This is a genomic window from Devosia sp. BK (assembly GCF_032907385.1).
GTDB lineage: Bacteria > Pseudomonadota > Alphaproteobacteria > Rhizobiales > Devosiaceae > Devosia.
Genome location: NZ_JAIMBX010000003.1, coordinates 57672 through 114713 on the forward strand (window position 1 = coordinate 57672; position 57042 = coordinate 114713).

Genomic DNA, 57042 nt, shown 5'->3' on the forward strand with positions numbered 1-57042 from the left:
CGCCTGCCGAGACGCCGAACCCCTGGAGGATGCGGCCGATGAGCAGCATTTCAAGGTTTTGCGCCGAGGTGCAGACCAGTGCGCCCAGCACGTAGATAGCAAAGAAGGCAATGCCGACCATGCGCCGGCCATAACGGTCGGACAGCGGGCCGCAGATCAATTGGGCCAGGGCAAAGGCGGCGAAATAAACAGTGAGCGTCAGCTTGCCGCCAGCGTCGGTCGTACCGAGATCGATGACCATTCCGGGCAAAGCAGGCGCATAGAGCGTCAGGCTCAGGGGGCCGGTCGCGACCATGAGGCCGCCGATGATGGCGGTGCGGCGGCCGGACATGGCGCCCGATGCGGATGAGACGGTCAGCGGACGGCTCCGGCGCGGGTGAAGAAAGCCTTTGCCTTGGCCCAGATGCCGGCATCCCACAGATCGGAATGATCGGCGCCCGGGACGATCCAAAGTTCGTCCTTATTGGGGACGAGATCATAGAGCCGTTCGCCATTCGATACGTCGATGGTGCGATCGGCGGTGCCGTGGCCGATGAAAACCGGCTCCGTGACATTGGCGATCCACTGATCGGAATGGAACTGATCGAGCATGACGAGGCTGACCGGCAGGAAGGGGTAGCGCTCGGCGGCGACGCCGACAGCGGAGAGGAAGGGCGTTTCAAGAAGCAGAGCGAGCGCATCCCTCTGGCTCGCGACATAGGTCGAGGGGCCCGTGCCAAGCGAGCGGCCCCAGATGACAAGCGGGAAGCCTTGCTTCTGCGCCCAATCGAAGGCAGCGATGGAATCATCGAGGATGCCGGCTTCGCTGATCGAACCGGGCGAGGCAGGGAAACCGCGGTAGTCAAAAGCGAGGAAGCCGTAGCCCTCGGCGGCAAAGGTCTGGTAGCGCTCGTGCTCAGCCGAGAAGCTTTCAGAATTGCCTTTGTAGTAGATGATCAGCGGCTTGCCGGGCGATGGCGCCTTGTACCAGCCATTGACGACGGAGCCAGCCACCGGAATGGCGACGTTTTGGGCGCCGGGAATGCCGGCTTCGGCGAGGGTGGTTACCTCGCCGAACGGATTGTACTGCAGGGCGCGCTGGTTGACATACATGTAACCGACAATGCCGAGATAGGCGATGACGACGAGCCCCACCAGGGCCAGAAGAGCAAGACGTAGGCGCTTCACCGATGCGATCCTCAAATCATTCGGGTCAGCTATAGCGTCTCGCCGATCTCAAATCTCGGAAATTGTCTTCTCAAGGGCCTGGGCGAAGACCTCGTCAGGCTGCGCACCCGAAAGGGCGTATTTTTCGCCAAAGACGAAGAACGGCACGCCGCGAATACCCTGCTGGGAGGCGGAGGTGGCGAGCTGTTCGGTGGTTGCCAGCTCATTGGCGTCGTTCATCGCGTCGAGCGCATCGCCGCGATCCCAGCCGAATTCGGCGGCGATATCGGCGAGGATATTGTCGTCGTTGATCTGGCGGTGATCGAGGAAATAGGCCTCGGCAATGGCATTGGCCAATTCGTGCTGGTTGCCATTGGGTTTGGAGAGCCGCGTGATGGTGTGCGCCTTGGCCGTGTTGAACATGCGCGGCTGCTTGGAGAGATCGAGCGTGATGCCGGCCTTGGCGGCTTCGCTTTCAACCCGCTCCCACATTTCCTTGGGGTCGCGACCGTATTTTTGCTTGAGCATCTCGCCGACATCGACGCCTTCGGGCGGAACTGTCGGATCGAGATAGAAGGGATGGTTTTCGACGACCACATCGACATCGTCGGGGACATTGGCGAGGGCGGCATCGAGACGGGCCGAGCCGACAAGGCACCAAGGGCAAACGACATCGGTGAAGAGGTCAATCTTGAGCGTGCGAGCCATGGTTCGCTCCAAAATGAAAGGTGCCCCCATGTGGGCTGCTTAACGCAGACCCGCAAGAAGGCACCTTTGGGTAACTTGTGTGGCCGGCCGTTAGATCGCAGCAGGCGCTGGGTTCTGTGCGGTCACCAGAGCAAAAGGCGGAGCCCAGGCGGCGGAGATGGCAAGGCCAAGCACTGCGCCAAAGCCAATCCAGCCGAGCATGGGGATCATCAGCCAGCCACCAAGGCGCGAGACGCGCGCCACGCGGATGGACGTTGCGAGGCCAAGCATCATGACGCCCGTCATGACGAGGGCAAGCTGCAGCGAATCAAGCGGAGCGGCAAAGAACGGAAAAGCGATCATGCCAATGATGAGGGCAGTGCCCCAAGGCAGGGCCTTGCGACCGCGCAGCCCCTGACCATAAGCGATGCCGATGCCGAGACCGGCCATCGCAAGCGCCACGAGATGAATACCGGCGCCAACCCAGCCTGGAAGGCCGGCAGGCGAGAAAAACAGCGGCATGACGCCGAGGCTTTCGGCCATAAAATTGGCCGCGCCAAAACCGGCTAGGGGGAGAAGGGCCGACAGAACGGGACGTGCGACATTGCCGATTTCCGCCTTGTGAGCGGTCGGAGCGAGCGTCGTATTTTGAGCCGTCAAGGTCGCCATTTTAGGCTCCCGAATTGTTCGATTTCGCGGAGTCAATGGCGAATTGCACGAAGAAGTTCCCTAAACGTCAACACGCTCCCGTGTAGACCCGGCTTGCCGCAGGGACAGGCCAGAGCTATGTGCGGGACGCATGAAGAGGGATTGGCGATGAGTGACGACGACGTAAACCAGCGCCTGGATCGGCTCGAAAGCCGCATCGCGTTTCAGGACCAGACGATCGAGGATCTCAACGCCGTCATCACCGAGCAGTGGACGGCGATGGAGCAGTTGCGGCGCCGGCTTGATGTGATGGAAGAGCAGGTGCGGAGCGGGAGTTATATTGCGGATCCGGCGAACGAGAAGCCGCCCCCACATTACTGACGTGTCGTTAGTCGCGGCGCCGGTAGGCTTTGCTCCACCCCCTCCCAGCCTCCCCCATCTAGGGGGAGGTGTGGATCGAGTCTGTACCGCGATTTGATCAAATCCACCGGCCCTGCACCTCCCCCTTGATGGGGGAGGCTGGGAGGGGGTGACCTCCACTACCGAGAGAGCGCTTCGGCGAGGTAGGGCAGGCTGATGTCCATGCGGTAATCGACGCTGGAGTGGTTGTCGGGGAATTCTTCGTAGCGGTGGGCAACGCCCTTTTGCTCGAGGGTTTTGTGGATGCGGCGGGAGCCGTAGAGGATGTTGTATTGATCCTCGGTGCCGCAATCGAGGTAGAAGGCCTTCAGTTTGCCGATGGCGTCGGCATGGGTTTCGACCATGCGGGCTGGATCCCATTTGAGCCAATTGTTCCAGCGCTCGTCGATCAATTCGCAGGTGTCCATGGTGACGGGCAGGCGGAGGCCAAGGAAGGTGTCGGCGTTGTCGTCGGGATCGAAGCTTGCGGCCTGGGCGAGGATCATCAGGACCAGCGTGTCCTTGCCATCGATCTTGGGCTTGGCCTCGAAGGCGCGGAGCCAGGTTTCGATATCGCTGCCGAATTTGGCAAGGGTGCGGAGGGTGCCCGGGAATTCGGGGATATAGAGATTTTCAAAGCCGGCATCACCCGAATGGCTGGCTGCCGCCGCCCAAAAATCGGAATGCAGCATGGCGTGGACGAGCGAGCCGAAGCCGCCTGAGGATTTGCCGAAAACGCCGCGCCTGCCGGCGCCGCCGCAGTTGAGTTTTTCTTCGACCGTCGGGACCATCTCACGGATGAGAAAATCTTCGTAATTTCCGAGGACGGGGCTGTTCACATATTGATTGCCGCCGAGGCGCGAGAAGCAATCGGGGAAGGCGACGACGACGGGCGGCATCTTGCCGTCGCCGATCAGGCGATCGAGGCGCTCGGGGACGTTTTCGCCAAAGTTTTTCCAGGCGGTGTGGGCCGGGCCGCCGGCGGTGAAGCCGACGAGATCGACGAGTAGTGGCAGGCCTTCGCCAGTGTGACCGGCGGGGACATAGACATCGACCAAGCGCGCAGTGGGGTCGCCAAGGCGATTGCCAGCGATGGCTTTGCTCTCCACGGTCAGTCGATGAATGGTGCCGGCGGGGTGGCTGGTGCGGCGCATGGTCTTGGCTCCCTTTGCTCGTTGGGCACGAGGTTTGGCCCACCAGCATGTCCTTGGCAAGACGATGTGAACCGGGGGGCGGCAAGAGTCGTTGGAGGAATTATGGGCTTTCTCATAGACCGCAATCTCTACGTTCCTGCCATTGACGCCTGGATCGATCCGGCGGAGCCGAAGCCGCGCGCCATCATTACGCATGGCCATGCCGACCATGCGCGGTCGGGCCATGGCAGCGTTTTGGCGACACCCGACACGATCGAAATCATGAAGGTGCGCTATGGCGAGGATTGCTCGGGGCGGTTCGAGGCGCTCGATTATCGCACGCCGCTCGAGATCGACGGCATGACCGTCAGCTTTCATCCCGCCGGGCATATTCTGGGGTCGGCGCAGGTGCTGATGGAGCAGGGCGGGCAGCGGGCGGTGGTGACGGGGGATTATAAACGCCTCCGGGACCGCACGGCGCAGCCCTATGAGGCGGTAGATTGCGATCTCCTGGTGACCGAGGCGACCTTTGGTCTGCCGGTGTTTCAGCACCCCGATCCGAAATTCGAGATTGGACGGTTGCTCAAATCGGTCGAGGCGCAGCCCGAACGGTGTCATCTTGTGGGCAGCTATGCGCTCGGCAAGGCGCAGCGGGTGATTGCGCTGTTGCGCGATGCGGGATGGGACAAGCCGATCTATCTTCATGGCGCCATGGTGCGGCTTTGCGAACTCTATCAGGCGCTCGGGGTCGAGTTGGGCGAGCTGTTGCCGGCGACGGGCATGCCCAAGGCGGAGATGATGGGGCAGATCGTGATTGCACCGCCTTCGGCCATTCGCGACCGTTGGAGCCGGCGGTTTCCCGATCCCGTCGTGTGCCAGGCCTCGGGCTGGATGAGCGTCAAGCAGCGCGCGCGACAGGCGCTGGTGGAATTGCCTCTGGTGATTTCGGACCATTGCGACTGGGGAGAGCTCAATACGTCGATCCTCGAATGCGGCGCGGAAACCGTCTGGGTGACGCATGGGCGGGAGGATGCCTTGGTCTATTGGTGCCGGCAGCAGGGGCTCGATGCCGAGCCATTGGCGCTTCCGGGGCTCGATGACGATGGCGGGGAGGGCGGGGAATGAAGCGGTTTGCGGACCTGCTCGAACTTCTGGCGCTGACGCCCTCGCGCTTGCGGAAGATCGAAGCGCTAAAGCGCTATTTTACCGAAGTGCCGGACCCGGATCGGGGCATTGCGCTGGCGGTGCTGACGGGGGAAATGGACATCCGCAACGTCAAGCCGGCGCTGTTGCGCGAGACGGTGTTGCGTGAGGTCGACGAGACGCTCTTTGCGCTGTCCTATGACTATGTCGGGGATCTCGGCGAGACCATCGCGCTGATCTGGCCGCATAAGGGCGAGGGGGAATTGCCCAGCTTGAGCGAGACGGTGGATCTCCTCAACCGCACGAGCAAGGCGGACTTGCCCAAGGTGATCGGCGGGCTGTTGAGTCAGGCGGCGATCCATGAGCGCTGGGCGCTGGTGAAGCTCGCGACCGGCGCATTGCGCATCGGGGTTTCGGCGCGGTTGGCGAAGACTGCGCTGGCGGAGATGAGCGGCGTACCGCTCCAGGATATCGAGGAAGTCTGGCATGGGTTGAAGCCGCCCTATCAGAACCTTTTTGCCTGGCTCGAGGGGAAGGCCGCGCGGCCCGACATCGACCATGCGGCGCGGTTTCATCCGCTGATGCTGTCCAATCCGATCGAGGACCGGGATTTCGAAAAACTCGAGCCCAAGGATTTTTCGGCCGAATGGAAATGGGACGGCATCCGCGTGCAGCTCGTCATGGGGCCAAACGGGGTCTCGATGTTTTCGCGCACAGGCGACGATATCGGCGGCTCGTTTCCCGATGTGGTCGAGAATGCCAAGGGCGAAGCGGTGCTCGATGGCGAACTCTTGGTCGGGCAGGATTTTGACGCGAAGAGTTTCAACGATCTGCAGCAGCGGCTCAATCGCAAGGTGGCTTCGGGCAAACAGATGCAGGAGCTGCCAGCTTTTGTGCGGGTCTATGACATTCTGTTCGACGGGCGCGAGGATGTGCGGGCGCTCGGCTGGGAAGAGCGGCGGGCGCGGCTCGAAAAATGGTTCGCGGCCAATCCGCAGACGCGGCTCGATATCTCGGAAATTCTGCCCTTTGCCGATTGGGAAGACCTGGGGCGATTGCGGCGGATGGGCGCCGATGAACATGGCCACGAGGGCGTCATGCTCAAGCTCAGGACCGCGCCCTATGTGCCGGGGCGGCCCAAGGGATTTTGGTTCAAATGGAAGCGCGATCCCAATGTCGTCGATGCGGTGCTGATGTATGCCCAGCGCGGACACGGCAAGCGCAGCTCTTACTACTCCGACTATACGTTCGGGGTCTGGAAGGGCAACGAGATCGTGCCGATCGGCAAGGCCTATTTCGGCTTCACCGATGAGGAGTTGAAGCAGCTCGACAAGTGGATCCGGGCGCACACGACCGCCAGTTTCGGACCCGTGCGCGAGGTAAAGAAGGAACTCGTGTTTGAAGTGGCCTTCGATAGCGCGCAAAAGAGCGGGCGGCACAAATCGGGCGTCGCGCTCAGGTTTCCGCGCATCAGCCGCATCCGCTGGGACAAGCCGGCGCAGGAGGCGGCGCGGCTTGAGGATATGGATGCCTTCGTCGGTTGAGTACGGTCGATAAAATGCGACCCAATATCTTGAGCGGGGTTTAGCGCCCGTCTGGCATGGCTTGGAGACGGAGTGTGCCATGGCCATCAGCGCCGCAAGCTATAACCAGCCGAGTGTCCCCGCGCGCTTTCAGCAGGCGCGTCAAAGTCTCGTCACGCTCAAAAGCACGATCGGCCAAAGCAAGACCACCGAAGAGGTCAGCTTCGAGGTCAAGCGCGAAACGCGCATCCGCTTTGCGACCCAGCCCGTCTATGCGAGCCGGCCGACTTATGGGATGCGCGATGTCTATACCGAGCGGGATGTAACCGAGGACCGGGCGGTCTACGAGACGCGGCCGACTTATGCGGATCGTCCCGTCTATGAGACCAAGCTCACGGGAAGCCGGGATCTGCGGGGCTTTGCGTCGGCGACTGCGGCTGGGCTCGATGAAAAGGCCGATTTTTCGGTGCAGGTCGGATCGGGAGCCGCCGCGCGTGTGCAGTTTACCGGGAGCACCGTGGCGGTGACCCAAAACGGCGCCACCCATAATTTTGCTTATACGGCGAGCGCGGGTTCATTCCAGTCCGCGATGGTCGCGGCGCTCAGTAGCGTGAGCGGGCTCACTGCAAGTCTTGATACTAGTGGCCATCTGTCCCTCAAGACCGATAACGCCGAAAGCCTGACGCTGGCAGAAGTCGCCAATGAGCTGCTCGATCTTTCCGGCACGGCGCTCGACAAGCTTGGTTTGTCGGCGGGGACTGTGAACCGGCAGCAGACGGGGACGGTCCGCGAGCAGAATGGCACCGAGCAGGTGCAGACGGGAACTGAAACCGTCATTGTCGGCCGTGAAAGCGTCAAGACGGGCAGCGAGCGGTACGAGGTCGGTTCGGAGACGTATATTTCCGGATCAGAGCAGGTCGAGGACGGCACGGAAAGCGTCGTGACCGGCTATGAACGTGTGGTCAAGACCACAGATGCCTCCGCGATCGAGCGGCGCACCAAGCAGATGTCGGCGCGACAGGCCATGGTGAGCCTGATCAAGGCGGCGCAAAACGATATCGGCAGTGCAGGCGCGGTCGGAACGCGGATCGCCGAGGGCTTGGCCGGGATCATTGGTGTTCTGGGCAGCAGCGACCCGCTCAGCGCGGACAAACTCGATACTGCCGTCAGCAATCTCGACAAGGCGCGGGCTGCCTATATGACCAGCGCCTATTCCGGTTCAGGCGGGCTTTTCGCCAAGAGCGTCTAGGCGACCGCTGCGCGAAGGCCCGTCGAGGGGAATTTGCGGCCGGCCTTGATCAACTTGCCATCGTGGCCGAGGGCGCGATCGAACAAGGCTACCAGCAGGGGATTGGGAGAAGCCTGGGGCACGGTGCGGAAAATCGCCTGGCCGGCTTTGTCGGCGGGGAGCGTGCGCGCCAAAATGCCGAGGGCAATGGCGGCGGCGCGGGTGCGGCCCTGAAGGCAGTGGATCATCAGGCGCGCGTCTTTGGGGAGCGTCGCGATGAAGCCTAGGATTTCTTCGATATGGGCCGGGGTCGGTGCGCCGGGGGCGCTGGGATCCACCACGTCTTCGAAGCGCGCATGGATTTGGCGCGTCTGGTCGAAATCGGGCAGGCCGAGATAGCGGTTTTCCGGGCCATAGACCGAAATGATGTGGGTCGGGGCCCATTCGGCACCATTGCGGCGCGCTTCGGTCTGGCTGCAGACCAGCATGGCAGAGGGCCAGCGACTGGGATGGCCGGTGCCATCGGTCAATGGCGTGAACAGCTCGGACATGGGTCTAACTCAAAACGACTCGATCGCGTGCAAGTTTGCGGATTTCGTGCAGCTCGGCAATCGTGGTTTGAAGGTCGGCGAGTTGTTGTTCAAGGAGTTCTAAACGCTCATCCACTTTTTCCGATAAAAGGCTGACTTGCTGGCCGCGGTCAGCGTCATAAAGCGCGAGATAATCGGAAATATCGCGGAGAGAAAAGCCAAGGCGCTTGCCACGGAGAATGAGGATCAGCCGGGCGCGATCGCGGCGGCGGAAGACGCGGGTGGCGCCGAGCCGCTCGGGCGAAATCAGGCCCTTGCTTTCATAAAAGCGAATGGCGCGGGTCGAAATGCCGAATTCCTTGGCGAGGTCGGCAATCGAATAAAGTTCGGTGCTTTCGGGATCGACAGGGCTCACGAGTGGGCGGCCTTCTCTTTCGCGTATTCGGCGCGCAATTCCTTTTTGCTGAGCTTGCCGATCAGCGTCTTGGGCAGCGCGTCCTTGAAGATGATTTCCTTGGGCATTTCGATCTTGTTGAGCTTTTCGGCAAGGAAGTGCTTGAGATCGGTTTCGCTCACGGCCTTGCCGGCGCGGAGCTTGACATAGGCGACGGGCGCCTCGCCGCGATAGGTATCGGGCACGCCAATGACATTGGTTTCCTCGACCGCGTCATGGGTCATCAGCGCTTCTTCGATGATGCGCGGATAGACGTTGAAGCCCGAGCAGATGATCAGGTCCTTGATGCGATCGACAAGGAAGACATAGCCGTCTTCGTCCATGTGACCGACATCGCCCGTGCGCAGCCAGCCGTCGTCAAAGGCTTCCTCTGTCGCTTGCGGATTTTCGAAATAACCCGGCATGACCTGCGCGCCCTTGACCTGCAGCTCGCCATTTTCGCCGATGCCGACTTCCTTTTTGGTATCGACATCGATGAAGCGGATATCGGTGCCGGGGAGGGGGAGGCCGATGGACATGGGCTTTGAGGCGACGCGAAGCGCAGCGCAGCAGACGACAGGCGAGGCTTCGGTCAGGCCATAGCCTTCGGCGAGAATGGCTTTGGATTTCTTGGCAAAGGCGTTGCGGACTTCGTCGGGCAGTGCGGCGCCGCCGGAAATCGCGACTTCTAGGCTTGCGAGATGCTCGGCCTTGGTCGTGTCCGCGCGGGCAACGGCATTGAGCAATGTCGGCACGGCGGGGAGTACATTGGCCTTGGTGCGCGCGAGAAGATCGAGCAATGCCTTCAACTCAAAGCGCGGCAGCATGACGACCTGGGTGCCATTGCAGAGCGGCACATTCATGCAGACGGTCATCGCAAAGATATGGAAGAAGGGCAGGACGGCGACGACCTTGGAGGGCGGATAAAAGAGTCCGCAGCCCCATTTGTCGATCTGGCTCATATTGGCCGCGATATTGGCGTGGGTCAGCAGCGCGCCCTTGGGAATGCCGGTGGTGCCGCCAGTATATTGCTGGACCGCGATATCGGTCTTGGCGTCGATGTGGATCGCGCTCGGGGTGCGCTTGAGGGCAATCAGATCGTCGAAGGCTGTGATCTGGTTCGCAAGCGGGGATTTCCTGGGGTGCGCCATGTCCTTGCGCTTGAAGAGCGAGAAGAGGACCTTCTTTGCAAGCGGCAGGGCATCGGGGAAATGGCAGACGACGAGCGATTTGACGTGGCCAGCCTTGAGCAGCGCCTCGCCCTTTTCGTAAATCTGCTGGAGATCGAGCGTGACCATGAGGTCAGCGCCAGCATTGGCGGTGATGTGGCTGAGCTCGGCGACGGTATAGAGCGGATTGCAATTGACGACGATGCCGCCGGCGCGCAGCACGCCATAATAGGCGATGGGGTAAAATGGCGTGTTGGGTAGCATGAGGGCGACGCGGGTGCCCTTCTTGACGCCGAATTCGGACTGCAGCGCGCCGGCAAAGGCGACGATCTTTTTGGAGAGTTCGCCGAAGGTGGTGGTGCCGCCCAGAAAATCGAGCGCAACGGCTGACGGGTTGCGGGCGCAGGCGGCCAAGACCTGTTCATGGACGGGTGTCGTATCGATCTCGGTCTGCCAATCGATTCCGTCGGGATAGTTGGCGATCCAGGGGCGCAGGCGGTCCGTGGCTGCCGTCATAAACTACTCCTCCTCAAGAGGCCGGCGGCGCCGCGGTCTTTTCGACCTGTGCCATTCCTCCCGCCGACACTGACAAGAATTATTTCACGCCTTTACGTTAGCGTCAAACAACTGCCCGTAAACTTTGGAGGAAATGGTGCCGCGCAAGGCGCCATTGCGGGAGGAGCGGGTACCCAAGATCGTGTGAACGTATTGGGTGCTTGGTTGACGTTTACGTAAACGTTGCTAGTTTCAAGGCAACGATGATCGCGACGCGGTTTTCTTCGCGCGTGATCATAAAGCTGCCCCATGGGCGGCTACGGTTTGGACTTGCGGGCGACGCCCCAACCAATGGCGTCGCGCCGTCCGAGGAGGACAGTGCAGTGGGCCTATTGCTTTTCGTGATCGCGATCGTGGCATTCGCAACCTTGGCCATGCGGGAAAGTCCGCTTTGGCATTGGGGCGTCGCAACGCTGGCGCTGGGGCTGTTGTCCGGCGTCAATTTTGGTCCGGTCCATCCCGAATTTGGGCTCGGCTTTGGCAGTTGGCTGCTGATCGTCCTCGGGCTCGTGCTTCTGGCACTTAGCGTTGCGCCGCTGCGCAAGGCGCTGGTGATCACGCCGGTCTTCGGGGCCGTCAAATCCATCCTGCCGCGCGTCAGCCGCACCGAGCAGGAAGCGCTCGATGCCGGCACCGTCGGCTGGGATGCGGAGCTGTTTTCGGGCCGGCCTAACTGGGACAAGCTGACCAAAATTCGGCCACTGACGCTGACAGCGGAAGAAGAGGCTTTTCTCGATGGGCCCACCAAGACGGCCTGCGAGATGATCGACGATTGGGACATTCGGCACAATCGTGCCGATCTCTCGCCCGAGCTTTGGCAGTTCCTGCGCGACAAGGGCTTTTTGGGCATGCTCATCGGCAAGGAGCATGGGGGGGTGGGCTTTTCGGCCCAGGCGCAGTCGATGATCGTGTCCAAGATCGCGAGCCGTTCGGTGGCGGCGGGGATTACCGTCATGGTGCCCAATTCGCTCGGACCCGGCGAATTGCTCGAAAAATATGGCACGCCAGCGCAGAAGGAAAAGTATCTCCATCGCCTGGCGACGGGCGTCGATATTCCATGCTTCGCGCTGACTGGAGTGCATTCCGGTTCGGACGCCGGTGGCATGCGCGATATTGGTATTGTCACCAAGGGCATGTGGAATGGCGAGGAGACGCTGGGCGTCAACCTGACCTTCGACAAGCGCTATATTACGCTCGCGCCGATTGCGACGCTGGTCGGGCTCGCCTTCATTCTCAAGGATCCCAATAATCTCCTTGGGCGCGGCGAGGATATCGGCATTACCCTCGCGCTCATCCCACATGACCATCCAGGCCTCGATATCGGTCGGCGGCATTTCCCGGCGCGGCAGGCCTTCATGAACGGGCCGGTGCGGGGCAAGGATATGTTCGTGCCGATCGAATTTCTGATCGGTGGCACGGATTATGCCGGGCAGGGCTGGCGTATGTTAATGGAGTGTCTCTCCACCGGCCGGGCGATTTCGCTGCCGGCGATCGGGTCGACCTCGATCAAGGCGACGCTGCGCGCAACTTCGGCCTATGCGCGGGTGCGGCGGCAGTTCGGCATTCCCGTCGGGACCATGGAAGGCGTGGCGGAGCCGCTCGGCGAGATGGTCAAGCGCGCCTATAGTTTTGAAGCGGCGCGGCGGCTGACGGCGTCGATGGTCGATGAGGGCCAGCGCCCGGCGGTGATCGCGGGGCTGCTCAAATACACGACGACGGAAGCCATGCGTGACAGCATGGATGATGCCTTCGATATTCAGGGTGGCCGCGCCATTCAGGACGGGCCGGGCAATTATCTGTTCGGCGCCTATCAGGCGCTGCCTGTGGCCATCACGGTCGAGGGCGCGAACATTTTGACGCGCACGCTGATGACTTTTGCTCAGGGCGTTTTGCGCGCGCATCCCTATCTCCTTAGGGAAGTGCAGGCGGCGCAGAGCAAGGACAGGCGCAAGGGGATCGATGCCTTTGACGCTGCCTTTGGCGGGCACACGGCCTTCATGCTGCGCAATATCGTTGCGAGCTTCCTCCATGGGTTGACCAATGGGTCATTTGCCTCATCGCCCAATGATGGGCCGATGGCGGGGTGGTATCGCAAGCTGCATCGCTATTCGCAGGCCTTTGCGCTGACGGCGGACTGGACGACGGTGGTGCTGGGCGGGGCGCTCAAGGCCAAGCAGAAGATTTCGGGCCGCATGGCTGATCTTCTGGGCGATCTCTACATCATGTCGGCAACGCTCAAGCGGTTCGAGGAAGAAGGGCGTCTGGCCGAAGATCGGGATCTGGTCGATGCGATCATGGAAGATCGCATTGCCTCGATGGAAAAGACCTTTGGCGAAGTGTTCGACAATTTCCCCAATCCGGTTTTTGGCACGGCCATGCGCATCCTCTGCTTCCCGCTCGGGCGGCATGCCAAGCCGGCGGCAGACGACGTCAATTACAAGTTCGTCCGCGCGGTGCTGCGTCCCGGTGCGTTCCGCGATCGGCTGACCACGGGCGTCTATGTGAGCATGGACCCAAATGACGTGACGGGCGTTCTCGAAGATGCGCTCATCAAGGTCACGGAGGCGGAGGAAATCGAAGCCCGGTTCATCAAGGCGTCGCGCCGCGGCGTGTTTGATCGCCGTCTCGACCGCGACGCCATTGCCGATGCGGTGGCGGCAGGGGTGATCAACGACAATGAAGCCGGCATCATGCGGGCGGCCGACGAGGCCACCGAGCGCGCCGTGCAGGTGGATGATTTCGACAAGGATGTGCTCAAGCACACAGAGCAGCGGACGGCGGCCGAATAGGCGTCAAGCGGTGGATTGAAGAGGAGCAAGCATGATCGCGCAGGCAACCGAGACCAAGCATTGGAGCTTCCATACCGATCTCGAAAAGATCGGCTGGCTGACCATCAGTTCGCCGACGGGCTCGGTGAATACGCTGAGCCGGGAAGCGATCATGGAGCTCGAAACACTGGTCGCGCGCTTCGAGGACTTGGCCAATAGCCAGGAAATCATCGGGATCGTGCTGCTCTCGGGCAAGGATTCAGGATTTATCGCCGGGGCGGATGTCAGCGAATTCGACGCGATGAGCGACTTTTCGGTGCTGCCAGAAGCGCTCAAGCGCACGCATGCGCTATTTTCGCGGATCGAGAATTTGAAGGTGCCTGTTGTCGCCGGTATCCATGGCTTCTGCCTTGGTGGCGGGCTCGAACTGGCGCTGGCGTGCCACTATCGTATTGCCGTCAATGACGACAAAACCCGCATTGGCTTCCCCGAGGTCAATCTCGGCATTTTCCCGGGCTTTGGCGGGACGGGCCGCTCGATCCGGCAGGCCGGGCCCGTGGACGCCATGCAGATCATGCTCACGGGCAAAATGCTGCGCGCGGGACAGGCGCGGGGGCTCAATCTCGTCGACAAGCTCGTTCGGCATCGCGACATGCTGCGCTGGGAAGGCCGCAAGGCGGTGCTGCAGCATCGGAAATCCCAGCCGGCCGGCTTTTTCAAGCGGGCGATGGCGGGGCCGCTCCTCCGCGACTATGTCGCCAACAAGATGCGCGAGGAGGTGGGCAAGAAGGCCAATCGCGTCAATTATCCTGCGCCCTATGCGTTGATCGAACTGTTTGAGCAGCATGGCGGGGATTGGCAATCGATGATCCGCCACGAGGTCGATGCCTTCGTGCCGCTGATGGGCTCGCCGACGGCGGCCAATCTTCGGCGGGTATTTTTCCTCTCCGAAGGGCTCAAGAAGCAGGGGCTCAAGGGCGCGAAATTTTCGCGCGTCCATGTCATCGGTGCCGGCGTCATGGGGGGCGATATTGCGGCCTGGTGCGCCTATCGCGGCATGAGCGTGACGCTGCAGGATCTCGATATGGCGCGGATACAGCCAGCGCTCGATCGGGCAAAGAAACTGTTCCAAAAGCGCTACAAGAAAAAGCGCGAGGTCGATGCGGCCATGCTGCGTCTAACCGCTGACCCCCAGGGCAATGGCGTGCCGCGGGCCGATGTGATCATCGAGGCAGTGGTCGAAAAGCTCGAGGTCAAGCAGTCGATTTTCAAGAGCGTCGAAGGCAAGCTCAAGCCTGGCGCGATTTTGGCGACCAATACGTCTTCCATCGAACTCGAACGCATTGCCGAGGCGCTGCAGGACCCGGCGCGGCTGATCGGGCTTCATTTCTTCAATCCGGTGGCGCAACTGCCGCTGGTCGAGGTGATCAAATCCAAATTCAATTCGGACGAGGCGATCGGCAAGGGCGCGAGCTTTGCGTTGGCCATCGGCAAGTCGCCGGTCGTGGTCAAGTCCGCGCCCGGCTTCCTCGTCAATCGCGTGCTGATGCCCTACATGCTGGGCGCGGTGGAACGGGTCGAGCGGGGCGAAAGCAAGGAATTGCTGGATGCTGCTGCAGTCGCCTTCGGCATGCCGATGGGGCCGATCGAACTGATGGACACGGTGGGGCTCGATGTCGGCAAATCGGTTGCGACCGAGCTTGGGCATTCGGTGCCGGATGGCAGCACGTTTGATCGGCTGATCGCCGAAGGAAAGCTTGGCCGCAAAACCGGCGAAGGTTTTTACAAATGGGAAAAGGGCAAGGCCATCAAGGGACCGGCGCCGCAGCGGGATGATCTCGTGGCGCTTGGCCGCGAACTCGTGAAGCCGCTGGTCGACATGACCGAAGTGGTGGTGAGCGAAGGCGTGGTGGCCAATGCCGATCTCGCCGATGTTGGCGTCATCATGGGAACGGGCTTTGCGCCATTCCTTGGTGGGCCGCTCAGGGCCCGTGCCGACGGTCGTGCGTAAAGGGGAGCAGGATAATGACTGAATTGAAGCGCGTTGCCATTGTCGGTTCGGCCCGCATTCCCTTTGCCCGTGGCGGCACGGCCTATGCTGACGAAACCAATCTTTCCATGCTCGCGACGACCATTGGCGGGATCGCGGACAAGTACGGCTTAAAAGGCGAAAAGATCGACGAGGTGATCGCCGGGGCGGTGATCAACCATTCGCGCGATTTCAACATTGCCCGCGAGGCATTGCTCGACGCTGGGCTTTCGCCGCGGACGCCGGGCACGACGATGCAGATCGCATGCGGCACAAGCCTCCAGGCGGCGCTGGTCCTCGCCGGCAAGATCGCCTCTGGGCAGATCGACAGTGGCATTGCCGCGGGCTCCGATACGGTTTCGGACAGCCCCATCGTCTTCGGCTCGAAATTCCAGCATCGCCTGCTCGATGCGAATGGCGCCAAGACGACGGGCGACAAGCTCAAGGCATTCACCAAGGGATTTTCCTTTGGCGAACTGACGCCTGTGGCGCCATCGGTCAATGAACCGCGCACCGGCATGTCCATGGGCCAGCACTGTGAATTGATGGCGCGCGAATGGGGCATTTCCCGCCGCAGCCAGGACGAGTTGGCGGTGGCGAGCCATCGCAATGCGGCCAAGGCTTATGATGAGGGTTTTCATGATGACCTGCTCGTCCAGTGTGCCGGGCTGGTGCGGGACAACAATGTCCGCGCCGACAGCAATCTCGACAAGATGTCGACGCTAAAGCCCGCATTCGACAAATCCTCAGGCCATGGCACGCTGACCGCCGGCAATTCGACGCCGCTGACGGATGGCGCCGCCGGCGTGTTGCTGGCGAGCGAAGAGTGGGCAAAGGCACGTGGCCTGCCGATCCTTGCCTATCTCACTATGGGTCGCGTTGCCGGCAATGATTTTGCGCACGGCGAAGGGCTGCTTATGGCGCCGACCATTGCGGTTTCCGAAATGCTGGAGCGGGCCGGGCTCGGCTTTGCCGACATCGATTACTTCGAACTGCATGAGGCTTTTGCGGCGCAGGTGCTCTGCACCCTCAAGGCTTGGAAAGACCCCGCCTATTGCAAGGATGTGCTCGGGCGTGACGAAGCGCTCGGGGAAATCGATCCAGCCAAGATCAATGTGAAGGGCTCGAGCCTTGCCTATGGGCATCCCTTCGCAGCGACTGGCGCGCGCATCCTGGGACTGACGGCAAAGCTGTTGTCCACAGAGACGCGCAAGCGCGCACTGATTTCCGTGTGTACGGCGGGTGGTATGGGCGTCGCTGCGCTGGTAGAAAGTGCTCTATGAGCGATAATGTCATCAAATTCCGGCGGCCCGAGAAAAAGCCCGAGCCGCCGCAGCCGAAAAAGCCGCGCGGCCCCATGCCCTCGTGGCTACCTTTTGCCGTGCTTTTGGCAATCGCGCTGGCGATTTATTTCGTCAGCAAGTCCGGCATGATAGGCCAATAAGTCTTTCTGCAAATGACCAGCGTGACACGCAGGATTTTCCGGCGTCGGAGGCGGCTATTCCGCAGAATGGCCTTTTCGGGAACCAGTTTCCCTCAACGCGTTGTGAACCGGAAAGCCTTGCCAAGGCTTACAGGATGTTAACAAAACGTCGCACGTTTACGCTTAGGTCAATCTTTTGCTTGTCAGTGGACGGTTTCGCGAGATACCGTCCAGCAATCTTGAGCAAAGGCGAGGGCCTTTGTGAAAGGGTGGGGCCGTGTGGGCAAACACACGGAATACAATTCAAGAATTCCACAAGGAGATGGGACGACAATGACGTTCACGACAGCCTTCAAGGCGATCGCAACCGCCGGCGCCATGGCGCTGATGATGTCGACGGCGGCTTCAGCCGTTACTCTGCAGCTGCACAATGGCGGTGATCCGGGCACACTGGATCCGCACAAGGCTTCGGGTGACTGGGAAAACCGCGTCATCGGCGATTACATTGAAGGCCTGCTTACGGAAAACGCCAAGGCCGAGGCCATTCCTGGCCAGGCCGAAAGCTGGGACATTTCGGAAGACGGCACTGTCTATACCTTCCACCTTCGTGACGGCATTCAGTGGTCGGACGGCGAGCCGGTAACCGCGGGCGATTTCGTCTTCGCGTTCCAGCGCCTCTTCAACCCGGCAACTGCCGCGGACTACGCTTACCTCCAGTTCCCGATCAAGAACTCGGAAAAGATCAACTCGGGCGAAATCACCGATTTCAACGAGCTTGGTGTCAAGGCGATCGACGACAAGACCCTCGAAATCACGCTCGAAGCCCCGACCCCCTTCTTCCTCGATGCGCTGACGCACTACACCGCCTATCCGGTTCCGCAGCATCTGGTTGAAAAGTTCGGCGACCAGTGGACCAATGTATCCAACATCGTCGGCAATGGCCCATACCTGATCAAGGAATGGCTGCCAGGCTCCTATGTCCGTTCGGAAAAGAACCCGGACTATTATGATGCCGCCAACGTCAAGATCGACGAAGTCTTCTACCACGTGCTCGAAGATCAGGCCGCAGCGCTCAACCGCTACCGCGCCGGTGAATTCGACATCCTGACCGACTTCCCCGCTGACCAGTATCAGTGGCTGCAGGACAATATGCCGGGCCAGGCGCATGTCGTGCCGTTCCTCGGTGTCTATTACTACGTGATGAACCAAGAAGAGGGCCAGGTCCTCTCCGACGTCCGCATCCGCGAAGCGCTGTCGACGACGGTCCTGCGTGAAGTGATCGGGCCCGATATCCTGGGCACGGGTGAACTGCCGGCCTATGGCTGGGTGCCCCCAGGGACCAACAACTATGTCGCCGAAGCTGATGCCTATATGCCAGAATGGGCTGCAACGCCTTATGAAGAGCGTGTCGAGCATGCCAAGGAACTGATGACCGAAGCTGGTTATGGTCCCGACAAGCCGCTGACCCTGCAGCTGCGCTACAACACCAATGACAACCACCAGCGTATCGCCGTGGCGATTGCCGCCATGTGGGAGCCGCTTGGTGTCAAGGTCGAGCTCTTCAACGCCGAAACCGCCGTGCACTATGATGCGCTGCGCGCCGGCGACTTCCAGGTCGGCCGTGCCGGCTGGCTGCTCGACTATTCCGATCCGTCCAATACCCTCGACCTCCTCAAGACCGGCACCAACCAGGCCGGCACGATGAACTGGGGCAACAACTATGGTCGCTTCTCGAACGAAGAGTTCGACGGCCTCCTGAGCCAGGCGTCGACCGAGCTCGATCTCGATGCCCGCGCCAAGCTCCTGGCCCAGGCCGAAAAGATCGCCATGGACGATTTCGCTGCGATCCCGATCTATTGGTACGTGTCCAAGGACGTCGTATCGCCCAAGATCTCGGGCTTCGAAGAAAACGCCAAGAACATCTTCCGCACCCGCTGGCTCTCGAAGTCGGAATAAGCGGAAAATACGAAACGTGGGGGCCCGGTGCCCCCACGGTTCTTTTGCCGTCTAGCGCCCTCCGGCCCCTCCGTTTCTGGCGCAACGGCTTAGGAGTTCACGATACATGTTGGCCTATGCCTTCCGGCGTGTGCTTTCGGCTATTCCGATCGCACTGATTGCCGTCACAGCCTGTTTCTTCATTCTGCGCCTTGCGCCCGGTGGTCCCTTCGACGGCGAGCGTGCCTTGCCCCCGACCGTGTTGGCGAACCTGCGCGCGCACTACAATCTCGACCAGCCGCTGGTCGTGCAGTATTTCCTTTATATCTGGCGCCTTTTGCATGGCGACCTCGGTCCTTCGATGGTGATCGACGGCTTCAATGTCAGCCAGCTCATCTCCATCGGCTTTCCGTTCACCCTGACCATGGCGCTCTGCGCCTTCGTGATCGCGACCGCCATCGGCATGCTCGCCGGCATGGTGGCCGCCGTTTATCAGAACAAGTGGCCGGACTATGTGCTGGTGCTCGCCGTGATGGTGGGCGTGCTGATCCCCAACTTCCTGATGGCCGCGCTGTTGCAGCTCTGGTTCGGCGTTTACCTCAAATGGGTTCCGGCCGGTGGCTGGGTCAGCGGGAGCGTCTGGCACCTCATCTTGCCGGTGACCGTTCTTGCCTGGCCGCATGCGGGGCGTATCTCGCGCCTGATGCGTGGCTCGATGATCGAAGTGCTTGGCACCAATTACGTGCGCACTGCGCGGTCAAAGGGGCTTGGTGAACGTCTGGTGCTGTCGCGCCACGCGATCAAGCCGGCGCTGCTGCCCGTCGTGTCCTATCTCGGACCGGGCCTCTCCTACCTCCTCACCGGCTCGCTGGCCGTCGAACAGATTTTCGGCCTGCCCGGTATCGGCAAATATTTCGTCACGGCCGCGCTCAACCGCGACTATGGCGTCGTTCTGGGGACGACCATCCTCTACATGTTCATTATTCTCGCGCTCAATCTGATCGTCGACCTCGTCTATGCCTGGCTCGATCCCAAGGTGAGGTACCGCTGATGGCTGGCCTGACCGGTAAAGACCAGGTTCTCACGACCTATGCCAATAAGCTTGCGACGCTCGATGCGCCCAAGGGGCGATCGCTGACGCAGGACGCCATGCGGCGCCTCGTGCGCAACAAGATGGCCGTCATCTCGATCTTCGTTCTGGTGACGATCGTCATCCTTGCGATCATCGGGCCCTATTTCGTGCCTTGGGGCTATTCCCAGGTGGATTGGAGCAATATCCGCAAGCCGCCCAATTTCGAGGTGGGGCACTATTTCGGGACCGACCAGAACGGTCGCGATATGCTCGCGCGCGTGCTGCAGGGCACGCAGATGAGCCTGATAGTCGCGTTTGTCGCGACCTTTGTGTCGGTGACGATCGGCGTCGTCTATGGCGCTGTGGCGGGCTATTTCGGTGGCCGGGTCGACGCAGTGATGATGCGCATCGTCGATATCATGTATGCGCTGCCCTACATTCTCTTCGTCATCATTCTCGTCGTGATGTTCGGTCGTAATCCGGTGCTGCTGTTTGTCGGTATCGGCGCCATCGAATGGCTGACCATGGCGCGTATCGTGCGTGGGCAAACGCTCTCGATCAAGGAGAAGGAATTCGTCGAAGCGGCGCGTGCCGGTGGGGCAAAGCCCTTCACCATCATCATGCGCCACATCGTTCCGAACCTGACCGGGCCGGTGGTGATCTACGCAACCCTGACTATTCCTGAAATCATCATTGCCGAGAGCTTCCTCTCTTATCTCGGCCTTGGTGTGCAGGAGCCGCAGACCTCGCTCGGCACGCTGATTTCGGCCGGTGCGCCGGTTGCCGAAGTCATGCCCTGGATGCTGCTTGCGCCAGCGGCTGTGCTCGTCACGCTGCTCTTTTGCCTCACCTATATCGGGGACGGTCTGCGCGACGCGCTCGACCCCAAGGATCGCTGATGACCAAAGTTCTTTCCGTAGAAGACCTCGGCGTCACCTTTGCTCTGCATGAGAGCGAAGTGCGCGCGGTCAACGACCTCAACTTCTCGCTCGAAGCGGGAGAAACGCTTGCCGTGGTGGGCGAAAGCGGCTCGGGCAAGAGCCAGGCTTTCCTCTCCATCATGGGCCTGCTTGCCAAGAACGGCCGCACCAGCGGCCGGGCGATGCTGGGCGACGTCAATCTCGTCGGCATGGAGAAATCGCGCCTTGATCGCATCCGCGGCAAGGATATCGCGATGATTTTCCAGGATCCGATGACCTCGCTCAATCCAAGCCTGCGGGTCAAAACCCAGCTTGCCGAAGTGCTGGTCAAGCATCGCGGTTTCGACAAGGGCAAGGCCGAAAAGACCGCGATCGAGATGCTGGAACGGGTCGGCATTCCCGAACCCGTCAAGCGCGCCAATGCCTATCCGCACGAGATGAGCGGCGGCATGCGCCAGCGCGTGATGATCGCCATGGCTCTCCTCTGCCAGCCGAAAATCCTGATCGCTGACGAGCCGACCACGGCGCTCGACGTGACGGTGCAGGCGCAGATGCTCGATCTCTTCAAGTCGCTGACCGAAGACTTTGGCACCTCGCTCGTGATCATCACCCATGATCTCGGCGTCGTTGCCGGCGTCGCCGATCGCATGATGGTCATGTATGGCGGCCGGGCGGTCGAAAAGGGCACGGTCGACGATCTGTTCTATGATCCGCGCCACCCCTACACCCTTGGGCTCTTGCACTCGACTCCACATATCGCCCAGCGCGCGGCGCGGCTCGACCCGATCCAGGGCCTGCCGCCGAGCCTTGAACACCTGCCCAAGGGCTGCTCGTTCAATCCGCGCTGCGCCTTCTGCTTCGACCGGTGCCTCGAGGAACGTCCGCCGCTGATGCCCACCGAAAGCGGGCGTGAGAAGGCGTGTTTCTATGAAGGCCCGCTCAAATATGGAAAGGTCGCGTAATGATCGAGACCCCAACCAATCTGATCGAGATCAGGGACCTCAAGAAGACCTTTTCAATCTCTACCGGGCTTTTCGGCCGTGCGCTGAGCCTGACGGCCCTTGAAAATATCAACTTCTCGGTCAAGAAGGGCGAAACGCTCGGGATCGTGGGCGAAAGCGGTTGCGGCAAGTCGACGCTCGGCCGCTGCATCCTGCAATTGCTCTCGCCGGACGAGGGCCAGGTGCTCTGGCTTGGCCAGGACCTGACGAAACTGCCGGCCGAAGAAATGCGCAAGCGTCGCGCTGATCTCCAGATCATTTTCCAGGATCCGCTGGCTTCGCTCAATCCGCGCATGACCGTGGGCGATATCATCGAAGATCCGCTCAAGACGCTGCGTCCGGAAATGAACAAGACCGATCGTCGCGCCAAGGTCGTCAAGACCATGGAAGCGGTCGGCCTCTTGCCCGAAATGATCAACCGCTATCCGCACGAATTTTCGGGCGGGCAGGCGCAACGTATCGGCATTGCCCGGGCGCTGATCACCGACCCGAAGCTGATCGTCTGCGACGAGCCGGTTTCGGCGCTCGACGTGTCGATCCAGGCGCAGATCCTCAATCTCTTGGCCGAGCTCAAGGACGAATTCGGGCTGACGCTGATCTTCATCTCGCACAACCTTTCGGTGGTGCGGCACGTGTCGGATCGCATCCTCGTGCTCTATCTCGGGCGGATTGTTGAGCTTGCGACCGGAGACGAGATCTATGAGGACCCAAAGCACCCCTATACACGGGCGCTGCTGACGGCGGTGCCCATCCCCGATCCGAAACTGGCGCGACAGCGCAATATCGATGCGCTCAAGGGCGAAATTCCATCGCCGATCAATCCGCCATCGGGGTGCACATTCCGCACGCGCTGCCGGTTCGCCAAGCCACAATGCGCGGAAACGCGGCCCCCGCTTGAATCGATCGAGGGCGGGCGGCTCGTCGCCTGCATTCGCTGGCGGGAGATCGAAGTCGAAGCGCCGGTTGTCGTTCCGGCATAAGAGTTTCTCAAAGTTGGAGAGTGGCGGGCACCTGGTGTCCGCCATTTTTGTTTGGATTTTTAACACTCTCTGGCTGTCATCCCGGCCTTAAGCCGGGATCCATCTTGAGATTTGGGGATGGGCCCCGGCTCAAGGCCGGGGTGACAAAGAGTGGGGCTGTGGGCCGTGCAAGAGCCAATCAGGTCCGGTAGTTCGGTGTGCCCGGATTGAGCTGGGAAAACACCGAGCCGGCGATCCCCTGCAGTTTTTCCGCCGAATAGGGGGCTGTGATGGTGCAGGTGAGGACGTCGTCCGCCCAGAAGAGCGCGGTGTCGAGGCCGAGGGTGGCGACTTCGGTGCGGGGGGCGTCCGCAGCGGGGCGCGGGGTGATGTAGAGCGTCAGGCGCTCGCCATTGGTGTCTTCATACATGAGCTGTGCGGCCTTGCCACCGGGGACATCTGCCGCGGGGAGCAGGCGTCCGCCGAGGAAAGTGAGGCCGGATGCCGTAAGATCAGGCATGGCGAGATTGGTCTGGAGACGGTTCGATAGCCAGGAGGAGAGATGCTCTTGTTCGTCGCCACCGACTTCGACGGCGTGGCGTTTTTCCAGCACATAGACGGTGTGGGCGCTGACGGCATCGGCGATGAGACGATCGGCGATGGCGGGCGTATCGGTATTGCCGCGAATGAGCCAGCCGCCGCCAAGCCCGAGGCCGAGAAGCACGACGGCAGCGGCAGCCTGGGTCCAAAACCGGCTGCGGCGCTGATCTTGGGCGCGGGCGAGACGGTTTACCGAGAGACGTGGGGGCACGGGCTCGGCGCCGGCTGGAGCGTAAAGGGTTCGGATAGCGTCGGCCTGACGCTGCAGGAGCGCGACTTCGGCAGCAGCATCCGGATTTGTGGCAAGGAACGCTTCGACTTCTGCGCGGCGCGCGGGATCGAGCTGTCCATCGACATAGGCCATGAGCGTATCGCGGGTGATGTCGCTCATTTGACGGTCCTCAGATGGGGTTCGGCGGGCGCGCCAGTCAGGGTTTTCAGCGTCGCGCGGGCGCGGCCCAGGCGGCTCATCAGGGTGCCGAGGGGAATAGCGAGAATGTCGGCGGCCTCCTTATAGGCAAGGCCTTCAAGGGTCACCAGAAGCAGAGCCTCCTTTTGCTCGGGCGGCAGGGTATCGATGGCGCGGGCGAGTTCGGCAAGCGCGAGATGGCCGGGCTGGGCGGCGGGGACCGCTGGCTCGGGAATGCTCGAGAGATCAAGCGTTTCGCCGCGGCGGCGCTGGCCGCGGAGGCTGTTGCGGTAAAGATTGACGAGGATGGTGAAAAGCCAGGGGCGCACCGGGCCGGTTGGGCGGAACAGGCGGCGGCGGGAAATGGCGCGTTCGAGACAATCCTGCACGAGATCGTCGGCGCGATCGAGGTCCCGCGTCAGCGCGCGCGCATAGCGGCGCAAAGCGGGGACGGCGTCTTCGATCTCGTGCAGGATGTCAGCCAAAATCGGCCTCTGGATTATTCGATGGCAAGATGCCAGACGCCGCCGACGCCGTCACCCTTGGTTTCGCCGGCTGCGGTATCTTCATACCAGTAGTAGAGGGGCATAGACTTGTAGGCCCACATTTTCGTGCCGTCGGTACGGTCGACGATGGTGAAATCGCCTTCTGCCTTGGCAGACGCGTCGGCGAACAGCGGCGGCCACTTTTCGGCGCAGGTGTCGTAGCAATTGGAGACGCCGGCCGTGTCCTTGTCGAAGATGTAGAGCGTCATGCCATTGGCATCGGTCAAGACGGATTTGCCAGCGATATCAGTGGATTTGACGGCGCCGCCGACATAGTCGGTGGCAAAGGCGGGAGCGGCGACGAGGGCCAGCGCAAAGGCGCCGGCGAGAACGGAACGCAGGATCATTGGTTTTCTCCTTGCAGCAGCCACGCAATGCGGCCTGCAGGAAGACGAACACCGGTGGCGTTCGTTTAATCCCGTTTTTTTGAAATTTTTGTCGCCGGGATGAAAATCCCTGAAGATCTCGCGATGACAGCCGACGGGCGGGTATGAGAGGATGATCACGCCTCGTCGGTGAAGCGGACGGCGCCGATATGGGGCAAGTTGCGATTGCGCTGGGCGTAGTCGATGCCATAGCCGACGACGAAGCGATCGGGGATTTCAAAGCCGAGCCACTTGGCGTTGATTTCGGTCTCGCGGCGGCTGGGTTTCGAGAGCAGCGCGCAGACTTCCATGCGGCGCGGATGGCGCGTTTCGAGGATTTCGAGAACGTGTTTAAGTGTATGGCCCGTATCGATAATATCCTCGACGACCAACACGTCGCGATTGGCGATTTCGCCGCGTAGATCCTTCAGGATGCGGACTTCGCGGCTCGATTCCATGGCATTGCCATAGGACGAGGCTTCGATGAAATCGACTTCGACCGGCAAGTCGAGTTCGCGGACGAGGTCGGCGATGAAGATGAAGGAGCCGCGCAAAAGACCGACGACGACGAGCTTGTCGGTATCGGCAAAATGCGTGGATATCTCTTTGGCGAGAGCCTCGACGCGGGCGGCGATCGACTTGGCCGAGATCAGTTCATCGACGACATAGGGCTTTTGGGTCATGGCAGATCCGAGTCACGCGAGAGGCGGAACTGTTAGCAGACCGTTAGCTTTGAGGGTAGCCAAAGCGGAAATTGGGTGCAGTTTGGTTAGCGGCGCGGGGGCACCATCCAATCGCTGCACTTTGTTGCAAATTCGCTGGCTGTCATCCCGGCCTCGAGCCGGAATCCATCCTGAGATCTCAAGATGGGCCCCCGGCTTTCGCAGGGGTGACAATCGAGTTTTAGATTGCATCGAGGTCAAATCCCCGCCCTGGACGGGCGGGGATAAGGTGCAAAAATTACCTCGGCAGATCCGTCTTGCCCATGAGATCAAAATCGATGGCACGGGCGGCTTGGCGGCCTTCGCGGATGGCCCAGACGACGAGGGATTGGCCGCGGCGCATGTCGCCGGCGGCGTAGACTTTTGGCTTGGAGGTGCGGTAGCTCATCGTGTCGGCAAAGAGATTGCCGCGCTTGTCGAGGTCGGCGCCGAGTTCGCTCAGCATGCCTTCGACGACCGGGCCGGCAAAGCCGATGGCCAGCAAAACCATGTCAGCCTTGATGATGAATTCACTGCCTGGGATCGGCTGGCGCTTGCGGTCGACGCGAGCGCATTCGACGCCCGAGACCTGACCCTTGGCATTGCCGATGATCTTCATCGTGCCGGCGGAGAATTCGCGGATGGCGCCTTCGGCCTGGGAGGACGAGGTGCGCATCTTGACCGCCCAATTGGGCCAGTTGGTCAGCTTGTTTTCTAGTTCCGGCGGCATGGGGCGGACGTCGAGCTGGGTGACGGCGATGGCGCCCTGGCGGAAGGAGGTGCCGACGCAATCGGACGCGGTATCGCCGCCCCCGACGACGACGACATGCTTGCCGGCGGCGGTCAGCTGCATTTCGCCCGAGACGTCTTCATAGCCGACGCGGCGGTTCTGCTGGACGAGGAAGGGCATTGCATAGTGAACGCCGGCAAATTGCTGGCCTTCGACATCGACTTCGCGCGGACGTTCCGAACCGCCGCAGAGCAAGACCGCATCGTGGTCGCGCTGGAGATCGGAGAGCGGCTTGTTGACGCCGATATTGGCGCCATAGTGGAAAGTGACGCCCTCGGCTTCCATCTGCGCGGTGCGGAAGTCGATGTGTTCCTTTTCCATCTTGAAGTCGGGAATGCCATAGCGGAGGAGACCGCCGGCCTTGGGCTCGCGCTCGAAGAGGTGGACTTCGTGACCGGCACGGGCAAGCTGCTGGGCGGCAGCGAGGCCGGCGGGACCGCCGCCGACGATGGCGACCTTCTTGCCGGTTTTCACCTTCGGGAGCTGCGGCTTGACCCAGCCGGCGCGGATTGCCTTGTCGGCAATGGCCTGCTCGACGGTCTTGATGGCGACCGGGCTATCTTCCAGATTCAGCGTGCACGCTTCCTCGCAGGGGGCGGGGCAGATGCGGCCGGTGAATTCGGGGAAATTGTTGGTCGAGTGGAGGTTGCGCGCGGCCTCTTCCCAATCGCCGTTGTAAACGAGATCGTTCCAATCGGGGATCTGGTTGTGGACGGGGCAGCCAGTATCGCCGTGACAGAACGGAATGCCGCAATCCATGCAGCGCGCCGCCTGGTCGACAATGCGGCCCTCGGTCATTGGGATGGTGAATTCGCCGAAGTGACGAATGCGGTCGGAGGCCGGCTCGTAGCGGGGCTCTTCGCGTTCGATCTCGAGAAAGCCGGTTACCTTACCCATGGCTTTTTCCCTATCTGATTTTCGGCGCTGAAAGCGCTCGTCTCAACATTTCTCGGGATCATCCCCGCTAGGGCGAGGATGATCCAGTGGGTTTGTTCGGTCGTTATTCGGCCGCCACGTGCGGGGTTGCGCCGCGCTTGCGTTCCATTTCGAGGATAGCGCGGCGATATTCGACCGGCATCACCTTGACGAATTTGGGACGCATCTCGGCCCAGTTGTCCAAAATCATCTTGGCCTTGGTCGAACCGGTATAGTGCAGGTGGTTCGAGATGAGCTGATGCAGGCGCTCGTCGTCGTGCTTGGTCATGTCGCCCGAAATGTCGACACGGCCATGCCATTCGAGATCACCACCGTGGTGGTGAAGTTTGCGCATCAGGTCTTCTTCTTCCTGCACCGGCTCGAGATCGACCATGGCGAGGTTGCAACGCGAGCGGAAGGTTTCGTCTTCGTCTAGGACGTAGGCGACACCACCAGACATGCCGGCCGCGAAGTTGCGACCCGTTGGGCCGATGACGACGACGAGACCGCCGGTCATATATTCGCAGCCATGGTCGCCCGTGCCTTCGACAACGGCGATGGCGCCGGAATTGCGGACGGCGAAGCGTTCGCCGGCAATGCCGCGGAAGTAGGCTTCACCAGCAATGGCGCCATAAAGCACCGTGTTGCCGACGATGATCGACTTTTCGGGCGAGAAGGTCACCTTGTCGGACGGGCGGACGACGATGCGGCCGCCGGACAGACCCTTGCCGACATAGTCATTGGCGTCGCCCACCATGTCGATGGAGATGCCCTTGGCAAGGAAAGCGCCAAAAGCCTGACCGGCCGTGCCCTTGAGGGTGATCGAGATCGTGTCTTCCGGCAGGCCTTCATGGCCATACTTCTTAGCGAGGGCGCCGGAAAGCATGGCGCCGGCCGAACGGTCACGCGAGCGGATCGGCAGCTCGAACTGCACGGCAGTGCCGTGTTCAAGGGCCGGGGCCGCGTGTTCGATCAGCTTGCGATCGAGAACCGCTTCCAGATGGTGGTTCTGGAACTCGGAGTGATAGAGCGTGTCGCCGCCAAGCGGTTCTGGCTTGTGGAAGATCTTTGCGAGGTCGATGCCTTCGCTCTTCCACTGGTCTTCGGCACGGCGCTGATCGAGCAGATCGGAGCGACCGATCAGTTCGTTGAGCGTGCGTGCGCCCATGGCGGCGAGGAGGCCGCGCAGCTCTTCGGCGATGAAGAAGAAGTAGTTGATGACGTGTTCGGGCGTGCCCTTGAAACGCTTGCGCAGCACCGGGTCCTGGGTGGCGACGCCAACCGGGCAGGTGTTGAGGTGACACTTGCGCATCATGATGCAGCCGGCCGCGATCAGTGGCGCAGTCGAGAAACCGAATTCGTCAGCGCCGAGGAGGGCGCCGACGAGGACGTCACGGCCAGTCTTCAAGCCGCCATCGACCTGCAGCTTTACGCGGGACCGAAGGCGGTTGAGGACCAAAGTTTGATGGGTTTCGGCGAGGCCGATTTCCCATGGGCCGCCGGCATGCTTGAGCGAGGTCAAAGGCGAAGCGCCGGTGCCACCATCGTAGCCTGAAATGGTGATGTGGTCGGCGCGGGCCTTGGCAACGCCGGCCGCAACCGTGCCGACGCCCATTTCGGACACGAGCTTGACGGAGATGTCGGCGGCTTCATTGACGTTCTTCAGGTCATAGATGAGCTGGGCGAGATCTTCGATCGAGTAGATGTCGTGATGCGGCGGGGGCGAAATGAGGCCCACGCCCGGCGTCGAATGACGTGTCTTGGCGACGATCCAATCGACCTTATGGCCGGGCAGCTGGCCGCCTTCGCCGGGCTTGGCGCCCTGCGCGACCTTGATCTGGATCTGGTCGGCATTGACCAGATATTCGGTGGTGACGCCGAAGCGGCCGGAGGCGACCTGCTTGATGGCGGAGCGCAGGGGATTGCGCGAGCCATCGGGCAAGGGCTTGTAACGATCAGGCTCTTCGCCGCCTTCGCCGGTGTTCGACTTGCCGCCGATCCGGTTCATGGCGATGGCGAGCGTCGTATGGGCTTCGCGGCTGATCGAGCCGAAGGACATGGCGCCGGTGACGAAGCGCTTGACGATCTCGACGGCCGGTTCGACCTCGTCGATGGAAACGGCGGTGCCGAGCGGCTTGATGTCGAAGAGGTGGCGGATGGCGAGATAGCCGTTTTCGCCCGAGTTCACACGGTGCGCAAAGCTGTCGTAGCGATCCTTTGCCGTTTCCGGGCTTTCATCGAACGTGCGGACGGCGTGCTGGAGATCAGCAACGACGTCCGGGCTCCAGGCGTGCTTTTCGCCGCGGATGCGATAGGCATATTCGCCGCCGACATCGAGGGCCTTCTTGAGCACCACATCGTCGCCAAAGGCTTCGGCGTGGCGGCGCACGGTTTCTTCCGAGACTTCGGCGAGGCCGACGCCTTCGATGGAGGTGGCGGTGCCAAAGAAGAACTTCTTCACAAAGTCGGAGTTGAGGCCGACCGCGTCAAAGATCTGGGCGCCGCAATAGGACTGGTAGGTCGAAATGCCCATCTTGGACATGACCTTGAGGAGGCCCTTACCCACCGACTTGATGTAGCGGTAGACGACTTCGTCAGCCGACACTTCGGGCGGATATTCGCCTTCGGCGTGGAGCGCGGCGAGCGCTTCAAACGCGAGGTAGGGGTTGATCGCTTCGGCGCCATAGCCGGCGAGCATGGCGAAGTGGTGCATTTCGCGGGCTTCGCCGGTTTCGACGACGAGGCCGGACGAGGTGCGCAGACCCTTGCGGATCAGGTGGTGATGCACGGCAGCGGTCGCCAGCAACGCTGGTATCGCGATGCGGTCGGCAGCGACCAGACGGTCAGACAGAATAATAATGTTGTATTCGCCGCGCACGGCTTCTTCGGCGACGGCGCAGAGGTCTTCGAGCGCCTTTTCCATGCCTTCAGCGCCCTGGGAGGCGTGATAGGTGATGTCGAGGGTGCGCGTCTTGAACTGATTGTCCTCCATGTCACCAATACCGCGGATCTTTTCGAGATCCTCGTTGGTGAGAATGGGCTGGCGGACTTCGAGGCGCTTTTGCTTACTGACGCCTTCGAGATCGAAAATGTTCGGGCGCGGGCCGATGAAGGAGACAAGGCTCATCACCGATTCCTCGCGGATCGGGTCGATGGGCGGGTTGGTCACCTGCGCAAAATTCTGCTTGAAATAGGTATAGAGGAGCTTGGACTTGTTCGACAGCGCCGAGATCGGCGTGTCCGTGCCCATCGAGCCGACGGCTTCCTGGCCGGTGGTGGCCATAGGCGCCATCAGAAGCTTGATGTCTTCCTGGGTGTAGCCAAAGGCCTGCATACGATCGAGGAGGGACTCCGAGGTGGTCGGGGCCTTGGGTTCGGTTTCGGGCAGGTCTTCAAGGACGATCTGCGAACGGGCGAGCCATTCGGCATAGGGGTTCTTGGTGGCCAGAACCTTCTTGATCTCGTCGTCCGAGATGATGCGGCCTTCTTCAAGGTCGATCAGCAGCATGCGGCCGGGCTGGAGGCGCCAGCGCTCGACGATGTCTTCGTCGGGAATATCGAGGACGCCGGATTCCGAGGCCAAGACGACGTGGCCTTCCTTGGTCACGAGATAACGCGCCGGGCGGAGGCCGTTGCGGTCGAGGGTCGCGACGACATAGCGGCCGTCCGAGAGGGACATGGCGGCAGGGCCGTCCCATGGCTCCATCAGGGCAGCGTGATATTCGTAGAAGGCGCGGCGCGTTTCATCCATCAGCGGATTGCCGGCCCAGGCTTCGGGGATCAGCATCATGGCTGCGTGGGGCAGCGAATAGCCGCCGCGCACGAGGAATTCGAGCGCGTTATCGAAGCAGGCGGTGTCCGACTGACCTTCGTAGGAGATCGGCCAGATCTTTGTGATGTCATCGCCGAAGAGGGGCGAAGAGACCGACGCCTGGCGCGCGGCCATCCAGTTGACGTTGCCACGGATGGTGTTGATTTCACCATTGTGGGTGGTCATGCGGTAGGGGTGCGCGAGCTTCCAGCTTGGGAAGGTGTTGGTCGAGAAACGCTGGTGGACGAGGGCGATGGCGCTCTCGAAGCTTTCGTCAGACAGGTCAGGGTAAAAGGCGCCGAGCTGATAGGCGAGAAACATGCCCTTATAGACAAGTGTGCGCGCCGACATCGAGACGACGTAAAAGCCGTTGTCGCTGTCGCTTTCGGGGACCTGCTTATAGACGGTGTTGGAAATGACCTTGCGCACGATGAGGAGCTTGCGCTCGAACTCGTCGATGGTGAGGCCATCGGGGCGGGCGATGACCATCTGCTCGATGATCGGCTGGGTGGCGATGACGCCTTCGGAGAGCTTGGAATTATCGAAGGGAACGACGCGCTCGCCGAGTAGCTCGAGGCCTTCGGCATCGAGGCAGGCGCGGACGGCGGCGGCGCAGCGATCGCGCAAAGCGACGATGTTGGGATAAAAGATCATGGCCACGGCGTAGTGGCCCTTTTCCGGCAGGGCGAAGGGCAGGACCTTCTGGAAGAAGGCGTGCGGGGTCTGCACCAGAATGCCGGCGCCATCGCCCATCAGGGGATCGGCGCCCACAGCGCCGCGGTGCTCGAGGTTCTCAAGGATTTCGAGACCCTTTTCGACCACTTCATGGCTGGGCTTGTTCTTGATGTTGGCGATCATGCCGATGCCGCAGGCATCGTGCTCGTTGGCTGGATCATAGAGACCTTGAGCCTGAGGACGACCGTCAACGCGCTTGCCATCAAGGATCAGGGTTTTGCGAGTATTGGCTTTCGCGGTGACCGGAAGAGAAAATCCGTTCGTCTCGTGTGCCATATCGTGTTCCTCGCTATCTGATCGTGCCTGTTGCCAGGCTTGGTTCGCTATGTCGTATGCATCCTGATGGTGCCGGTGCCGGCCCGCTGGATGCAGTCTTGTTCCTCAGTGGGCACGCTTTTCGACCGGGTCGTACTTTTCGTACGGCTCAGCGAACAAAGTCGCGTCCATGCGTGGGGAGCGGCGCTGCATCCAAATGGCCGCTCATAATTCGAGCTATCTTAGCTCCGCCTATTCGTTTCCGCTATCCTGTAACGGGCCAGCCGAACCAGCGTGCGCACTTGGCCGCGGAGAGCGGGGTGCGCGTCAGATAGGACAGAAGCACTGCCCTAACGCCTTCACATTTGCATAATTCCAAACTGCGAGCAAGCGCTTTTGCCAGATTTGAGACACAAATAATAGGACTTTGCTGGCGAAAGAATAGGAAAGCGTAGGAGAACCACGCTACAAAACGCAAAAAGCGCGCTGGTCGGCGCGCTTTTTATGGTTAATGGCGGGTAAATCCTATTCGAGATGGGATTTGATGAACCACAGGTCCTTGTCGAGCTCGCGCGAGAAATTGGTGAGAATATCGGCCGTGTCGGCATCGCCGGCTTCGTCGGTGGTGTCGATATCTTCGCGGACCTGGTTGGCGAGGGCAGCATAGCGCTCGGCGAGGGCGGCGAGGTGATCGGCAACCTTGCGGATATCGGTGGGATAGGCTTCGAGGCTCGTGGCTTTGGCGACAACCTGGCTGGTGCCAAGCGCAATGCCGTCGAGCTGGGCGACGCGTTCGGCGATGATGTCGACGTGATTGTCGATTGCCGCGCGCATGGGATCGAGCATTTCATGGACGCCGATGAAATTGGGGCCCTTCAAATTCCAGTGGGCTTGCTTGGTGATCAGGGCGAGGTCGATGGCGTCGGCGAGGCGGGCATTGAGCACGTCGATGACGGCGGCCTTGGCATTGGATTTGAGGGTGATCGAGGGAGTCTTCATCGGGAATGGTCCTGACGCTGGTTTTGAAACTGAGGGCTCTTGAGCCGTGTGCATCTTCAACTGGCCAGACTGGTGACTCGTTCCTCGCACCCAAGACAGGGCTGACAAACAAAAAGCGCGGCCCTTGGGGGACCGCGCCTTCTTCATTCCGGAACTATCGGTTTAGTTAACCGACTTGTCCTCGATCGTCGGGGTGCTGCCATTGATCGAAATGGTGCGCGGCTTCTTGCTTTCGGGCAGTTCGCGCTTCAGTTCGAGATGGAGCAGGCCGTTTTCGAGCGTTGCGCCCTGAACCTCGACATAATCGGCAAGCTGGAAACGCAGCTCGAAGGCGCGTTCGGCAATGCCGCGATGGAGGAATTCGCGCTTGGCATCGGCGCTCTCGGCGGCCTTTGCGCCTTTGACGACGAGGCTGTTCTCCTTAGTCTCGATGGCGATGTCGCCATTGGAGAACCCGGCTACGGCAATGGAGATGCGATAGGCATCTTCGCCGGTGCGCTCGATATTATAGGGCGGGTAGGATTTGGTTTCCTGGGTGCCCAGCGTGTCGAGGCGGTTGAACAGACGGTCAAAGCCGACGGTGGAGCGATAGAAGGGGGAAAAATCAAAGGTCTGCATTTGTCACATTCTCCGTAAAGCAACGTGTGTTTTCGGGTGCATTTGGCACCCCTCGCCGACGGCTCCCGTGGTGCTCCCAGAAGTGGCGAGCGACCGTTTGGCAGGGCCGGTGTCCCCGGAAATCCGGCGAACGAATGATATTTAGGTGCGGGTTTTCGGGGTTCAAGAGGGGAAAAACGCATCTCTCATGGCGTGCCCGATGAACCGAATATGAATGATAGGGTCCGGCCCGGTTCAGGCGCTGGGGCGCATAAAGTCAGCGTAGGCCACACGGTCTACAAAGCGGTTCCGTCATCCGCCCCCCGCACGGAACCGTCGGTTAAAGAAAGCCAGTGTTCCGCCAGCCCGGAATGCTGGCTTTTCTTTACCTAGCGCGTTTATCGTGCGGCTCAAATTCGGAGGCGCCCGTGACCGCAAAGGTCGATCCCACTGGACCCAAGCTTGCCATCGTCCCCTCCAATCCGGTGCCGGACGGCGTCCGGGTGGGCTTTGTGACGACCCCGGACCGGGTCAAGCTACGCTATGCGATCTGGCCGAAATCGGCGGGGCCGCATCGCGGCACAGTGTGCCTTGTCCAGGGACGCACGGAATATATCGAAAAGTATTTCGAGACGGTCGCCGATTTTCAGGCGCGCGGCTTTGCGGTCGCGACCTTTGACTGGCGCGGGCAGGGTGGCTCGGACCGGCTGATCGGCAATCCGGCGGTGGGTTATGTCGACCGGTTCGAGGATTATTGGACCGATCTCAAAACCTTTCACGGCGAAATCCTGCTGCCCGACTGCCCGCCGCCATTCTATCTGGTCGGGCATTCCATGGGCGGGCTCGCTTCGCTCTTTGCCGCGACGCGCGACCGGATGATGTTCGACCGCATGTTTCTGTCGGCGCCCATGGTCAGTCTTTCGGGCATGGAAGACAGTCTTGGCGCCTGGGGCGGCTTTGCCGAAGTCCTGAGCTTTATCGGGCTAGGCGCCGTGCCGCTCAAGCGGCGGGGCGACAAGAGGCCGACCGAAGCAAGCTTTCTCGATAATCCCCTGACCTCGGACATGCTGCGCTATATGCGTATGGTCGAAACCATCCGCTCCGACGATAGTCTTTATCTCGGCTCGCCCAGCTTTCGGTGGCTGGCGGCGGCGATGCGCGCCATGGTCGAAGCCAATCGCGAAGAGTTTGCGAGCCGGCTGCAGATCCCGCTCCTCGTGCTTGCCGCGGCGCGCGACACGATCGTCTCCACCCCGGCGCTCGAACAGCTCGGCCTGCGGCTCCGCAATGGACGGCACGTCGTCGTCGCTGGCGCCAAGCATGAACTGTTCATGGAAACCGACCCCGTGCGCGGCCAAGTGCTGGCGGCCTTCGACGCCTTCATCACAAATCAGACCCGCTAAGCGTTTCTTAGGGCAATCTCACTAAGGGTTTTTCCTGATCCAGAAGGATCACGAGGGGCCGAAGTGCGTCTTTTCAGGCAATTACTGGCCGACCAGAATGGCAACGTAACCATCATCGTTGCCTTTATGATCATACCGATGTTGGTCTTGGCAGGCGGCGCTACCGATATCGCGCGCTATGAGATGCACCGTGTTCAGCTTCAAGATGGTGTCGATCGCGCTGTACTAGCAGCAGCGGCGCTGACTCAGAAGAAATCGGTCGAAGCGACGGCGCGCGAGTACCTCAAGACCGTTACATTCATTGATCAGGTCGATCTCGACTACGATTACACAGCTGCGTTGAACCACCGCTCGGTAACGATTACCGGGCGATATGAGATGCAAACCAGCTTTTTGCCGCTCATCGGCATCAACACGCTGCCGATGGTGGCAACGGCTACCGCGCAGGAGCGAAAGCAGAACCTCGAAATCTCGCTGATGCTCGATATCTCGGGCTCGATGACTGAAAACAGTCCTTCTCGTATCAGTTTGTTGCGGCCTGCGGCCAAGCAATTCATCGATGCGATGATCACGCCTGATACCGCGCCCTATACCTCGATCAGCATCGTGCCTTATGCGGGTACGGTCAATGTCGGCTCCATCGCCTTCGGGCTTCTCGGTGTGACCCGTCAGCACAATTACTCGTCCTGCGTTGAATTCGACCACGCGGGCAATAAGGACTACGGCACCGGCTGGGTAGCGTTCAACCAACGCGCTCAAGTGCCGCATTTTACCGAGAACCATAAGGACAACCCTGCCGGCAAGGAGTGGTCCTACTGCCCGTATGAAGCAACCTCCATCACCTATCTCTCGAATAATGCGAACGCACTGAAGACGAGGATCGACAGTCTCAAACTTCATGACGGGACTGGTTCCGGCGTCGCTACAAACTGGGGATTTTTACTGCTGGATCCTTCCGCGCGGCCATTTATCGGACGGATGGCGGCAGCGGGACAGGTACCTATGCAGTTTGCCAATCGTCCTGCTGCGTTCGACGATGGTGAAACACTGAAAATTCTGGTGCTGATGACGGATGGCGGAATCTCCGCCCAACGGCGTCCGAAGCCTGGCTTGTATAACTATCCGCGCAATCCCGAAGGCGGTGCAAGCAACAACGATTACCAATCACAGTCGGCTGCCTCGACGTCGCTGCGCCGCGTTTGCCAGGTAGCCAAAGAGAAGGGCGTGATTGTCTTTACGATCGGATTTTACACCACCAACGCCGACCTCACGACCTGCGCCTCGAGCGCCAGCCACTTCTACAACGTGACGGGCAGCGGCATCACGCTGGCGTTTCAATCGATCGCCAACAATATCCAAAGCTTGAAGCTCACCCAATGAGCCTATCCATTCTCACCTTGGCACGATGGCTCCGCAGGGACACGCGTGGCGCTGCGGCGGTCGAGTTCGCGCTGGTTGTGCCCATGCTGCTCGCCATAATCTTTTCGACCTTTGAAGGCGGCTGGATCATGCTGCAGTCGATCATGCTTGACCGGGCAGTCGACATGACGGTGCGCGAACTGCGCCTTGGCACATTTGCCAATCCTACGCATGAAGCGATGCGGACAAAAGTGTGCGAGCGCGCTATGGTGCTTCTCAATTGCGAGGCCTCACTAGCACTCGAATTGATCCCCATAACCGCTGGGGCGGCGAGCTATCCAACCGATGATACCAAATGCGTTGACCGGCGAAGTGAGATTGCCCCGGTGCTGCGCTTTAATGGTGGCGCACGTTCGGACATTATGTTCGTGCGCGCTTGTTACGTTGTTTCTCCGATAACGCCCGGCCTTGGCCTATCGCTCGCACTGAACAAGGACGAAAGCGGCGCGCTGCGGCTCATTTCCAAATCCGCATTCATCAACGAGCCCGCATGATGACGCAGATTTTCATTCGGTTTTTAAGAAATGAGCGTGGGGCTTCGGCGACGGAGTTTGCGATGTTTCTGCCCATATTGCTGGCGCTGCTCCTCGCGTCGCTAACAGCTTTCGATATGTTTCGAACGGCGCAAAACGTCGAGAAAGCAACATTCACCATCGGTGACATGCTGGCGCGTGAAAAGTCCTCACTGACCAAGGCCAAGCTCACTAACATGCTGACCCTTTTGCGGCAGACGGTCTATAGCGCCAATGACGGTGGATTGCGGGTCAGCAGTATCGGGCGTGTGAACGGCGAGTTCGTTCTACGCTGGTCGCAGAGCGTGGGGAACAACGTGCCCGGCACCGCACTCAACACCTCGCTTTTCCCCGAGATGGCGGATGGAGATTCGGTGCTGCTGACGGAGAGCTTCGTGCCACATGAAGCGATGGTCGCCGGGTTCGGGATCAGCGACGTCACGTTTTCGGCGCGCGCAGCCTACCGGCCGCGCTTCGTGTCTTCGATCGCCTTCCAATAACCTTCACGCCGCGTTGACGAGCGCCAATGCTTTTTCGAGCAGCGTCTCATTAGCCGCGGCGATGACATTGCCGCCGCCGGTGGGCTCCGAGCCGTCCCAGCAGGCGATGGCGCCGCCGGCTTCGCGGATGATGGGGACGAGGGCGGCGATGTCGTAGGTGTTGAGATAGGGCTCGATGACGAGATCGGCATGGCCGGCGGCGAGGAGGGCATAGCCATAGCAATCCATGCCGAAGCGCTGAAGGCGGGTAGCGGCTTCGATCGCGTGCCATTTGGCGAGCAGTTCGGGCGTGTTGAAAAGACGCGGCGTCGTGGTGAAGACCCGGGCTGCCGACAGATCGGTGAGCGCGGTGGTCCGATTGGGCTGGCTGATATCGCCGCGACCGTAGCGGGACTGGCCGGGGACGGCGAGGAAGGTTTCGCCGATAAAGGGCTGACTCATGATGCCGGCGACGGCGACGCCATCCACGGCAAAGCCGATCAGCGTGCCCCAGACGGGCGCGCCGGAAATAAAGGCCCTGGTGCCATCGACCGGATCGATGATCCAGGAAAACCGGCTCTCGCCGCTCGTGCCCCATTCCTCGCCGATGACGGCATGATCGGGAAAAGCCTCTTCGATGATGGTGCGGATGACTTTTTCGGCGCCCTTGTCGGCCTCGGTCACCGGATCAAAGCCCACGGCGAGCTTGTTATCGACAGCAAGCCCAGAGCGAAAGAGCGGCAAGGTGTGCGCGGCGGCAGCCTCGGCAGCGGCGATAAGAGTTGCTTCGACGCGGGCGAAATCGGGCGTGGCGCTGGTCATGAAAAAATCCTCGGCCGGGGCGGGCAAGGTGTATTGGCTGGCTTGGCGCCTGACAAGCGCTACTCGGCGGCAGCGCGCTCGGCGGTAGCCTGCGGCATCGCCAACTGCACGAGATCGATGCCGATGACGGCGTGGATCATGCTCTCGACAAGTTGGCGGAGCGGCTCGAAGCCGGCGCTTTTTTCAAGCGTTGCCTCGTTCATGTAGAGATGGCGGCTGATCTCGATCTGGAGCGCGTGGACGCCATGCTGCGGCCTTCCATAAGCGCGGGTACAGAAGCCACCGGCATAAGGCCGATTGCGCGCGACCTTGAGGCCGGCGGCGCTGAAACCGGTTTCGACAAGGTCGATGAGGGCGGGCGAGCAGGTCGTGCCATAGCGATCGCCGAGGACGATATCGGGCGTGGCGCGCTCGCCATGGCGCCCAAGGCGCGGCATGGAATGGCAATCGATCAGCACAGACACGCCGAAGCTGGCCGATGCCTCGCTGAGAAGGTTTTGGAGCGCGGCGTGATAGGGATGATAAATGCCCTCGATGCGCATGCGCGCATCTTCGAGCGTCAGGCGATCGCGATAGATAGGTTTGTTTTCGGCGACCACCTTGGCGAGCGTGCCGAGGCCGGCTGCGACGCGCGGCGAGGTGGTGTTGAACCGATCCGAGAGTGGCTCGACGAACATGGTGGGATCAAGTTCCCAGGGCTCGCGATTGACATCGAGATAGGCGCGCGGGAAATGCGCGCGCAAAAGCGGGGCACCAAGATGGGGCGCGCGCGAAAACAGCTCATCGATGAAGGCGTCTTCGGACTGGCGAATCGACAGGTGATCGAGCCGCGTCATCGCAAGGAAGCGCGGGGGGTAGTTGCGGCCCGAATGGGGCGAGTTGAACACGATGGGCGCGACCATGCGGCGGGGCCGGATGGTTTCAAATGCCGGTTGATCCCAATAGTCGGATCGCACGCTGCCTCCGCAGACGGCGCCAGGACGGCGCAGTCCTAGTGATTTGCTGTCACCCAAGTGTCGCGCGGCGCAACCAACTTGTCCAGACGCCAGCAAAAAGAGCGCAGGTTTGATTGAGCCGGTTTGCGTCCGCTCAAATCTGAATTAAACATCGCTAAAGACCGACTCACCGCCGAACGGGCCCTTTTAGAGGTTTTTGATGAAGCGAATTCTGCTCGCCGAAGACGATAATGATATGCGCCAGTTCCTTACGCGGGCGCTCAAGAATGCGGGCTACGATGTCGTGTCCTTCGACAACGGGCTTTCCGCCTATGAGCGCTTACGCGAAGAGCCTTTCTCGCTGCTCCTGAGCGATATCGTGATGCCGGAAATGGACGGGATCGAACTGGCGCGCCGCGCCACCGAGCTCGATCCTGACCTCAAGGTCATGTTCATCACCGGTTTTGCCGCCGTCGCCCTGAATCCCGACAGCGATGCGCCCAAGGATGCCTCGGTCCTGTCCAAGCCCTTCCATTTGAAGGACCTGGTGTCGGAAGTGGAGCGACTGCTCGCCGCCTGATGGTGACGCGCATGCCTTTGTCGCAAAACCGGTATCCACTTTTGGAAGGCATGCGAACGAAGAAATCCACAGGCGCGGAAATGAACCTATTGACCCATTGGTCGCTTCATGGTTTATCCGCGCCACCGGAACGGCGAACGCTGAATCGGTCCCGGAGAGATGGGCGTATAGCTCAGCGGGAGAGCACCTCGTTGACATCGAGGGGGTCACAAGTTCGATCCTTGTTACGCCCACCATCTCTCATTTCCCTGCCGCTAAGCAGCGGGTGCGTAGCTCAGCGGGAGAGCACTGCCTTCACACGGCAGGGGTCACAGGTTCAATCCCTGTCGCACCCACCATTCTTTTCCTAATCGCGATGATCGGCTGTGACGGGTTTGCCGGCGCTGCGCGTTTCGACGCTTGAGCGGACATTGCGCTGGCGCGGTTGCCGCGGAATCTATGATCGTGGCTGTCGTCTGATCCGGGAGGGACGGCGCTTTGAGGTGGCGCGGCGCGGGTCTGTGAACAAGGCGCAACCCGTGTTGCGCCTTCGTTTTAAACCGTGTAGGAACCCGCCACAGTTGGGGTGTCGCCAAGTGGTAAGGCACCGGTTTTTGGTACCGGCATTCCTAGGTTCGAATCCTAGCACCCCAGCCAATTAAAGGTCATTGTTGTGCGATTGAGCTATGCGTATGCCACGGCGCGCCTACGCAAAGCCACGTTTCGCGACGGCATTTTCAATGCCGCCGTTGCAGCCAGCACGTGTTGTTCGGCGTGAGGCCGATGCGCAGAGCGCTTCTTCTCCGATGTGGGGCGGCTTTTGAAGGCCTCAGGCGCTTGCCAGGGCCTTGTGGAGATTGCCGACAGCCTTGGACATGGAGCTGGGTGTATCCCCTGTCACGATGGCGCCGAGGAGCGGGGCGGCTATGCCGGCTTGGCGCAGGGCAAGGGCGTCGTCTGGTGTCAGCAGAAGTTGGCTTGGGACGATGACGGGGACATCGACGGCGGTAACGATGTCGGCGTAGCGCTGAAGTTCGGTTGGGGTCATGGCCGTACGATAGCGCTCGAAGGGCATGACCGAGGCTTCGATGATGCAGCCCGGTATGGCGGCGATTTTTGTCACGTCCTCGGGCGTGCTGGTCGAGGCGAGGGCGGGCATGGGGCGAAGTTTTGATTGTAGCAGGTGCGGCTGCAGGTGATCCACATAGACGTTGAAGCCTTCAAAGCCGAGGGTGTGCAGCGCGTCCATTTCTTCCGCGGTCGGGACCGTCTCTTGGCCCGCCATGACGAGGAGAGGGCAGCCGAGCTCTGAAAGCTCTTCGAAAAAGGGGCGTTCTTCGGCAAAGGAGCCGAAAGTCGTGCCGGTGGCGCGGTGATAGGCGTTGAGATGGGTTTTGAGCGCATAGGCGCCTGCATCGAGCGCGGCTTTGGCGAGATCGAGATCGTGCCGGGCAAGCGAGACGATGATCGGAAAACTGCCATCGGTCAGCCTTTGGTAAAGCGGGGTCGTGGCGTACATCAGTTGATCCTCTGGCCGGTTGTGGCGTCGAAGAGATGGACGGCGGCAAGGTCGGGTAGAATGTGGATGGTTTCGCCGGGGCGGGCGGCAACGCGCTCGCGGAAGACGCCGGTGACCAAGTGTTCGCCAAGGGTCATGGTGACCTGAGTTTCAGAACCCATCGGCTCGACCAGCGAGACCACGGCGGGAAGACCCTGCGGCGAAAGCTGGAAGTGTTCGGGACGGATGCCATAGCTGGCGGCGCCAGTCGCGGTGACGCCAGAAGGCAGGGGCAGGGTAACGCCGGCAGCCTTGAACTCGGCGCCTTCGATTGTGCCGCCCAGAATGTTCATGGCCGGCGAGCCGATGAAACCGGCGACGAAGAGATTGGCAGGGCGATCGTAGAGTTCCAATGGCGCGCCGATCTGTTCGACCTTGCCGGCATGCATCACGACGATGCGGTCAGCCATGGTCATGGCTTCGATCTGATCGTGGGTGACGTAGACGGTCGTGACGCCGAGGCGGTGATGCAGCGCCTTGATCTCGCCGCGCATGACGACGCGCAGCTTGGCATCGAGATTGCTCAGCGGTTCATCGAAGAGAAACACCTGCGGATTGCGCACGATGGCGCGGCCCATGGCGACGCGCTGGCGCTGGCCGCCGGACAGCTGTCGGGGATAGCGATCGAGGAGGTGCGAGAGGTCGAGGATATCGGCGGCCCATTTGACGCGCTCGGCGATCTCGGCCTTCGAGGCGCCGCGATGTTCAAGCGAAAAACCCATATTGGTCGCGACCGTCATATGGGGATAAAGCGCATAATTCTGGAACACCATGGCGATGTCCCGGTCCTTGGGCTCAAGATCGTTGACGATCCGATCCCCGATGCGAATGTCGCCCTTAGTGATGGTTTCAAGGCCCGCGATCATGCGGAGCAAGGTGGACTTGCCGCAGCCCGATGGCCCGACGAGGACGATGAATTCGCCATCGGCGATATCGACGTCGATGCCATGGAGGATCTGGACGTCGCCATAGGCTTTCTTGACGGAATGGAGGGAGACGGGGGCCATGGATCAGCCTTTCAAACCGGTATGGGCGAGACCTTCGACGAACTGCTTCTGCGCGACGATGAAGACCAGGAGAACGGGAATGGCGGTCATGGTCGCAGCGGCGAGCTGGATGTTCCACATGGCGCCGCCATAGGCGTCGGTGAACTGGGTCAGCGCCTGGGGCAGGGTAAACATCTGGGTCGAAGAGAGGAAAACGATGGGCTCGAGGTAGAGATTCCACGAGTGGAGGAAGGTGAAGATCGCGACGGCGCCGAGCGCAGGCTTGGCGAGCGGCAAAGCGATGGTCCAGAAAATCTTGAACCGGCCAAGGCCATCGACGCGCGCGGCTTCTTCGAGCTCGCCGGGCAGGGCGATGAAGAACTGACGCATGACGAAGGTCGCAAAGACCGAAGGGGCGCCGAAGATCGGCACGAGGATCAGCGGCCAGTGGGTATTGATCATGCCCCAACCCAGGAACATCTGAAAGAGCGGCACGATGGTGACTTCCGACGGGATCAGGAGGCCCAGCAGCACGATCATAAAGATGGCATTGCTGAAGGGAAACTTGATGCGCGCGAAGGCGTAGCCAGCCATGGAGGAGACGACCATGGTGCCCGCGGTGACGATTGCGGCGATATAGGCCGAGTTCCAATATTGCCGGGCGAAGGGCTGCAGTTCGAAGACGCGCTGATAGGTCGAGAAATCGAAGCGGCGCGGCCAGAGATCGGGCGGGAAAGCGAAGATATCGCTGATTGGTTTGACCGATGAGGTGATCATCCACCAGGTGGGGAAGACAAAGGGGATGAGCAGCACGCACATCAACCCATAAAGGGCGACACGCAGGCGGGGTGAAAGGTCAGTTCTCATAGAAGACGATCCGCTTGCGCATCTGCCACTGGATGAAGGTGAGCACCGCGACGATCAGGAAAAGGAGGATGGAGAGCGTCGAGCCATAGCCGAAGAAATTGAACTGGAAGGCCTGCTGGTAGAGGTAATAGACCAGCACCGTGGTCGAGACGCCGGGGCCGCCTTTGGTCAGGATGGCGATCTGGGCAAAGACCTGCAGCGAGCCGACGATGGTGATGATCGAGGTGAGAAGGATCGTCGGCGAGATCATCGGCAGGGTGATGCGGCGGAACTGCTTGAAGGGGCTCGCGCCATCGACCCGGGCAGCTTCGTAGAGTTCCTTGGGCACGCCCTGGAGGGCGGCGAGGAACAGGATCATATTGAGCCCGACATTCTTGAAGACCTGCACGACGACGACCGAAATCATCGCGGTGGTTGGCGTACGCAGCCAATTGGGGCCCTCGATGCCGAAGACGGCGAGAATGCCGTTGATGCCGCCATTGGCCTGCAGCAGGAAACTCCAGACGATGGTCCAGGCGACGAGCGAGACCACGACCGGCGAGAAGAACAGCGTGCGGAAGACGACGATGCCTTTGAGCTTTTGATCGAGCAGCACGGCCAGGAGCAAGGCGAGGCTGAGGTTGAGGACGACGAGGCCAGCCGAAAAGATGGCCGAGGCCAAGAGCACTGGCGGCAGGTTCGGATCGCGCAGCAGCATCTGGTAATTGGCGTCGCCGACAAAGGTGAAGGTATTCGCCAGCACGTTCCATTCGTGCATCGAATAATAGAAGACGAGCCCTAGCGGGATCAGCACGAAGGTGATGATGCCCAGGGTCTGCGGCGCAATGAAGAGGAAACCCGCAGCCGCGTCCTTCCGGGCGATGGTCCAGAAGGGGCGTTTTTGGTTTGGGGCGGCGCTGTGATCGGTCATTTCGCCTCGGTGGTCGAAGAAAGCTCCCCGACGAAAAGCCGGGGAGCAGATAGGTTCAGCGCATCAGGAGCGGGCTGACGCCCTGGCAGACGCTGGCGAGCACGGCTGGCACATCGGCATCGGCCACCCAGAGGCCATCGAGCGAGGCGCGGATGGTCTGCTGGATCTGGGCGAAGTTGGTGTGACCAGCGATCACCTTGCCGTTCGAGATGCCGGCGATGACGACGTTTTCGATCTGCTCGGGGGTGAGCAGCGGATTGGTCTTGCCGAGGGTTTCAGCGTTGAGGAGGTTTGCCCGGGCCGGCGGGAAGAACTGGGCCAGCTTTTCGCTGTTTTCCGGATTGGTCATGTAACCGAGGAATTCGACGGCAACATCGGTGTTCGGACGATTGGCGAAGGCGCCAACGGCGGCCTGGCCGATGACCGAATAAGCGCCGGCCGGACCTTCCGGAAGCGGCACCAGGTCCCAATCGAACGGATCGTCCTTGGGAAGGAGCGAAGCGCGCGAAATCTGGGTGATGGTCATGGCGGCGTCGCCGGCAAAGAAGTCGACATTTTCGCCGGGGCCGGGGAGGGCGCCATCGACGAAGATGGCCTGATGAAGGCGGGTCATGGCGTCGACCATGGGCTGTTCAGCAAAGCCGCAGGTCTTGCCGTCTTCACTCCAGGCATTCGCGCCCCAACCGCGCCAGAAGGCGGTCAGGTTCTGCCAGGTCTGGTAATTGAAATCGCGGATGACGAGGCCGTCCTTGCCGCTGTCAGCCACGGCCTTGGCGGTCGCGAGCGCGTTTTCCCAGGTCCATTCGCCCGAGGCGATAAGTTCGGCCGGGGTCTTGGCGCCGGCTGCGGTCACCAGATCATTGTTGACGAAAACGGCGAAGGGCGAGGTCGAGAACGGATAGGCGTAAAGCTGGCTATCGCGCGTCCAGAGCGCCGTTGCGGAGTCCGTAACGTCGTCGAGGTTGTAGCCTTCGGTCTTGGTGAAGGCTTCGGTCAGGGGCGCAAGGGCTCCGGAATTGACGAAGTCGGCGGCGCTGGTTTCGAAAATCCAGGCAAGATCGGGCGGGTTGCCGCCGGCGATCTGGGTGGTAAGCGTCGTCGTGTAGTTTTCGAACGGGAGCGGTTCGAAGGTGACGGACACATTTGGGTGCGTGGCCTTAAAACCTTCGCCGATCTCGTTGAAGAGCGCCAGATGCGCCTCGTTGGCGCTCCAGATGGTCATGCGCAGATTGACTGCGTCCTGGGCCCAGGCGACGCCGCCCCAGGCCAGAGGCAGAAGAATGCCGGCTGAAGCCGCCGTGGCTTTGAGCATTGCAAGTCTGGTCATCGTTTCCTCCGTTGATGAGCCGATCAGTAGCCGCGCACGTCCGGCCAGCGGATTTCGACGCCGGCGCGGTAGAGCTGAGCCTGAAAATCTTGAAGTTTGCCGTCATCGGCCTGCACCTGATGCGGGGTTAGGCCATGATTGAGGCAGTGCGCGGCAAGCATGCCGGCGACCTCGCCCACGTTCCATTCGACTGGATGCAGGCGATAGCAGCCGTTGGTGATGTGCGTGGTGCCGAGGTTCTTGCCCGCCGGCAGCAGGTTTTTGACGCGACGCGGCAGGAGCGCGCCGAGCGGGATTTCAAAGGGTGCGGATTCCACATCGACATAATTGTCGCCACCAGTCGAGGGGTGGAGGTCGATGCGGTACATGCCGATGCCGACGCTGTCGCGATAGCTTTTCGAAAGGCTATTGCCGTGGACGGTCATCGACACGTCCTGCTCGACAATGCGCGTGACGGGCAGAATGCGGCGGCTTTCGCGGATATAGGGCGCCATGGCAAGGCCATGATCGGTGCCGGTGACGTCGCCGCGGAGGCGGAGGCCCGGAAAGCCCTGACCGCCATCGAGGCGCGGCGCTTCGGTCTGCAGCCAATAAAAGACGGAATAGGAGAGATCGGCGGCGGCCTTGAGGTGCCGAGCCTTTTCCTCTTCGGACACGTCGATGATGGTCGCCTCCATGTAGTCAATCATCGGCCAGTTCACGAGGCAGATGTCGGACTGGTAGGCGCCGGGCTGGAAATTGCGGCGGGCGGCGATGCGGCGGAACGTCCAGAGATTGCCATCGCCGGCATTGCGGCGCTGGTCGGCATCGACGAGGAGCGGATCATCATCGGGATTGGGCGTGAAAGAGCGCTCCGTGATTTCGAGCGTGCGCGGATGCGGCGCTTTGAAACCAAGCAGCGGTCCGCCCCAGAATTCAGGCTGATACTTGCGCCAGAAATCGTAGTTTTCCGGCTTGTCGATGGTCTGGTCGCCGTCAACGTGATCGATGGCAAAACAGACCGACACGGCCTGCACATTGTCGGGCTGCGCGTGATCGGGGGCACTGGGTTCGCCGGTATCGGACTGGGCCTCGAAACCCTTGGCATATTCGGTGCCGGTCAGCGGCAGCAGATCGCCGAGTTCGGTTGCGTCGATCACATAGGGCGCCGAGCAGACGATCTCGCGGCCCGTGTCGCGATGGCGGAGAGTGATCGAGCGGACCGTGTCGCCATCGACATCGGCAGCGACCGGACGATAGGGCTGCAGCACCGTCAGCTTGCCGCCGCCACGCCACGGCGCGAGCATGGCTTCAAGCACGGCAAGGCCAACGCGCGGCTCGGCGCACAGCCGACTGACCCAGCCGGCGCCGGGATTGAGATCGCCCCAGGCGCGGCTTTCCGCGGTCAGCGGATAGTTGTCGCGATAATACTGGCGGATGCCGCGGCGCAGTTGCTGATAGGAGCGGGTGACGCCGAATTGCTCGACCCAGGAATGCTCGTCGGGCGGCACCGCCTGGCTGGTCAATTGGCCGCCGATCCAGTCGAATTCCTCGCTCATGATGACGGTGCGGCCCGAGCGCAGGGCGCCAAGGGCTGCAGCAACGCCACCGAGCCCGCCACCAACGATGAGAATGTCTGCGTGAAGCTCTTTGGTCATGTGTTCCGGATGTGTTGGGTAGAAAGAGGGCCGAGGGTGTCACCCTCGACGATGGCGCAATCGAGCAGCACCTGCTCGACCGGGGCGTCATTCTCCACGCGCCGCACCAGCATTTCGGTGGCGGCGCGGCCCATGGCCTCGCGGGGAATGGAGAAGGACGTAAAGCGACGGCCGTGTTCTTCGGCGCGGATGTGATTGCCGAGAACGACGATCGAGAGATCGCCGGGAACGCTGATGCCGCGATGACGCGCGACGGCGTCGACGGCGATGGCGTCAGCCAATTCAGTGAAGAAAACGCAGGTGGCGCCAGCCGCGAGCAGCGCATCGAGCGTTTCGCCCGGCGGTTGCGCCACGGCAAATTGGGTGTGGACGAGTTCGGCACCATTTAGCGCCGGCTCGAAGCCGATCCAGCGATCGACCGTCGATTCCGCGCCTTCATTGAGACCGATATAGGCAATGCGATGGTGGCCCAGGGCCCGGGCACGCTGAACGAGCGCTGCCGTGCCCGCGACATAGCCGCCACCGACATAGGGGACGGGGCCGCCCGCATCGTCTCGACGGCCAACGGCGACGAAGGGAAAATCGCCAGCCACCAGCCGGGTTAACTCATCGTGATCGAATTGGCGTCCGAGAATGATGCAGCCATCTGCGAGCCTAAGGCGGACATTGTCGCCAAAGATGCGCCGCTTGACGCCCGCGCCGGTCAACAGCAGCAGGTCATAGCCCAGCTCCTGTGCTGCCTCCTCAATGCCGAGGAGGAAGGGCGTGAAAAAGTCTGCCTGAGCGGATGGGAAGGCGGGCTCATAGGTGAAGACGCCGAGAATGCGGTTGAGACCCTTGACCATCCGACGCGCGACGGGATCAGCGACATAGCCGGTGTCCCGGATCACTTTCTGCACGCGGTCCCGCGTCTCTGCAGGGATACGGTTGGCGTTTTCCGGCGAGCCATTGAGCACAAAGGACACGGTCGCCTGGCTGACGCCGGCCAATCTCGCAATGTCCTTTTGTGTCAGCCGCCGCGTCGCCAAGCCATCCTCCAAAATCTGCTAATGCGTATTAGCGCTGATACGTATTAGCGTGTTGTGGAGCGGTGCGCAAGATGGATTAAATTCGTGCGAAGAGCGGCAAGATGGACGATGGAAAGCGCCACCTGGGATATCGCTCCCAGCGTGTCGTCCTCCCATCAGTTGGAGTGCTTAAGTCAGGGCAAAATCTGCACTCAACGCCTCAAGTCCCAAAGACTTACGCAGCTGGTTGCGATGATGTTCTTGCCAGCAGCACGACTGGTAGAATGCCGATGGCGACGATGATGAGGGCGGCGAGGGCGGCGTCTTCGTAGGTGCCGCGGGCCGCCTCGCCGTAAAGGAGGGTGGCAAGGCTCTCGAAGTTGAGGGGGCGCAGGAGCAGCGTTGCGGGCAGTTCTTTCATGCAATCGACAAAGACCAAGAGGCCCGCGGCAGTCAGTGCCGAGCGCGACAGGGGCAGGTGGACTGCGAAGAGGGTGCCACTTGCCGAGCGGCCGAGGGTGCGCGCGGCGTAGTCATAGGCGGGCGGAATGCGGCTTAGTCCCGCGTCAATGCCGCCCACGGAGATGGCAAGGAAGCGTGTTGAATAGGCATAGATGAGGGCTGCCCCAGAGCCGAGCAGCAAGAGCGTGCCGGGCAGGCCGGTCCAGGCGTGCCAAAGATTGCCCAGTGTCCTGTCAAAGGCGGCAACGGGAACGAGGATGCCAAGGGCCAGCACAGTGCCCGGGACGGCATAGCCCAGTGAGGCTATGCGCATGGCGCCCTCGGTCCAGGCCGATCGATGCAGCCGCGCCGCATAGGCGAGGGCAAAGCCGACGAGGACGATCACCACGGTGGCCATGGCCGACACGCTGACGGTGTTGATGGTGGCGCGGAGGAGAGCGTTGGAAAAACCGGCAAACTCAATGCGCCGGATGGCAGCAACAATGAGATAAAGCGCTGGTCCGGCAAAGCCGATGGCAATCGGAAGGGCCCCGAAAAGGAACGCGAAAAAGGAGGCCAGCCCACGCAGCCGCTGGCGTTGCATCTGCCGGGCGTTTTGCGCGGCCGAGGCAAAGCGCTGCTTGCGGCGGGCCCAGCGCTCGAGGACCAGCATCGCGAGGACAATGGCGAGCATGCTGATGGCGATCTGTGCGGCGCCGGCCAAGTCGGTTCGAACGATCCAGGTCGTGTAGACGGTGGCGGTCAGCGTCCGCACGCCAAGAAATTGCGAGGCGCCGACATCGTTGAGCACTTCCATCAGCGCCAGCGAAACGCCGACGGCGACGGCAGGTCGCGCGAGAGGCAGGGCGACGCGCCAGAAGATGGCGGAGCGCGGCACGCCTAGCGTGCGCGCCACTTCGATGACATTGGCGGCCTGGGTCAGGAACATCGCCCGGGCGGTCAGATAAACGTATGGATAAAGAACGAAACCAAAGACCAGGATGGCGCCCCACATGGCGCGAATGTCGGGCAGGCGAAACTGGCGTGGGCTCGAATAGCCCAGCACCCATCGCAGCACGCCTTGCACCGGGCCGAGCGGGTTGAGGATGTCGAGATAGGCATAGGCCATGATGTAGGTGGGCACGGCCAGCGGCAGCAGTAGGCCCCATTCGAGGAACCAGCGGCCCCGGAAATCATAGGCGGTGACCAACCATGCTGCGCCGGTGCCAACGATGGTCGCGATGAGACCGGAACCAGCAAGCAGCACCAGCGTGTTCCAAGTCGCCTGCGGCAGTACGAACTGGACGATATGGCCCCAGAGTCCGCCGGTATCGGCCATGGCCGTCACCGCGATCGTCACGATCGGCACAAGCGCGAGAGCCGCCGCGGCAAATGCCCCGGCGGCCCAGACGTTGATACCGAAATGGCGGCGCCTTGGGCGCGTCATGGTGAAATCGGCCATAGAAAGTGCGGCGGCCGGGGCCGCCGCGTGTCTCCGATCAGTTGCCGAATGTGTCGAAGTTCACTTCGTCCACCAGCTCGCTGGCGCGTGCGCGGAACGGCAGGATTTCGGTCAGCGACTGGCTGTCGGGGTTGAGCGTGCCAAAAGCTGCGATGATCGGCTGCACTTCCGCGGTGGTCGAAACCGGATATTCGAAATTGGCTTCGGCATAGAGCTTCTGCGCCTCGTCGGATGCGAGATATTCGAGCAGTTGCACGGCCTCGTCGCGGTTGGGGGCATGGGCCGCTACAGCCGCGCCGGAGACGTTGACCAGCGTGCCGCCACCTTCAAAGGTCGGCAGGATCACCTTGACCTCTTCGGCCCACGCCTTCTGCTCGTCGCCACCGGCGCCGCTCGCCATCAGGCCGTAATAGTAGGAGTTGGCGACGGCGATGTCGCAGATGCCGGCGGCGATGTCGCGGGCGCCGTCACGGTCGCCACCGGCTGCGGCGCGGGCCTGGTTGGCCTTGAGGCCTTCGAGCCAGGTTTTGGTGGCTTCTTCGCCGTGCTTGGCCATATAGGCGGCAAATAGCGCGGTGTTGTAAGGGTGCTGGCCAGAGCGGATGCAGAGCTTGCCGCGGAACTGTTCGTCGGCGAGCTGTTCATAGGTGATGCTGTCGAGATCGAGATCCTTGGCGGCGTAAACGACACGGGCGCGGCCCGACAGCGCAAACCAGTTGCCATCGGCATCGCGGAGTGATGCGGGGATCGCGGTCTCAAGCGCTTCGGAATCGACCGGCTGGGTGACGCCGGCATTGACGAGATCAATCAGCGCGCCAAAATCGACCGTCATCAGAAGGTCGGCCGGCGAGCTTTCGCCTTCTGCCTGAACGCGCTCGATCAGGCCGCTTTCAAGGAACACGGTGTTGACCTTAACGCCGGTCTCGGCGGTGAAGGCATCGAGGATGGGCTGGATCAGGCCGGGCTCGCGGGTCGTGTAGATGTTCACTTCCTGGGCGAGCGCAGGAACGGCTGCACCAAGAGCCAGCATGCTCGTGACGCCAACGAGTTTGAAAAGGGTATTCATGGACGATCTCCCAAATTGATGAGCAGGTCGCGCGGCCCTTCCGCATTTCCTCTCCTAGGGAGGCTAAAGCCATAGCGGACTGTCTAAGTCAAGTTATTTAGGGTCAACTTAGAATTAATCTAAGGTACTGACTTTCCATCACAATCGGGACTTTTAGGCATCCTGAGGGAAGATCATGACCTCGTCCGCTTTGACGGCGATCTCAACCGCATCGCCAGGATGGACATCGTGCCGTGATGTGCCGCGCATGATCAGGGGATCGTCGACACCAGCCACGGCGATGCGCAATTCCTCTATCTCGCCGAGAATGGAGCGATCGACCACGACACCGGGAATTCCGCTTTCCGTCAGGACGATGGATTGGGGCCGCAAGAGAACATGCGGCTCGCCGTCGAGGGCCGGCGCATGAAAGCGTCCCAGCGGCGTATCGAGCATATTGGCCTCGATTTTTGCGGGAATGACGTTCATGCGGGAAAAGAACCGTGCGGCATAAGCCGTCCAGGGGGCGTCGTAAATGCGTTCGCCGGTGCCCGCTTCCACCACGCGGCCTTTTTGCATGAGGGCAACCGTATCCCCGATGGCCAGGGCTTCTTCGGGATCGTGGGTCACGACCACGGCTGTCATGCCGAGGTCCCGCACGATCGAGAGAGTTTCGTGCCGCACGCGATCCCGCAGGCCGCGGTCGAGATTGGAGAAGGGTTCGTCCATCAATAAGAGGCGCGGTTGGGGCGCGAGGGCGCGAGCAAGCGCCACGCGTTGCTGTTCGCCACCAGAGAGCATATGCGGAAAACGGTCGGCCAAAGCTTCGAGGCCGATCCGGGAGAGGATGTCGCTGACCCGGTTAGCGCGGTCGGAACGGGCAAGTTTCTTGAGGCCAAATGCGACGTTTTCTCGCACGCTGAGATGTGGGAACAGCGCATAGTCCTGGAACATGAAGCCGATCCGGCGATCCTCCGGCTCGACGAAGATGCCGTCGCCGGAAACCGGGGTGCCCTCGATGGCGATGGTGCCACCATCAAGCGTTTCGATGCCTGCAATGGCTCGCAGAAGCGTCGATTTTCCGCAGCCGGAATGCCCGACAAGGCATAGAACCTGCCCGGCACCCAGTTCCAGCGAGACGTCCTGCAGCGCCGCCACGTCATTGAAGTGGCGCGTAACACCCTTGAGGGCGAGCATTGGCTTTCCCGAGATCATGATCAGCACCTGACGGGCGCGGGGGGCCTTGTCAAGTGCGCCCCATGATCAGCTTGCCAAACCCGCGCCCATGAAGACGCTGTCAGAAGGGGGCTCGATCAGGCGATTTCGGGATTGCCGTCGATATAGCTGTCGAAATGCACTGTGGTCTGGTCCGCTTCGCCGATGACGAGAGCCATTTGCGCCGGGCCGGTGAGGCGGCGCATGGGGACGTGGTCCTGGTCCACCGTGCAGTAATAGTGGCCACCGGCGAGGGTGGTGAAGGGGATGCCGCGCCAGAGGGCGGTCGAGGTCAAGTGGACATGGCCAGCGATGACCTGGCGAATATCGGGATGGGTCTTGAGTGCGGCGATGAACGGCTCGGCGTCGCGGATGCGGATATCATCGGAGTTGATGTGGAGCGCATTGGCGTTGTGATGGAGGATCACGATGACCGGGCGGTCCAATGCCTCGGCAAGTCGGGCCTTTAGCCAGGCGATCTGAACCTTGGTGAGCACGCCGTCGACGCGTCCGGGCTCGGAGGAATCGAGGAGAATGATGCGATAGCCTTTGGCGTCGAAGGCTTTGTCGATCTTGCCGGTTTCGGCGACATATTCCTCGCCGAAAACCGAGAGGAAAGTCTCGCGATCATCGTGATTGCCGAGGGTCAGGTGGACCGGGATATCTATACGGTCGATCAGTGACTTGAGGCGCTCGTAGGCTGCGGGTTGACCGAGATCTGTGAGGTCCCCGGCAAGGACGCAGAAATCGACAGTGTGGTAGCGGGCGGCAATGGTTTGGACGGCTTGTTCAAGCCTTGCGCCGGTGTCGAGCGTCATCGAGAGTTCGCCCTCAGGCATGACGTGGAGGTCGCTGAGGACGATGAATTTGAGGGTCATGGCTGAGCGGTCCGCTAGGTTTTTGGCAGTCTGACGCAGTTTGATGTCAGCGAGAGGACAGAGCCGCCAATCTACACGGGGCGACCCCATTGGGGCGCCCCGTTTTAACCTGCCTATCGGGCGGCCCAGTTCATGCCGCGGCGGAGGATCGTGCGCATTTGCGGCACTTCGAATTCTGAAGCGACATGGCCGAGCGAAGAATAGAACACGCGGCCTTCGCCATATTTGCGTTTCCAGACCACCGGCATGGTGATCCCGTCGATCCAATAGGCATGATCGCCGTTGAAAGTGGTCGTCGCCAACACCTCGTTCGAGGGGTCGACATGCATGTAGTATTGCTCCGAGCGATAGGGGAAACTTTCGATGCCTTCCATCACCGGATCGTCGGGGCAGGTGATGTCGACGCGATAGTCGATGATGTTCCCCGGGTGGGCGACCCACTGGCCGCCTACCATGAACTGATAGTCTACCGCATCCCGAAAAGCATCGCCCATGCCGCCGTGATATCCGGCGAGGCCCGCGCCGCCGCGCACGGCCTCGGTGAGCATGCTGAGCTCTTCCTTCTCGATTTTGCTCATGGTGAAAATCGGCACGATGAGGCTGAGATCTTTTACCGAAGGATCGGCGAAGGCCTCGGTCGTGTTCTCGACATAGACCTTGAAGCCGTCTTCCTCGAGCATGCCGCGAATAATGTCGGCACACTGTTCCGGCTCATGTCCACTCCAGCCACCCCAAACGATGAGAGCTTCCTGCATAGTCTTTCCTCCTCTTGCTTTGGTCAGCCGAGACGCCGCCGCAATCGGGCGCCACCGGCTAAGTTAGCCGGCTGACCGACCTGGTGATGGATCGCGAATTGCTCACGGGCTTTTGCCGCTTTCGAGCGCATCGGCATTGAAGGTTCTCGCGGGGCCCGTGGTCCCCCAGGGCGAGCCGTAGAGTTCGCCAAGTGCCACCGCGGCGGCGCCGCGAGCCCAGAGTCGGTCGTCGGCGTTTTCGATGACGATTTCCGCCACCTCCCGCAGCGATTGGGGAATGGCCTTGGCAAAACTGCTGTGGAGCGCATCGAGGAGATGCGGCCCGAGCGTTAGCGTCGAGCCAACGAGAATGACGCGCGGTGGCGCGAAGAGCGCGACGAGATTGGCGATGGCAATGCCAAGGGCCGCGCCGGCCTTGTTCGCGGCAACCCGCAGCTTGTTGTCGCCGGCTTCGATCATGCCGCGCACCTGGCTCATGCCGCTACCAAGGCGAATGGCGTCGCGCATCCGTGGATCGCTGACCTCGCCATTAATGATCGCTTTTTCGCTCGCGACATCGGCCAGTTTTACTGCGTGATCGGGATCGGCACCCATGACCATGTCGCCCAGCGTCAGACTGAGTTCTCGTGCGCCGCGGAAGATCTGGCCACCATGCATCACTCCGAGAGTGAGATTGTCCTCGATGGCGACGAGGACGAAGTCGTCGCAATCGCGCGCCTGGCCGAACCAGTGCTCGCCCATGGTGATGGCATTGGCATCGCTCTCGACGATAACGTCGATGCCGAGCCGCTCCACCAGGGCCTCCTTGAGCGGCACATCGGCATCGCGGAAAATACTGCTGGCGCGGACAAGTCCGGTGCCATGCTCGATGATGCCGGGCAGGGATACAGCCACGGATTTTATGTCTTCCATGGCGATGCCGGCATCGAGCACGCAGCGGCGCACGCCATCCTCGACGAGATCGGCGATGACCGATAGCGGCAGCCGATCGACCCGCAGCGGCAGGATCAGTTCAGCCAGGATATCGCCCTGAAAATCGGTGACGACGAAGGCAAGGCGATTGGCGGCGATCTTGGCGCCGACGACACGCGCCGCCTTGGGATTGAGCGCCAGCATCACTCGCGGGCGGCCGCGATTGCCACCGCGCAGGTCGCCCTCATGCTGCGCCAGGATCAGCCCATCTTCGATCAGCGAACCGGTGATCGCCGAGACGGTGGTGGGCGAAAGCTGGATCCGCTCGCCGATTTCGACGCGGGAAATGGCGCCATAGCGGCGGATGGTATCGAGCACATGGAAGCGATTGATCGCTCGCATGAGTTCAGGATCGGCAGTCTTCATGATCCCGTCTTCAGCCTCCCGGCGCCCGCTTTAATCAGCGATGCGTATTAATTCAAAAAACTCTAGCAGCCAAAATCGTCGATTAGCAAGTGCCAAACCCACTGTTTCAAGGTGTTTAGGGCGGTGTCGGTCTGAAGGTATTGACAATCGGTGAATCGGCGAGCCTATTAATTCCGCATAACGGACAAAATGTCCGACGGGAGGAACATCATGAATCTGGTTTTCGGACGCCTGTCCAGGCGATCGCTCGTGCTTGCCCTCAGCGCCGTGGCGCTGGCCTCGACTGTATCCGGTGCGGCAGCGCAGTCCACCATCAAATGGCTGCACCTTGAATCCAATCCGGATCGTCTTGCCACCTGGCAGGAAATCGCCGCCAATTACGAGGCGGAGCATCCCGACGTCAAAATCGAATTCCAGTTCCTTGAAAACGAGGCTTTCAAAGCCAAGCTGCCGACACTGCTGCAATCGAACGACGCGCCATCCATGTTCTACACCTGGGGCGGTGGTGTGTTGAAAGCGCAGACCGAAACCGGCGCCATCCGCGACATCACCGCGGCCATGGATGCCGATAATGGCGCCTGGCGCAATGCGGTGAACCCGGCAGCGGTCGATGGCCTCAGCATCGATGGCAAGGTCTGGGCCGCTCCCGTACAGTCGGGCCTCGTGTCCTTTTTCTACAACAAGGCGCTGTTCGAGCAGGCGGGCGTTGACGCCAATGGCATCAAGACCTGGACCGATTTTACGGCGGCCGTACAAAAGCTCAAGGATGCCGGGATCACCCCGATCGCCGGTGGCGGTGGCGACAAGTGGCCCATCCACTTCTTCTGGAGCTATCTCGCCATGCGCGAGCTCGGCAAGGACGGCTTCGACGCGGCCAAGGCCGGTGAAGGCTTCCAGGGCGAAGGCTTTGTGAAAGCGAGCCAGATGCTGGCGGACCTTGGCGCCATGGAGCCATTCCAAGAAGGCTATCTCGGCGCGACCTGGCCCGATACGCAGGCTGTGTTCGCCGATGGCCGTGCTGCCATGGTGCTCAGCTTTGAAAACACCGCGACGCCGCAGAACCAGGCCAATGCCGCAACCGACGGCAAGGGCCTTGCCGAAGACGCGATCGGCCGCTTCGCCTTCCCGCTGGTCGATGGCGGTGCCGGTGTCGTGACCGACGATTTCGGTGGCCTCAATGGCTGGGTGGTTACCACCAATGCTCCGCCGGAAACCGAAGATTTCATCCATTACATGACGGTCGAAAACGCGGGGCTATTGGCTGAAAAGAACAATATCCTGCCGACGGCCCTTGGCTCGGATGCCAGCGTCAAGGATCCGAGCCTGGCCGATAGTGCTGCGCAGATGGCCAAGGCCACCTGGCACCAGAACTATCTCGACCAGGATCTCGGCCCCAATGTCGGCCGCGTCGTCAACGACATGTCCGTCGAACTGGTCTCGGGTCAGGTCACGCCCGAAGATGCTCTGCAGCAGGTGCAGGACGCCTTCTCGATGGAGATGTGAGCGCGAGCGGGCAGCCTTTCGGTTGCCCGCTTCTCCCTTCGGTCGTTGAAAGGTGAGATGGATGACTGAGACTGTTGCAGCGCCCGGCTTGTCCGCCGGAACCGCGCTGGCCCGCCCAAAAGTTCGACGCGCCCGCATCCGCGGCAAATGGCCGGTTCTGGTGCTCTTCCTGCCGCCAGCGCTGCTGCTGTTCACCGTCTTCGTCATTCTGCCCATGGGCGAGGCGGCCTGGTATTCGTTCTACAACTGGAACGGCTATGGCCTGCCGACGCAGTGGATCGGCTGGAAGAATTATGAGCTGATCTTCCGCCAGGGCGCCTTCCGCAACGCTCTCGTCAATAACGGGCTCATCATCCTCGTTTCGATCTGCATCCAGGTGCCGCTGGCGCTCTGGCTTGCGACCATGGTCACCAAGCATATCAAGGGCGCGACCTTTTTCCGGCTGATCTTCTTCTTGCCCTATGTGCTGGCCGACGTTGCCGCGGGCATGATCTGGCGCTTCGTCTACGATGGCGAATTCGGGCTCGTTGCCAATATCTACCATATGATGGGCCTCAACGC

General features: G+C 61.2%; 51 protein-coding genes and 3 tRNA genes (2 of these 54 running past the window's edge). 23 read left to right on the plus strand and 31 right to left on the minus strand.

Translation table 11 applies throughout. The annotated features are described in order from the left end of the window. The 4 genes from DevBK_RS15855 to DevBK_RS15870 form a co-directional block, all read right to left on the minus strand. Nucleotides 1-331 carry the 5' end (the start) of a multidrug effflux MFS transporter gene (locus DevBK_RS15855; RefSeq protein ID WP_317186152.1) on the minus strand. 860 nt of this gene lie to the left of the window's left edge, so the window shows 331 of its 1191 coding nt (coding positions 1-331); its start codon is at nucleotides 329-331; its stop codon lies off the left edge, out of view. Between the two features lie 23 nt (nucleotides 332-354). Continuing rightward, nucleotides 355-1167, minus strand: a complete 813-nt coding sequence (locus DevBK_RS15860; RefSeq protein ID WP_317186153.1) for an alpha/beta hydrolase — start codon at nucleotides 1165-1167, stop codon at nucleotides 355-357. A gap of 48 nt (nucleotides 1168-1215) precedes the next feature. Then, nucleotides 1216-1854 (minus strand): DsbA family oxidoreductase, encoded by a 639-nt coding sequence (locus tag DevBK_RS15865; protein ID WP_317186154.1) that lies wholly within the window; start codon nucleotides 1852-1854, stop codon nucleotides 1216-1218. 90 nt (nucleotides 1855-1944) lie between these two features. Then, nucleotides 1945-2502, minus strand: coding sequence for a tryptophan-rich sensory protein (locus DevBK_RS15870; protein ID WP_317186155.1), 558 nt, complete (start codon nucleotides 2500-2502; stop codon nucleotides 1945-1947). 147 nt (nucleotides 2503-2649) lie between these two features. Between DevBK_RS15870 and DevBK_RS15875 the strand changes: the two genes are divergently transcribed. Beyond that, nucleotides 2650-2862, plus strand: coding sequence for a SlyX family protein (locus tag DevBK_RS15875; protein ID WP_317186156.1), 213 nt, complete (start codon nucleotides 2650-2652; stop codon nucleotides 2860-2862). Nucleotides 2863-3020: 158 nt separating this feature from the next. On the opposite strand, the gene DevBK_RS15880 is transcribed toward DevBK_RS15875, so the two are convergent. Continuing rightward, on the minus strand, nucleotides 3021-4034 hold the full coding sequence (locus DevBK_RS15880; RefSeq protein WP_317186157.1) for an alpha/beta hydrolase: 1014 nt from the start codon (nucleotides 4032-4034) through the stop codon (nucleotides 3021-3023). 102 nt (nucleotides 4035-4136) lie between these two features. On the opposite strand from DevBK_RS15880, the gene DevBK_RS15885 reads away from it, so the two are divergent. The 3 genes from DevBK_RS15885 (at nucleotide 4137) to DevBK_RS15895 (ending at nucleotide 7928) form a co-directional block, all read left to right on the plus strand. Further along, nucleotides 4137-5138 (plus strand): ligase-associated DNA damage response exonuclease, encoded by a 1002-nt coding sequence (locus DevBK_RS15885; protein ID WP_317186158.1) that lies wholly within the window; start codon nucleotides 4137-4139, stop codon nucleotides 5136-5138. Then, complete coding sequence (locus DevBK_RS15890) at nucleotides 5135-6700, plus strand: cisplatin damage response ATP-dependent DNA ligase (RefSeq protein WP_317186159.1); 1566 nt, start codon at nucleotides 5135-5137, stop codon at nucleotides 6698-6700. The genes DevBK_RS15885 and DevBK_RS15890 overlap by 4 nt, the downstream gene beginning before the upstream one ends. 79 nt (nucleotides 6701-6779) lie before the next feature. Beyond that, on the plus strand, nucleotides 6780-7928 hold the full coding sequence (locus tag DevBK_RS15895) for a hypothetical protein (RefSeq protein WP_317186160.1): 1149 nt from the start codon (nucleotides 6780-6782) through the stop codon (nucleotides 7926-7928). On the opposite strand, the gene DevBK_RS15900 is transcribed toward DevBK_RS15895, so the two are convergent. The 3 genes from DevBK_RS15900 to DevBK_RS15910 are packed head-to-tail and all read right to left on the minus strand — an operon-like array spanning nucleotide 7925 to nucleotide 10555. Continuing rightward, nucleotides 7925-8458 carry a hypothetical protein gene (locus DevBK_RS15900; RefSeq protein WP_061909654.1) on the minus strand — a complete coding sequence of 178 codons (534 nt, stop codon included), beginning with the start codon at nucleotides 8456-8458 and terminating at the stop codon, nucleotides 7925-7927. The genes DevBK_RS15895 and DevBK_RS15900 overlap by 4 nt on opposite strands. Nucleotides 8459-8462: 4 nt before the next feature. Further along, nucleotides 8463-8852 (minus strand): MerR family transcriptional regulator, encoded by a 390-nt coding sequence (locus tag DevBK_RS15905; protein ID WP_061909652.1) that lies wholly within the window; start codon nucleotides 8850-8852, stop codon nucleotides 8463-8465. After that, complete coding sequence (locus DevBK_RS15910) at nucleotides 8849-10555, minus strand: long-chain fatty acid--CoA ligase (RefSeq protein ID WP_317186161.1); 1707 nt, start codon at nucleotides 10553-10555, stop codon at nucleotides 8849-8851. Before DevBK_RS15910 ends, DevBK_RS15905 begins: the two co-directional genes overlap by 4 nt. 200 nt (nucleotides 10556-10755) lie before the next feature. Between DevBK_RS15910 and DevBK_RS15915 the strand changes: the two genes are divergently transcribed. The 9 genes from DevBK_RS15915 (at nucleotide 10756) to DevBK_RS15955 (ending at nucleotide 22722) form a co-directional block, all read left to right on the plus strand. Then, on the plus strand, nucleotides 10756-13383 hold the full coding sequence (locus DevBK_RS15915) for an acyl-CoA dehydrogenase (RefSeq protein WP_317186162.1): 2628 nt from the start codon (nucleotides 10756-10758) through the stop codon (nucleotides 13381-13383). Nucleotides 13384-13414: 31 nt separating this feature from the next. Next, on the plus strand, nucleotides 13415-15373 hold the full coding sequence (locus DevBK_RS15920; protein WP_317186163.1) for a 3-hydroxyacyl-CoA dehydrogenase NAD-binding domain-containing protein: 1959 nt from the start codon (nucleotides 13415-13417) through the stop codon (nucleotides 15371-15373). A gap of 14 nt (nucleotides 15374-15387) precedes the next feature. Then, nucleotides 15388-16674 carry an acetyl-CoA C-acetyltransferase gene (locus DevBK_RS15925; RefSeq protein ID WP_317186164.1) on the plus strand — a complete coding sequence of 429 codons (1287 nt, stop codon included), beginning with the start codon at nucleotides 15388-15390 and terminating at the stop codon, nucleotides 16672-16674. Continuing rightward, nucleotides 16671-16835: a hypothetical protein gene (locus DevBK_RS15930; protein ID WP_317186165.1), complete on the plus strand. Its 165-nt coding sequence runs from the start codon at nucleotides 16671-16673 to the stop codon at nucleotides 16833-16835. Before DevBK_RS15925 ends, DevBK_RS15930 begins: the two co-directional genes overlap by 4 nt. Before the next feature lie 312 nt (nucleotides 16836-17147). Beyond that, a complete protein-coding gene (locus DevBK_RS15935; RefSeq protein ID WP_317186166.1) occupies nucleotides 17148-18770 on the plus strand; it encodes a peptide ABC transporter substrate-binding protein in 1623 nt (540 codons plus the stop codon). A 106-nt stretch (nucleotides 18771-18876) separates the two neighbouring features. Then, nucleotides 18877-19800 (plus strand): ABC transporter permease, encoded by a 924-nt coding sequence (locus DevBK_RS15940; protein WP_061909644.1) that lies wholly within the window; start codon nucleotides 18877-18879, stop codon nucleotides 19798-19800. Next, nucleotides 19800-20720 (plus strand): ABC transporter permease, encoded by a 921-nt coding sequence (locus DevBK_RS15945; protein WP_061909643.1) that lies wholly within the window; start codon nucleotides 19800-19802, stop codon nucleotides 20718-20720. The genes DevBK_RS15940 and DevBK_RS15945 overlap by 1 nt, the downstream gene beginning before the upstream one ends. Further along, nucleotides 20720-21703 (plus strand): ABC transporter ATP-binding protein, encoded by a 984-nt coding sequence (locus DevBK_RS15950; RefSeq protein ID WP_062629145.1) that lies wholly within the window; start codon nucleotides 20720-20722, stop codon nucleotides 21701-21703. The genes DevBK_RS15945 and DevBK_RS15950 overlap by 1 nt, the downstream gene beginning before the upstream one ends. After that, on the plus strand, nucleotides 21703-22722 hold the full coding sequence (locus DevBK_RS15955) for an ABC transporter ATP-binding protein (protein WP_061909640.1): 1020 nt from the start codon (nucleotides 21703-21705) through the stop codon (nucleotides 22720-22722). The genes DevBK_RS15950 and DevBK_RS15955 overlap by 1 nt, the downstream gene beginning before the upstream one ends. A gap of 178 nt (nucleotides 22723-22900) precedes the next feature. Here DevBK_RS15955 and DevBK_RS15960 read toward each other — a convergent pair whose 3' ends face one another. The 8 genes from DevBK_RS15960 to DevBK_RS15995 form a co-directional block, all read right to left on the minus strand. After that, the gene (locus tag DevBK_RS15960) at nucleotides 22901-23692 is read right to left on the minus strand and encodes an anti-sigma factor (protein ID WP_317186167.1); all 792 of its coding nucleotides are present in this window, start codon (nucleotides 23690-23692) and stop codon (nucleotides 22901-22903) included. Further along, a complete protein-coding gene (locus DevBK_RS15965; RefSeq protein WP_317186168.1) occupies nucleotides 23689-24195 on the minus strand; it encodes a sigma-70 family RNA polymerase sigma factor in 507 nt (168 codons plus the stop codon). Before DevBK_RS15965 ends, DevBK_RS15960 begins: the two co-directional genes overlap by 4 nt. Nucleotides 24196-24209: 14 nt before the next feature. Continuing rightward, nucleotides 24210-24602 carry a hypothetical protein gene (locus DevBK_RS15970; RefSeq protein ID WP_156351796.1) on the minus strand — a complete coding sequence of 131 codons (393 nt, stop codon included), beginning with the start codon at nucleotides 24600-24602 and terminating at the stop codon, nucleotides 24210-24212. Between the two features lie 155 nt (nucleotides 24603-24757). Beyond that, the gene (hpt, locus tag DevBK_RS15975) at nucleotides 24758-25303 is read right to left on the minus strand and encodes a hypoxanthine phosphoribosyltransferase (RefSeq protein WP_061909634.1); all 546 of its coding nucleotides are present in this window, start codon (nucleotides 25301-25303) and stop codon (nucleotides 24758-24760) included. 277 nt (nucleotides 25304-25580) lie between these two features. Next, nucleotides 25581-27008, minus strand: a complete 1428-nt coding sequence (locus DevBK_RS15980; RefSeq protein ID WP_317186169.1) for a glutamate synthase subunit beta — start codon at nucleotides 27006-27008, stop codon at nucleotides 25581-25583. 103 nt (nucleotides 27009-27111) lie between these two features. Next, a complete protein-coding gene (gene gltB / locus DevBK_RS15985; RefSeq protein ID WP_410494087.1) occupies nucleotides 27112-31848 on the minus strand; it encodes a glutamate synthase large subunit in 4737 nt (1578 codons plus the stop codon). 504 nt (nucleotides 31849-32352) lie between these two features. Further along, nucleotides 32353-32826: a DNA starvation/stationary phase protection protein Dps gene (gene dps, locus DevBK_RS15990; RefSeq protein ID WP_046144029.1), complete on the minus strand. Its 474-nt coding sequence runs from the start codon at nucleotides 32824-32826 to the stop codon at nucleotides 32353-32355. Nucleotides 32827-32988: 162 nt separating this feature from the next. Continuing rightward, nucleotides 32989-33444, minus strand: a complete 456-nt coding sequence (locus DevBK_RS15995) for an Hsp20 family protein (protein ID WP_061909628.1) — start codon at nucleotides 33442-33444, stop codon at nucleotides 32989-32991. A gap of 407 nt (nucleotides 33445-33851) precedes the next feature. Between DevBK_RS15995 and DevBK_RS16000 the strand changes: the two genes are divergently transcribed. From DevBK_RS16000 to DevBK_RS16015, 4 genes are all read left to right on the plus strand, one after another. After that, a complete protein-coding gene (locus tag DevBK_RS16000; protein WP_317186170.1) occupies nucleotides 33852-34826 on the plus strand; it encodes an alpha/beta hydrolase in 975 nt (324 codons plus the stop codon). 63 nt (nucleotides 34827-34889) lie between these two features. Continuing rightward, on the plus strand, nucleotides 34890-36206 hold the full coding sequence (locus DevBK_RS16005) for a pilus assembly protein TadG-related protein (protein WP_317186171.1): 1317 nt from the start codon (nucleotides 34890-34892) through the stop codon (nucleotides 36204-36206). Further along, on the plus strand, nucleotides 36203-36739 hold the full coding sequence (locus tag DevBK_RS16010) for a TadE/TadG family type IV pilus assembly protein (RefSeq protein WP_317186172.1): 537 nt from the start codon (nucleotides 36203-36205) through the stop codon (nucleotides 36737-36739). The genes DevBK_RS16005 and DevBK_RS16010 overlap by 4 nt, the downstream gene beginning before the upstream one ends. Next, entirely contained in the window at nucleotides 36736-37257 is a 522-nt protein-coding gene (locus DevBK_RS16015; RefSeq protein ID WP_317186173.1) for a TadE/TadG family type IV pilus assembly protein, read from the plus strand. The genes DevBK_RS16010 and DevBK_RS16015 overlap by 4 nt, the downstream gene beginning before the upstream one ends. A 3-nt stretch (nucleotides 37258-37260) precedes the next feature. Here the strand turns inward: DevBK_RS16015 and hisN are convergent, their stop codons facing one another. Together hisN and DevBK_RS16025 are read right to left on the minus strand one after the other, a co-directional pair. Beyond that, a complete protein-coding gene (hisN, locus tag DevBK_RS16020) occupies nucleotides 37261-38058 on the minus strand; it encodes a histidinol-phosphatase (RefSeq protein ID WP_317186174.1) in 798 nt (265 codons plus the stop codon). 59 nt (nucleotides 38059-38117) lie between these two features. Then, nucleotides 38118-39014, minus strand: a complete 897-nt coding sequence (locus DevBK_RS16025) for an N-formylglutamate amidohydrolase (RefSeq protein ID WP_317186175.1) — start codon at nucleotides 39012-39014, stop codon at nucleotides 38118-38120. 199 nt (nucleotides 39015-39213) lie between these two features. Between DevBK_RS16025 and cpdR the strand changes: the two genes are divergently transcribed. From cpdR to DevBK_RS16045, 4 genes are all read left to right on the plus strand, one after another. After that, on the plus strand, nucleotides 39214-39573 hold the full coding sequence (gene cpdR / locus DevBK_RS16030) for a cell cycle two-component system response regulator CpdR (RefSeq protein ID WP_061909614.1): 360 nt from the start codon (nucleotides 39214-39216) through the stop codon (nucleotides 39571-39573). A gap of 161 nt (nucleotides 39574-39734) precedes the next feature. Continuing rightward, nucleotides 39735-39809, plus strand: a tRNA-Val gene (locus DevBK_RS16035). Between the two features lie 27 nt (nucleotides 39810-39836). Next, nucleotides 39837-39911: transfer RNA gene (locus tag DevBK_RS16040), tRNA-Val, on the plus strand. 223 nt (nucleotides 39912-40134) lie between these two features. After that, a tRNA-Gln gene (locus DevBK_RS16045) sits at nucleotides 40135-40209 on the plus strand. A gap of 172 nt (nucleotides 40210-40381) precedes the next feature. Here the strand turns inward: DevBK_RS16045 and DevBK_RS16050 are convergent. The 13 genes from DevBK_RS16050 to DevBK_RS16110 form a co-directional block, all read right to left on the minus strand. Then, on the minus strand, nucleotides 40382-41071 hold the full coding sequence (locus tag DevBK_RS16050) for a hypothetical protein (protein ID WP_317186176.1): 690 nt from the start codon (nucleotides 41069-41071) through the stop codon (nucleotides 40382-40384). Continuing rightward, nucleotides 41071-42117: a sn-glycerol-3-phosphate ABC transporter ATP-binding protein UgpC gene (locus DevBK_RS16055; RefSeq protein ID WP_317186177.1), complete on the minus strand. Its 1047-nt coding sequence runs from the start codon at nucleotides 42115-42117 to the stop codon at nucleotides 41071-41073. Before DevBK_RS16055 ends, DevBK_RS16050 begins: the two co-directional genes overlap by 1 nt. Nucleotides 42118-42120: 3 nt before the next feature. Then, nucleotides 42121-42963 carry a carbohydrate ABC transporter permease gene (locus DevBK_RS16060; RefSeq protein WP_046142392.1) on the minus strand — a complete coding sequence of 281 codons (843 nt, stop codon included), beginning with the start codon at nucleotides 42961-42963 and terminating at the stop codon, nucleotides 42121-42123. Further along, nucleotides 42953-43873 carry a sugar ABC transporter permease gene (locus DevBK_RS16065; RefSeq protein WP_317186178.1) on the minus strand — a complete coding sequence of 307 codons (921 nt, stop codon included), beginning with the start codon at nucleotides 43871-43873 and terminating at the stop codon, nucleotides 42953-42955. The genes DevBK_RS16060 and DevBK_RS16065 overlap by 11 nt, the downstream gene beginning before the upstream one ends. 55 nt (nucleotides 43874-43928) lie before the next feature. Next, on the minus strand, nucleotides 43929-45200 hold the full coding sequence (locus DevBK_RS16070; protein ID WP_317186179.1) for a sugar ABC transporter substrate-binding protein: 1272 nt from the start codon (nucleotides 45198-45200) through the stop codon (nucleotides 43929-43931). A 23-nt stretch (nucleotides 45201-45223) separates the two neighbouring features. Continuing rightward, a complete protein-coding gene (locus tag DevBK_RS16075) occupies nucleotides 45224-46837 on the minus strand; it encodes an FAD-dependent oxidoreductase (RefSeq protein WP_317186180.1) in 1614 nt (537 codons plus the stop codon). Next, nucleotides 46834-47865 carry a LacI family DNA-binding transcriptional regulator gene (locus tag DevBK_RS16080; protein WP_317186181.1) on the minus strand — a complete coding sequence of 344 codons (1032 nt, stop codon included), beginning with the start codon at nucleotides 47863-47865 and terminating at the stop codon, nucleotides 46834-46836. The genes DevBK_RS16075 and DevBK_RS16080 overlap by 4 nt, the downstream gene beginning before the upstream one ends. 214 nt (nucleotides 47866-48079) lie before the next feature. After that, nucleotides 48080-49732, minus strand: a complete 1653-nt coding sequence (locus tag DevBK_RS16085) for an ABC transporter permease (protein WP_410494088.1) — start codon at nucleotides 49730-49732, stop codon at nucleotides 48080-48082. A 52-nt stretch (nucleotides 49733-49784) separates the two neighbouring features. Beyond that, entirely contained in the window at nucleotides 49785-50813 is a 1029-nt protein-coding gene (locus DevBK_RS16090; RefSeq protein ID WP_062629157.1) for an extracellular solute-binding protein, read from the minus strand. Nucleotides 50814-50966: 153 nt separating this feature from the next. Next, entirely contained in the window at nucleotides 50967-52007 is a 1041-nt protein-coding gene (locus DevBK_RS16095) for an ABC transporter ATP-binding protein (protein WP_317186182.1), read from the minus strand. Between the two features lie 98 nt (nucleotides 52008-52105). Beyond that, on the minus strand, nucleotides 52106-52885 hold the full coding sequence (locus DevBK_RS16100; protein ID WP_062629158.1) for a metallophosphoesterase: 780 nt from the start codon (nucleotides 52883-52885) through the stop codon (nucleotides 52106-52108). Nucleotides 52886-52998: 113 nt separating this feature from the next. Beyond that, nucleotides 52999-53640, minus strand: coding sequence for a ThuA domain-containing protein (locus DevBK_RS16105; protein WP_062629159.1), 642 nt, complete (start codon nucleotides 53638-53640; stop codon nucleotides 52999-53001). 102 nt (nucleotides 53641-53742) lie between these two features. Beyond that, a complete protein-coding gene (locus tag DevBK_RS16110; protein ID WP_062629160.1) occupies nucleotides 53743-54978 on the minus strand; it encodes an ROK family transcriptional regulator in 1236 nt (411 codons plus the stop codon). 210 nt (nucleotides 54979-55188) lie between these two features. Between DevBK_RS16110 and DevBK_RS16115 the strand changes: the two genes are divergently transcribed. Both DevBK_RS16115 and DevBK_RS16120 read left to right on the plus strand, forming a co-directional pair. Next, entirely contained in the window at nucleotides 55189-56481 is a 1293-nt protein-coding gene (locus DevBK_RS16115; RefSeq protein WP_317186183.1) for an extracellular solute-binding protein, read from the plus strand. A 61-nt stretch (nucleotides 56482-56542) separates the two neighbouring features. After that, nucleotides 56543-57042: the 5' portion of a sugar ABC transporter permease gene (locus DevBK_RS16120; RefSeq protein WP_317186184.1), read on the plus strand. Its footprint extends 436 nt past the window's final position; only the first 500 of its 936 coding nucleotides appear in the window; its start codon is at nucleotides 56543-56545; its stop codon lies beyond the right edge, outside the window.

What these genes read in the sequence shown, in the direction of transcription:
- DevBK_RS15865 (WP_317186154.1), bottom strand. Translation starts at nt 1,854, where the DNA reads ATGGCTCGCACGCTCAAGATTGACCTCTTCACCGATGTCGTTTGCCCT.
- DevBK_RS15870 (WP_317186155.1), bottom strand. Translation starts at nt 2,502, where the DNA reads ATGGCGACCTTGACGGCTCAAAATACGACGCTCGCTCCGACCGCTCAC.
- DevBK_RS15875 (WP_317186156.1), top strand. Translation starts at nt 2,650, where the DNA reads ATGAGTGACGACGACGTAAACCAGCGCCTGGATCGGCTCGAAAGCCGC.
- DevBK_RS15880 (WP_317186157.1), bottom strand. Translation starts at nt 4,034, where the DNA reads ATGCGCCGCACCAGCCACCCCGCCGGCACCATTCATCGACTGACCGTG.
- DevBK_RS15885 (WP_317186158.1), top strand. Translation starts at nt 4,137, where the DNA reads ATGGGCTTTCTCATAGACCGCAATCTCTACGTTCCTGCCATTGACGCC.
- DevBK_RS15890 (WP_317186159.1), top strand. Translation starts at nt 5,135, where the DNA reads ATGAAGCGGTTTGCGGACCTGCTCGAACTTCTGGCGCTGACGCCCTCG.
- DevBK_RS15895 (WP_317186160.1), top strand. Translation starts at nt 6,780, where the DNA reads ATGGCCATCAGCGCCGCAAGCTATAACCAGCCGAGTGTCCCCGCGCGC.
- DevBK_RS15900 (WP_061909654.1), bottom strand. Translation starts at nt 8,458, where the DNA reads ATGTCCGAGCTGTTCACGCCATTGACCGATGGCACCGGCCATCCCAGT.
- DevBK_RS15910 (WP_317186161.1), bottom strand. Translation starts at nt 10,555, where the DNA reads ATGACGGCAGCCACGGACCGCCTGCGCCCCTGGATCGCCAACTATCCC.
- DevBK_RS15920 (WP_317186163.1), top strand. Translation starts at nt 13,415, where the DNA reads ATGATCGCGCAGGCAACCGAGACCAAGCATTGGAGCTTCCATACCGAT.
- DevBK_RS15925 (WP_317186164.1), top strand. Translation starts at nt 15,388, where the DNA reads ATGACTGAATTGAAGCGCGTTGCCATTGTCGGTTCGGCCCGCATTCCC.
- DevBK_RS15930 (WP_317186165.1), top strand. Translation starts at nt 16,671, where the DNA reads ATGAGCGATAATGTCATCAAATTCCGGCGGCCCGAGAAAAAGCCCGAG.
- DevBK_RS15935 (WP_317186166.1), top strand. Translation starts at nt 17,148, where the DNA reads ATGACGTTCACGACAGCCTTCAAGGCGATCGCAACCGCCGGCGCCATG.
- DevBK_RS15940 (WP_061909644.1), top strand. Translation starts at nt 18,877, where the DNA reads ATGTTGGCCTATGCCTTCCGGCGTGTGCTTTCGGCTATTCCGATCGCA.
- DevBK_RS15945 (WP_061909643.1), top strand. Translation starts at nt 19,800, where the DNA reads ATGGCTGGCCTGACCGGTAAAGACCAGGTTCTCACGACCTATGCCAAT.
- DevBK_RS15950 (WP_062629145.1), top strand. Translation starts at nt 20,720, where the DNA reads ATGACCAAAGTTCTTTCCGTAGAAGACCTCGGCGTCACCTTTGCTCTG.
- DevBK_RS15955 (WP_061909640.1), top strand. Translation starts at nt 21,703, where the DNA reads ATGATCGAGACCCCAACCAATCTGATCGAGATCAGGGACCTCAAGAAG.
- DevBK_RS15960 (WP_317186167.1), bottom strand. Translation starts at nt 23,692, where the DNA reads ATGAGCGACATCACCCGCGATACGCTCATGGCCTATGTCGATGGACAG.
- DevBK_RS15970 (WP_156351796.1), bottom strand. Translation starts at nt 24,602, where the DNA reads ATGATCCTGCGTTCCGTTCTCGCCGGCGCCTTTGCGCTGGCCCTCGTC.
- hpt (WP_061909634.1), bottom strand. Translation starts at nt 25,303, where the DNA reads ATGACCCAAAAGCCCTATGTCGTCGATGAACTGATCTCGGCCAAGTCG.
- DevBK_RS15980 (WP_317186169.1), bottom strand. Translation starts at nt 27,008, where the DNA reads ATGGGTAAGGTAACCGGCTTTCTCGAGATCGAACGCGAAGAGCCCCGC.
- gltB (WP_410494087.1), bottom strand. Translation starts at nt 31,848, where the DNA reads ATGGCACACGAGACGAACGGATTTTCTCTTCCGGTCACCGCGAAAGCC.
- dps (WP_046144029.1), bottom strand. Translation starts at nt 32,826, where the DNA reads ATGAAGACTCCCTCGATCACCCTCAAATCCAATGCCAAGGCCGCCGTC.
- DevBK_RS15995 (WP_061909628.1), bottom strand. Translation starts at nt 33,444, where the DNA reads ATGCAGACCTTTGATTTTTCCCCCTTCTATCGCTCCACCGTCGGCTTT.
- DevBK_RS16010 (WP_317186172.1), top strand. Translation starts at nt 36,203, where the DNA reads ATGAGCCTATCCATTCTCACCTTGGCACGATGGCTCCGCAGGGACACG.
- DevBK_RS16015 (WP_317186173.1), top strand. Translation starts at nt 36,736, where the DNA reads ATGATGACGCAGATTTTCATTCGGTTTTTAAGAAATGAGCGTGGGGCT.
- hisN (WP_317186174.1), bottom strand. Translation starts at nt 38,058, where the DNA reads ATGACCAGCGCCACGCCCGATTTCGCCCGCGTCGAAGCAACTCTTATC.
- cpdR (WP_061909614.1), top strand. Translation starts at nt 39,214, where the DNA reads ATGAAGCGAATTCTGCTCGCCGAAGACGATAATGATATGCGCCAGTTC.
- DevBK_RS16050 (WP_317186176.1), bottom strand. Translation starts at nt 41,071, where the DNA reads ATGTACGCCACGACCCCGCTTTACCAAAGGCTGACCGATGGCAGTTTT.
- DevBK_RS16055 (WP_317186177.1), bottom strand. Translation starts at nt 42,117, where the DNA reads ATGGCCCCCGTCTCCCTCCATTCCGTCAAGAAAGCCTATGGCGACGTC.
- DevBK_RS16060 (WP_046142392.1), bottom strand. Translation starts at nt 42,963, where the DNA reads ATGAGAACTGACCTTTCACCCCGCCTGCGTGTCGCCCTTTATGGGTTG.
- DevBK_RS16065 (WP_317186178.1), bottom strand. Translation starts at nt 43,873, where the DNA reads ATGACCGATCACAGCGCCGCCCCAAACCAAAAACGCCCCTTCTGGACC.
- DevBK_RS16070 (WP_317186179.1), bottom strand. Translation starts at nt 45,200, where the DNA reads ATGACCAGACTTGCAATGCTCAAAGCCACGGCGGCTTCAGCCGGCATT.
- DevBK_RS16075 (WP_317186180.1), bottom strand. Translation starts at nt 46,837, where the DNA reads ATGACCAAAGAGCTTCACGCAGACATTCTCATCGTTGGTGGCGGGCTC.
- DevBK_RS16085 (WP_410494088.1), bottom strand. Translation starts at nt 49,732, where the DNA reads ATGACGCGCCCAAGGCGCCGCCATTTCGGTATCAACGTCTGGGCCGCC.
- DevBK_RS16090 (WP_062629157.1), bottom strand. Translation starts at nt 50,813, where the DNA reads ATGAATACCCTTTTCAAACTCGTTGGCGTCACGAGCATGCTGGCTCTT.
- DevBK_RS16095 (WP_317186182.1), bottom strand. Translation starts at nt 52,007, where the DNA reads ATGATCTCGGGAAAGCCAATGCTCGCCCTCAAGGGTGTTACGCGCCAC.
- DevBK_RS16100 (WP_062629158.1), bottom strand. Translation starts at nt 52,885, where the DNA reads ATGACCCTCAAATTCATCGTCCTCAGCGACCTCCACGTCATGCCTGAG.
- DevBK_RS16105 (WP_062629159.1), bottom strand. Translation starts at nt 53,640, where the DNA reads ATGCAGGAAGCTCTCATCGTTTGGGGTGGCTGGAGTGGACATGAGCCG.
- DevBK_RS16110 (WP_062629160.1), bottom strand. Translation starts at nt 54,978, where the DNA reads ATGAAGACTGCCGATCCTGAACTCATGCGAGCGATCAATCGCTTCCAT.
- DevBK_RS16115 (WP_317186183.1), top strand. Translation starts at nt 55,189, where the DNA reads ATGAATCTGGTTTTCGGACGCCTGTCCAGGCGATCGCTCGTGCTTGCC.